General features: G+C 60.7%; 39 protein-coding genes. 13 read left to right on the forward strand and 26 right to left on the reverse strand.

The window, feature by feature from the left end; genetic code table 11:
- Positions 1-245 precede the first annotated feature (245 nt).
- The 4 genes from VGG64_04110 to VGG64_04125 all read right to left on the reverse strand — a co-directional run bounded on the left by VGG64_04110 (position 246) and on the right by VGG64_04125 (position 4,004).
- Positions 246-1,289: a dockerin type I domain-containing protein gene (locus tag VGG64_04110; GenBank protein ID HEY1598759.1), complete on the reverse strand. Its 1,044-nt coding sequence runs from the start codon at positions 1,287-1,289 to the stop codon at positions 246-248.
- Positions 1,290-1,403: 114 nt separating this feature from the next.
- Positions 1,404-2,234: a hypothetical protein gene (locus tag VGG64_04115; protein ID HEY1598760.1), complete on the reverse strand. Its 831-nt coding sequence runs from the start codon at positions 2,232-2,234 to the stop codon at positions 1,404-1,406.
- Positions 2,235-2,323: 89 nt separating this feature from the next.
- Positions 2,324-3,055: a DUF1559 domain-containing protein gene (locus tag VGG64_04120; protein ID HEY1598761.1), complete on the reverse strand. Its 732-nt coding sequence runs from the start codon at positions 3,053-3,055 to the stop codon at positions 2,324-2,326.
- Between the two features lie 298 nt (positions 3,056-3,353).
- The gene (locus tag VGG64_04125) at positions 3,354-4,004 is read right to left on the reverse strand and encodes a hypothetical protein (protein HEY1598762.1); all 651 of its coding nucleotides are present in this window, start codon (positions 4,002-4,004) and stop codon (positions 3,354-3,356) included.
- A gap of 473 nt (positions 4,005-4,477) precedes the next feature.
- Between VGG64_04125 and VGG64_04130 the strand changes: the two genes are divergently transcribed.
- Both VGG64_04130 and mscL read left to right on the forward strand, forming a co-directional pair.
- Positions 4,478-5,413 carry a DUF1559 domain-containing protein gene (locus VGG64_04130; protein HEY1598763.1) on the forward strand — a complete coding sequence of 312 codons (936 nt, stop codon included), beginning with the start codon at positions 4,478-4,480 and terminating at the stop codon, positions 5,411-5,413.
- 54 nt (positions 5,414-5,467) lie between these two features.
- A complete protein-coding gene (gene mscL / locus VGG64_04135) occupies positions 5,468-5,932 on the forward strand; it encodes a large conductance mechanosensitive channel protein MscL (protein ID HEY1598764.1) in 465 nt (154 codons plus the stop codon).
- Positions 5,933-5,966: 34 nt separating this feature from the next.
- Here mscL and VGG64_04140 read toward each other — a convergent pair whose 3' ends face one another.
- Both VGG64_04140 and larC read right to left on the reverse strand, forming a co-directional pair.
- Positions 5,967-7,325, reverse strand: a complete 1,359-nt coding sequence (locus tag VGG64_04140; GenBank protein HEY1598765.1) for a nicotinate phosphoribosyltransferase — start codon at positions 7,323-7,325, stop codon at positions 5,967-5,969.
- Positions 7,326-7,393: 68 nt separating this feature from the next.
- Complete coding sequence (larC, locus tag VGG64_04145; GenBank protein ID HEY1598766.1) at positions 7,394-8,569, reverse strand: nickel pincer cofactor biosynthesis protein LarC; 1,176 nt, start codon at positions 8,567-8,569, stop codon at positions 7,394-7,396.
- Between the two features lie 203 nt (positions 8,570-8,772).
- Between larC and VGG64_04150 the strand changes: the two genes are divergently transcribed.
- Positions 8,773-9,684, forward strand: a complete 912-nt coding sequence (locus tag VGG64_04150; protein HEY1598767.1) for a hypothetical protein — start codon at positions 8,773-8,775, stop codon at positions 9,682-9,684.
- 222 nt (positions 9,685-9,906) lie between these two features.
- Positions 9,907-10,710 carry a DUF6454 family protein gene (locus VGG64_04155; GenBank protein HEY1598768.1) on the forward strand — a complete coding sequence of 268 codons (804 nt, stop codon included), beginning with the start codon at positions 9,907-9,909 and terminating at the stop codon, positions 10,708-10,710.
- Between the two features lie 63 nt (positions 10,711-10,773).
- Here VGG64_04155 and VGG64_04160 read toward each other — a convergent pair whose 3' ends face one another.
- Positions 10,774-11,721: an SMP-30/gluconolactonase/LRE family protein gene (locus tag VGG64_04160; protein ID HEY1598769.1), complete on the reverse strand. Its 948-nt coding sequence runs from the start codon at positions 11,719-11,721 to the stop codon at positions 10,774-10,776.
- A 352-nt stretch (positions 11,722-12,073) separates the two neighbouring features.
- Here VGG64_04160 and VGG64_04165 point away from each other — a divergent pair, with 352 nt between their 5' ends.
- The 4 genes from VGG64_04165 to VGG64_04180 all read left to right on the forward strand — a co-directional run bounded on the left by VGG64_04165 (position 12,074) and on the right by VGG64_04180 (position 16,999).
- A complete protein-coding gene (locus VGG64_04165) occupies positions 12,074-13,114 on the forward strand; it encodes a sugar ABC transporter substrate-binding protein (GenBank protein HEY1598770.1) in 1,041 nt (346 codons plus the stop codon).
- A 153-nt stretch (positions 13,115-13,267) separates the two neighbouring features.
- Positions 13,268-14,782, forward strand: coding sequence for a sugar ABC transporter ATP-binding protein (locus tag VGG64_04170; GenBank protein ID HEY1598771.1), 1,515 nt, complete (start codon positions 13,268-13,270; stop codon positions 14,780-14,782).
- A gap of 140 nt (positions 14,783-14,922) precedes the next feature.
- Entirely contained in the window at positions 14,923-15,948 is a 1,026-nt protein-coding gene (locus VGG64_04175; GenBank protein HEY1598772.1) for an ABC transporter permease, read from the forward strand.
- Positions 15,949-15,958: 10 nt separating this feature from the next.
- Entirely contained in the window at positions 15,959-16,999 is a 1,041-nt protein-coding gene (locus VGG64_04180; GenBank protein ID HEY1598773.1) for a nucleoside hydrolase, read from the forward strand.
- A gap of 91 nt (positions 17,000-17,090) precedes the next feature.
- Here VGG64_04180 and serC read toward each other — a convergent pair whose 3' ends face one another.
- The 6 genes from serC to hisF all read right to left on the reverse strand — a co-directional run bounded on the left by serC (position 17,091) and on the right by hisF (position 23,806).
- The gene (serC, locus tag VGG64_04185) at positions 17,091-18,179 is read right to left on the reverse strand and encodes a 3-phosphoserine/phosphohydroxythreonine transaminase (GenBank protein HEY1598774.1); all 1,089 of its coding nucleotides are present in this window, start codon (positions 18,177-18,179) and stop codon (positions 17,091-17,093) included.
- Positions 18,180-18,541: 362 nt separating this feature from the next.
- Entirely contained in the window at positions 18,542-19,282 is a 741-nt protein-coding gene (locus VGG64_04190) for a hypothetical protein (GenBank protein ID HEY1598775.1), read from the reverse strand.
- 165 nt (positions 19,283-19,447) lie between these two features.
- Positions 19,448-20,080: a hypothetical protein gene (locus tag VGG64_04195; protein HEY1598776.1), complete on the reverse strand. Its 633-nt coding sequence runs from the start codon at positions 20,078-20,080 to the stop codon at positions 19,448-19,450.
- Positions 20,081-20,085: 5 nt separating this feature from the next.
- Positions 20,086-21,846, reverse strand: coding sequence for an ATPase, T2SS/T4P/T4SS family (locus VGG64_04200; GenBank protein HEY1598777.1), 1,761 nt, complete (start codon positions 21,844-21,846; stop codon positions 20,086-20,088).
- Positions 21,846-22,994, reverse strand: coding sequence for a PilT/PilU family type 4a pilus ATPase (locus VGG64_04205; GenBank protein ID HEY1598778.1), 1,149 nt, complete (start codon positions 22,992-22,994; stop codon positions 21,846-21,848). Before VGG64_04205 ends, VGG64_04200 begins: the two co-directional genes overlap by 1 nt.
- Positions 22,995-23,032: 38 nt before the next feature.
- Entirely contained in the window at positions 23,033-23,806 is a 774-nt protein-coding gene (gene hisF / locus VGG64_04210; GenBank protein ID HEY1598779.1) for an imidazole glycerol phosphate synthase subunit HisF, read from the reverse strand.
- 399 nt (positions 23,807-24,205) lie between these two features.
- Here hisF and VGG64_04215 point away from each other — a divergent pair, with 399 nt between their 5' ends.
- The gene (locus tag VGG64_04215; GenBank protein HEY1598780.1) at positions 24,206-24,484 is read left to right on the forward strand and encodes a hypothetical protein; all 279 of its coding nucleotides are present in this window, start codon (positions 24,206-24,208) and stop codon (positions 24,482-24,484) included.
- A 100-nt stretch (positions 24,485-24,584) separates the two neighbouring features.
- On the opposite strand, the gene VGG64_04220 is transcribed toward VGG64_04215, so the two are convergent.
- The 6 genes from VGG64_04220 to VGG64_04245 form a co-directional block, all read right to left on the reverse strand.
- Positions 24,585-25,586, reverse strand: coding sequence for a hypothetical protein (locus VGG64_04220; protein ID HEY1598781.1), 1,002 nt, complete (start codon positions 25,584-25,586; stop codon positions 24,585-24,587).
- Between the two features lie 337 nt (positions 25,587-25,923).
- Positions 25,924-27,909, reverse strand: coding sequence for a helicase C-terminal domain-containing protein (locus VGG64_04225; protein ID HEY1598782.1), 1,986 nt, complete (start codon positions 27,907-27,909; stop codon positions 25,924-25,926).
- A gap of 257 nt (positions 27,910-28,166) precedes the next feature.
- Positions 28,167-29,048 (reverse strand): thiazole synthase, encoded by an 882-nt coding sequence (locus tag VGG64_04230; GenBank protein ID HEY1598783.1) that lies wholly within the window; start codon positions 29,046-29,048, stop codon positions 28,167-28,169.
- Positions 29,049-29,052: 4 nt separating this feature from the next.
- Positions 29,053-29,316 (reverse strand): sulfur carrier protein ThiS, encoded by a 264-nt coding sequence (thiS, locus tag VGG64_04235; GenBank protein ID HEY1598784.1) that lies wholly within the window; start codon positions 29,314-29,316, stop codon positions 29,053-29,055.
- 90 nt (positions 29,317-29,406) lie between these two features.
- The gene (locus VGG64_04240; GenBank protein ID HEY1598785.1) at positions 29,407-29,880 is read right to left on the reverse strand and encodes a hypothetical protein; all 474 of its coding nucleotides are present in this window, start codon (positions 29,878-29,880) and stop codon (positions 29,407-29,409) included.
- 108 nt (positions 29,881-29,988) lie between these two features.
- On the reverse strand, positions 29,989-30,507 hold the full coding sequence (locus tag VGG64_04245; protein HEY1598786.1) for a hypothetical protein: 519 nt from the start codon (positions 30,505-30,507) through the stop codon (positions 29,989-29,991).
- Positions 30,508-30,835: 328 nt separating this feature from the next.
- Between VGG64_04245 and VGG64_04250 the strand changes: the two genes are divergently transcribed.
- The 3 genes from VGG64_04250 to VGG64_04260 all read left to right on the forward strand — a co-directional run bounded on the left by VGG64_04250 (position 30,836) and on the right by VGG64_04260 (position 33,982).
- Positions 30,836-32,032 (forward strand): Gfo/Idh/MocA family oxidoreductase, encoded by a 1,197-nt coding sequence (locus VGG64_04250; GenBank protein ID HEY1598787.1) that lies wholly within the window; start codon positions 30,836-30,838, stop codon positions 32,030-32,032.
- Positions 32,033-32,051: 19 nt separating this feature from the next.
- Positions 32,052-32,474, forward strand: a complete 423-nt coding sequence (locus VGG64_04255; protein ID HEY1598788.1) for a (deoxy)nucleoside triphosphate pyrophosphohydrolase — start codon at positions 32,052-32,054, stop codon at positions 32,472-32,474.
- A gap of 296 nt (positions 32,475-32,770) precedes the next feature.
- Positions 32,771-33,982 carry a hypothetical protein gene (locus tag VGG64_04260; protein ID HEY1598789.1) on the forward strand — a complete coding sequence of 404 codons (1,212 nt, stop codon included), beginning with the start codon at positions 32,771-32,773 and terminating at the stop codon, positions 33,980-33,982.
- A gap of 212 nt (positions 33,983-34,194) precedes the next feature.
- On the opposite strand, the gene VGG64_04265 is transcribed toward VGG64_04260, so the two are convergent.
- Together VGG64_04265 and VGG64_04270 are read right to left on the reverse strand one after the other, a co-directional pair.
- Positions 34,195-35,133 carry a phosphatidate cytidylyltransferase gene (locus VGG64_04265; protein ID HEY1598790.1) on the reverse strand — a complete coding sequence of 313 codons (939 nt, stop codon included), beginning with the start codon at positions 35,131-35,133 and terminating at the stop codon, positions 34,195-34,197.
- Complete coding sequence (locus tag VGG64_04270; GenBank protein ID HEY1598791.1) at positions 35,130-35,828, reverse strand: lysophospholipid acyltransferase family protein; 699 nt, start codon at positions 35,826-35,828, stop codon at positions 35,130-35,132. Before VGG64_04270 ends, VGG64_04265 begins: the two co-directional genes overlap by 4 nt.
- Before the next feature lie 244 nt (positions 35,829-36,072).
- Between VGG64_04270 and VGG64_04275 the strand changes: the two genes are divergently transcribed.
- A complete protein-coding gene (locus VGG64_04275; GenBank protein ID HEY1598792.1) occupies positions 36,073-37,653 on the forward strand; it encodes an aldehyde dehydrogenase (NADP(+)) in 1,581 nt (526 codons plus the stop codon).
- 23 nt (positions 37,654-37,676) lie between these two features.
- Here VGG64_04275 and VGG64_04280 read toward each other — a convergent pair whose 3' ends face one another.
- The 5 genes from VGG64_04280 to VGG64_04300 form a co-directional block, all read right to left on the reverse strand.
- Entirely contained in the window at positions 37,677-38,921 is a 1,245-nt protein-coding gene (locus VGG64_04280; GenBank protein ID HEY1598793.1) for a glycosyltransferase, read from the reverse strand.
- Between the two features lie 87 nt (positions 38,922-39,008).
- On the reverse strand, positions 39,009-40,556 hold the full coding sequence (locus VGG64_04285) for a lipopolysaccharide biosynthesis protein (protein HEY1598794.1): 1,548 nt from the start codon (positions 40,554-40,556) through the stop codon (positions 39,009-39,011).
- A 97-nt stretch (positions 40,557-40,653) separates the two neighbouring features.
- Entirely contained in the window at positions 40,654-41,598 is a 945-nt protein-coding gene (locus VGG64_04290; GenBank protein HEY1598795.1) for a polysaccharide deacetylase family protein, read from the reverse strand.
- 152 nt (positions 41,599-41,750) lie between these two features.
- Positions 41,751-42,938: a GNAT family N-acetyltransferase gene (locus VGG64_04295; GenBank protein HEY1598796.1), complete on the reverse strand. Its 1,188-nt coding sequence runs from the start codon at positions 42,936-42,938 to the stop codon at positions 41,751-41,753.
- An 88-nt stretch (positions 42,939-43,026) separates the two neighbouring features.
- Positions 43,027-44,184, reverse strand: a complete 1,158-nt coding sequence (locus tag VGG64_04300; protein HEY1598797.1) for a GNAT family N-acetyltransferase — start codon at positions 44,182-44,184, stop codon at positions 43,027-43,029.
- Between the last annotated feature and the right edge of the window lie 461 nt (positions 44,185-44,645).

Below are 44,645 nucleotides of genomic sequence, written 5' to 3' on the forward strand. Positions count from 1 at the left end.
AGGGCTGACCACGAAGTATGTTTTGCCGCTTTTGATCGAGCGCAGCGGAGCGTATGTCACGACCTTGTCCGAGGTATGCGCAACGAGGTAGCTGCCAGGCACCGTCGGCACGAAGCGCGTGGACCAGAATCCCTCGGCCGGCGCGTAGCCAAAGCATCAACGCGCGCGACAACACTTGAAACGTGTCATCGCTTGCCATACGGCAGTAATCCGCTAGGCCCGTCCAAAACGACCACATTTCCGCTTCAAGTGGAGTGGGTATCGCGAGTCGCGCATGTGAGGGGCCTAATCAGCTTTACGGCCCACAATAGAACGGCTCCAACCGCGAGATTTGCAAAACTGGCCGGTTCTGGGACAACGACGGCTTCGCCCGCTCCGACCGAGGCCCCCTCCCAATTCGACGCGATCGCGTTGATGTCCAGGCCATTGACGATTCCGTCACGATTGGCGTCCCCGGGCACTAAACCAATCGATCCGGTCTGCAGCCAATGGCTCGCCAGCAGATTGATGTCCAATCCGTTAACTATGCCGTCGAAATTCACATCAGCCATCGACGCCCTGTAAATCGCCAACGTCGCAGCGTCTTGCTGAGCAAGCGGCGCGTTGTCGCCGAAGTCACCAGTAGACGGATCTGAAATAGCAAAGACGTCCACCAAGGCCGGAGTAGTGAGTGTCAAACCACCGGCAAACTGAATAGTAAGGTTGTACGCAAAGCCATATTCGCCATTGGTCGGACCTGGTCCAATGTAGAGGTCTTTTTCCAATTCATGTGAATCGTAAAGCGAAACGCCAAATCCTGGGTAGTAGTCCGTCTTGCCGTTGATGTAGACATCGCCAAATGCCGCGCCGGGATGGGGATTTGTAACGGGTTGTGGATTGCCAGCCCAAGTATCCCACATGTCGATGTAGGTGCCCGTCGGGGCCAGTGACGCAACTGCGGGCAGTGAGTTGTTCGATAAGCCGCTAGAAAAATACAGTGGGGTGAGGACATTCACCGTCGCCGTGTACGGGGGCCAAGGTCCAGATGTTTGCGCAAAACCGTGAATGACCGAGTAGTAGGCGCCGCTGCTGTCCGAAAAGAGCGTGCCCCCAAATTGTTCCAGGAATAAATTGCTCGCACCCGCGACAGAATGGCCCTGGTCAAGGAACGCGTCCTGCGACGACACGTTAAACCCTGTGGGGTTACCATGCGCGTCATAGGTCAACGATAGTCCAAAGCCGTGTCCCGAGGCGCACGTGGCGTAGGCGACAATTGCCAATACGAAAAGAAGTCGGGTTATACATTGCATATCAAACCTCCAGCACTTTTTAGATTCACTTTCTAAGCCCACGCACGTTCCTGTGCGACAATCGTGCCGACCCGTTCGGCCCATTTGTCATGGGCCGAACGGTGACGGCTATGATCAGCGGCTTGACCGATTGGCCACGCGCGCCCTTAGTGGACGGATCCCCAAAAACGTCAGTGCGCCGATCGCAACTAGCACCGCTGTTGAGGGCTCTGGCACGCCAAGGGCAGCGTTATAGATGCCTTGCGTGGCAATATCCTGTTGGCCAATCGATGCAAAGGTAGCGAATCCGCCAGGATTGTCGGGGTCGGTTGTGATGTCCAATGCAAACACGTCGACCAACGGCCCACTCGTGACGGTCGCTCCCCCGGCGAAATGCACTGTCACCGTGAATGCGAATCCGTATTCGCCGTACGTCTGCGTCGAACCAGCGCCCAAATAGAGGTCCTTCTCCAGTTCGTGATGATCGTACAACGATACACCAAAGCCGGATTCGGACGACGTGCTGCCATTCACATAAACGTCGCCCACGGATGCTCCCGGGTGGTTGCCATCGGAATTACCAGCGAACAGATCGAAGATGTGCAACTGTGTACCAGCCGACGCGGGCACAGCCGGTCCCGTACCATCCGAGAAATACAACGGGCTGATAATGTTAAATGACGCGGACGTGTAAAACGGGAACGGCCCCGATGTCTGTGCAAATCCTTCGTCGGTGCCGTAACTGCCGTCGCCATTCGGTGTGCCGTCGAATTGATCAAGAAACAGGTTCCCAGGACCTGACGTAGGATTCACTGGGTCGTTATCCAGCACCGGCTGTGCCGATGCCACGATAAAGGCAGAGGGGCTGGCGTAAGAATCCACAGACAAGTCAAAACCGTGGCCCCACGCCGATACGGTCGTGGTTAGGATAGCAATCATTGCGATCCAAAATGCTTTCGAACACATAGGAAGTATCTCCAAAGTCGTTGAGTTTCAGAAAGTTGTCTATCGTTGCTTAGTAACTCGATCGAAGAACGCATTTTCGCGCGACGTAGCTATTGGAGGGGCCTGGCAAAATTCGTTCCGTTTGCAGCGTCGGTCTGCACCCACTGGTCGAACGTCACATACGGGACGGTCGTTGCATGGCCGTCTGCGTACATCATGTTCGAGCAATCGACGTGTTGCGTCGGATTGACTTCCGCCAGGATCGCGTCCCATACCCGGCCGCGCGCGATGGCCCCCGGCTGATACCAGTTGTCGGTATGCACGTGATCATCCTGAACACTGCGGCCGCTGCTCGCGCCCTCGAACATGACAACCAGACCATGAGTATCCTTGAGCTGATTGATGTTCGTTACGCTGCTTTTGACCTCCATAGGATCAGTGGGATCTGGCGCTACGAAATTATTGATGACGTAGCTGGTCCCGCGTAGGCCGCTAACGTTGGGATCGACCCTATCCTGCTCCATCGGATCATCGGGACAAAGTCTCACGTTGTCGACATTTTCGCAGTACGGTGCGAGCGTCACGATCCAGCCTTGACTCTGGCTGGTTTCGCTCTGCGCAGTGCTGGCGTCGCTTTCGTAGGTGCACGGAAAACTACCTCCGTGGTCGTTCACGTACATTTGCAATGCCAATCCCAACTGGTGGAGATTGTTCAGGCATTTCATGCGTCGAGATGTCTCGCGCGCATACTGTACTGCCGGCAGCAACAAGGCCACCAACACGCCGATAATTGCGAGAACGACCAGCAATTCAACGAGCGTAAAGCCTCGTCGATGGCTCATCGCTTTCTCCCTTTGCCATTGGACTTTCGAAAAAGAAACGCCAAATCGGCACCGCGCAATACGGCCGCGCGCAGGGGCTAACGGCCGCTCGGTAATAACGACGTCGACAGCGGCGTCTCACCACACACGAGTAAGCGAATCAACGCGCGCGACAACGCTTGAAACGTGTCGTCGCTTGCCATACGGCAATAGCCGGCAGAGCCCGATCCGCACGCGCCTGACAAAACCGTCGCAGCGAGTACGGACGCGACATACCGGTAGCGCAGTGGCGCTTGCCACTCGTGGCGCATGAGCGCCGCTAGGCACAAGGAGGACGCGTGGGAATATCCAACGCGATTGAAGACGCGCACAGGAGTGGCACTGCCAGCCAACCTGTCGGGCGCCAATCGAACCGATAGTTTACCGCCGCAACCGGCGGCAGCGCAGAAAACGTCAGGACGGACAAGGGACCCAGCCCGCGGCAATGGCCGACCATGCGGCCGATGACAACCACGAGCCGCCACCGCGGACGGGCGTCAGATTGCTTTTCCGCCGCGTGGCTCTCGTCGCAACTGGCACATGCGCCCGCGGGCGTGCTGCACGTTGTAGTGTGCGTGGTCGCCGCGGTACAGCAACTTTCGGCATGATCATGGTCATCGCCGTCGGCATGTTCGTGCTCGGCAGCCGCCAGCAATTCAGGCGGCGCTGCGACATCGTGTTCGATCGCCCAGGCCAAACGTTGTTTTGCCGTGAAGCAGCAACAGCCGCGGAAACATTCCTCGGCCGACATACATCCGCAAGGCCGATCCTGGCAGGGAAAGGGCGTGCTCTTATCCTTCGTCAATTGAGGTGGCACGCGCTGCACAAGGGGCAAGCCGGTATTGACGACGAGGAAGCCCAACAGCCCGACGACCACCGTGAGGCGGCCCGAGAAACGCCCCAGGCGACTGGTCAGGCGACAGCAGTGCATCGGACGACACTTCGGTAGGAAGGCATGGGCGGGACTTTGGTGGTCGAATGTAAGGTCCGCCCGGCGCCATGTCAAATAACGGCTGCCGACGACCTGAAAAGGTCCTAGTTCGGTACTCGCGTCGTCAATTTGGCCAAATCGGTGCGCCGTGGTGATCGCAGGGGGGGAACTTTGGAAGGATTGGACAGCGTCGCCGACGCCAAATAGGGATTTCAAACGCAATTTCGCCCGTGGCTGGTCGCCATCAGCTAGCAGCTATCCCGCTTCCTGGCCGGTTGTGTGGATCGAACAGGCCACGATAGCCGAAACCTAATTATGTCAAGCGCTCTGCCGGCGCGTCCGAGTGGACGGGCCGGCTGAATCGAAATCAAGCACATCTCGACAACGCGACGGCATACGGTTGTGCATCGGGCAACCGGCGCCTGTCTACAGCGCTTGCGACTTCTCGCGCTTTAGTCCAAGGAGGGACTCACATGACCAAATCGCGCCCCGGCATGACGCTCATCGAATTGATGGTCGTCATTGCCATAATGGGAATCCTCATTGGCATGCTCTTGCCAGCCGTACAAATGGCGCGCGAAAGCGCTCGCCGCGCCCAATGTCTGAACAATCTCAAACAGGTCGGCTTGGCGCTGCACATTTATCTCGACCGGCAACAGTCCCTTCCCCCCGGATACATCTCGCAGGTCCTGAAGAACCGTGACGATGGCGGCCCGGGCTGGGCTTGGGGATCGATGCTGTTGCCCGATGTGGAACAACAAGCGCTATCGGATCAGGTCGATTTCACGTCGGCGCTGGCCAGCGCCAACGTTTGCAACATCTCGTTGGCGACGTTCGTTTGTCCGTCGGATTCGGCCTTTGAACCGACCATCGACATTCCTAGCCTGGCCGACAACAGCGTGATTTGCACGATGGCGGCGTCGAGCTACGTAGCCTGCGTGGGCACGGTGCGCCCGACTTGCCGCGTGTGTCGCGACGCGTTCGACGGCGTGTTCGGCCGCAATCGTGCCATCAAGGCGGCCGATATCTGCGATGGCCTCTCGAACACGATCGCCATTGGCGAACGGGCCTTCAAATGGTCGACTCCCGCACTGTGGGGCGTCGTACCGGGCTCGGAATTGATCGACCGTCTGATCGATGGCCGCTTGGCTGCGGGCCCCGGCTACGTGCTGGGCACGACGTTCAAGGACGGTTTCAACCTGGAAGAGATCGTCGACGACCCTCGCGAAGATCACACGCTGGCCGAGATCTTCGGCAGTATGCATCCGGGCGGCGCGAATTTCTCTTTCTGCGATGGCGGGGTCCGTTTCATCAAGGACTCGATCGATCCGGCCACGATGAACGCCTTGTCGACCCGCTGCGGCGAACCGCAGGGGGGCGAGACGATTCACTCCAATCCCTTTGAATGATCCAACCTCGACACCGCGACGACGGTCGCGACTGAGTTCGCCAGGATACCGGATATGGCCATCCCATTGCTGAAAGAGTTCCGCGACTTTGCCATGCGGGGCAATGTCGTGGACATGGCGGTAGGCATCATCATTGGCGGGGCATTTGGCAAAATCGTCTCGTCACTGGTCAATGACATCGTGATGCCGCCCTTCGGCCTCCTGCTGAACAACATCCCGTTCAGGGATATGTGCATCAACCTGCAGAATTGGCATCTCATCTCGGCGGGCGAAGCGATTGAGGACCCCAAGGCGCCCATTCCAACAATTAACCTCGGTGCGTTCTTCAACACGGTCATCGACTTTGTGATCGTGGCATTCGCGATCTTCATGGTGATCCGCTGGATGAATCGGCTACTGCCCGCACCGGTCAGCTCGGCTCCGGCCCCGAAAAAGAATTGCCCTTATTGCCAGTCGAGCATTCCGCTGGTGGCGACGCGTTGCCCGCAATGCACGTCCGAGTTACCGGCGGGCGCGTAATCTATGGGTAGCTGCGTACCGGCCGGTGTTCGCACTACGGTCGCGGCTCGCGCAGTTTTGACGCCAGCGCATCGGCCTCGGCGGCCAGGGCTCGCACGGCGTGCGAAACCTGCACGTCGTATGGCGCAACCGGCTCTAGCGATCGAAGCTGTGTGGGCAGCCGATCCAGTTGTCGTGCGCAGCGCTCCCGCAGGCTCGAAAGTGGTTCATGAGGTGCGAGACGCTTTCCCGCTTTCATCACGGGCACAAGAAGTGGATCGCCTGCCTGTCGCTCCTCTTCAAGACCGATCACATCTCGCAACAATCGCCCGTCTTGATCGGTCTGCCGGAAGACCTGCTTGCGTCCAGGCCAGGTCGCTTTTCCTTCCGCCAGCTTGCGCGTCGGGCGGCCCGCATACTCGGCCAACTTGTAGACGCAGTCCAGGTAGGGGGCATCCGCCGACACGTCGAGCGACGTGCCGACGCCAAATCCTGCGATCGGCGCGCCCGTCGCAACCAGCTTCGCCACCTCGTATTCGTCGAGTCCGCCGCTGGCAAAGATCGATACATGTCGCAATCCGCCGTCGTCGAGGATCCGACGGACCTTGCGCGCATGTGCCGCCAGATCGCCACTATCGATGCGCACGCTGCGGACCGAGATTCCTTCGCGGGAAAGGGTCTTGGCGACGCGCACTGTCGCGCGGGCCCCCTCCGCGGTGTCGTAGGTGTCCAGCAGGAAGACGACGTTATTGGGACACGCCCTGGCGAACTCCAAAAAGGCCGTCCCGTCGTCCCCCATAGCTTGAACCAGCGAATGGGCCATCGTGCCGAATAGCAGAATCCCGAAAGCCTGGCCGGCCGCCACCGTGGCCGTGCCGGCAAACCCGGTCAGGTATGCCGCCCGGGCGGCCAACAACCCCGCCTCGGCGCCGTGCGCGCGGCGGAATCCGAAGTCGACAAGCTGTCTGTCCGGCGCGGCCAATACGGTGCGCGCGGCTTTCGAGGCGATCATCGTTTGATATTGCACAAGGTTTATCAACCGCGATTCGACCAACTGCGCCTCGGGCAGCGGCGCGGTGACACGCAGAATCGGCTCCCCTGCGAAAAATACCGTCCCCTCGGGCATGGCCTCTACGTCGCCTGTGAATCGCCACTCGGCCAACCGCCCCACGAAGTCGACCGCAAAATGTCCGCAGCCGTTGAGCCAGTCGAGTTCATCGGGCGAGAACCGCGCCGCCTCCAGGTAGTCCAGCGCCTGTTCCAAGCCGGCCGCGATTAGAAAATTTCGGCTCTTCGGCAATCGGCGGACGAAGAAGTCGAATACTGCCACATCGCGCAACCCCGCGCGATCGTAACATTGCAGCATGGTGAGCTGATAAAGGTCCGTCAGCAGCAAGTTGGATTCCAATGGCATAAGTACGACCAATCGCTGACGCGGTCGGTCAAAGGCTTCCCCACCGCGCGGGCGAATTATTCAGCAAACTATTGAGCGGTGCCGGCGTCGAAGGCCCTTTGCGCCGCTTCGTAAACTGCCTTCAGTGGCACGCCTTTTTCCGTTGCCACGCGCTGGCATGCTTCAAATTCCGGCGCGAAGCTGGGCGGCTGCCCTTCGATCCAGCCGAGCTTACCTTCGACCGGCCCCCATTCGGTCGTCACCGTGTGTTGACGTCGTTCGAGCTTGTGGCGACTGACCGGCCAACGGCGGACTCCCAACGTGCCCGTTTCGCGAAACAGAATTCGCTCGATCTTGTCGATCTGTTCTGGAGGGCAGAGTACCGAGAGCATCACGCCCGGCCGGTTCTTTTTCATTTGGATCGACGTGGTGTAGACGTCCAGGGCGCCCGCCTCCCACAAGCGCGTGGTGCAATAGCCGATCACCTCGCCGCTGGTATCATCGAGATTCGTTTCCAGAACCCAGATCTGGTCGCTGGTAACAACGTTCGAGGCTTCGCCGACGAATAGCCGCAATAAATTGGCCTGCTCCTTCAGATCGCGCTGACCGGCGCCGTAGCCCACCCGTTCGACGGTCATGGCCGGCAGCGGACCGAACGTGTCGACCATGGTTGCCACGATGGCCGCACCGGTCGGCGTCGTCAACTCGCAAGCGACGTGCGATTCGGCGATGGGAATCCCGGCCAGCAATTCGGCCGTGGCCGGCGCGGGAATGCTCACTCGGCCGTGTGCGATTTCGATCGTGCCCTGCCCGGTGGGAACTGGCGAAGCATGGATGCGGTCGACGCCCAATAGATCCCAGGCCACGGCCGCGCCCACGATATCGGCAATTGAATCGACAGCGCCGACTTCGTGAAAATGAACCTTGCGGATCGTGGTGCCATGCACCTTGGCCTCGGCTTCACCCAACCGCGTGAAGATGCGCTTGGCCAGAGCCTTTTGCCGGTCGGTAAGACCACTGGCATCGATCATGTCGGTGATGTGATGCAAATGGCGATGGGCATGTTCCGGCTGGTGTTCGACCGTGACTTGCGTGGCGCGGAAGCCATTCTTCTTCACCTCGGTGGCCACCAGCCGGCAGCCGGCGATTCCCAAAGATTCAACCGCCGCATTCAGCGCGGCCAGGTCAACACCGGCATCCACAAGTGCCCCCAAGGTCATGTCCCCGCTGATACCGCTCAGACAATCGAGATATGCAATTCTCAATGTTTCTCTCGTTCCTTAGTTGGATGTTTTTGCCGACGGGCGGCTGGCAGCCGGAGGGTCTGGGACCCACGGCTGAGATTGACGCAGATTGCCCAGACCGCTAAAGTCCCAACCCGCTTGTGGATTCATCTGGCACCTGACTAGCCAGGGCGAGCCACGAGATGGGGCCATACCAAGCATTGACTGGCTTCAGGATACCTCGCTTGCGTCCTGCTCTCAAAGGCTCTCCGAAAAACACGCTGACCCCGCGTCCCGGCAGCCTGCCGTCGCGGATGCGGGTGCTGTACGTCACAACGTATCAACGCACCGGCGGATGGCTAGCCGAAGCGTTGGCCGCTGACAGCGCCTCTGAGGTCGTGCTGGAAGAAGCCGTCGGATTTGCCGCAGGATTGTCTCGCCTGCGTGACGACGTCTTCGATGCCGTGCTGATCGGCCATGAGCCAGACGAGTTGGACGCAACGGCCCTTGTCGACGCACTGCGGACGGCCGGATCGGAAGAACCTGTCATCGTGCTCGGCCAGCAGGACGAGGCCGAAATGACTGCCCTCTGCCTCGAAGCTCACGCCGATGCCTATCTGTGTGTCCGCTCTAGCACCACGCGGACTTTGATCTGGGTCGTGGCCCGCGCGATCGAACACCACTTTTTGCTGCGCGAAAATCGACGGCTGCAACAGGCAGACCGGCACCGATTGGAAATGGAGCGCGGCGAAGCGGATCGATTGCTGACCGAACAACAGGGGCTTCTTCGCGAACTGGACCTGCTCTCTGGCCCACGACAAGAGGGCACCGAGGGCCAGCCCGCCGAATCGATGTCCCGGCCGCCACTGCCCGAGCAACTCGAAGCGCACTATCGCGAGCTGTTGAGGGCCTATGTGATGATGGGCTCGGGGAACCTTGCAACCGAGATGCACGCCCTGGCCCAATGGCTGGCCACGGCGGGCATCTCTGCGGCCCAAACGCTCGAGCTGCATTTGCACGTGCTGCAGGGGGTCCTCAAGGGGCTGGGCACACGCAGCGCCCGACACATCATGAACCGCGCCGATCTACTGGCGCTCGAAGTGGGCGTGCATCTCTGCGAAGCCTATCGGCAACACGCGACGTCCGCCGCGCCGTAATCGCCCGCTACGGGGGCGAACCTCTGCAATGCCAGGTGCTGTGAGGCCGATTGCAAAGTAGGCGGGTGCCTGGGGTCGGTGCACTCGCCGCCTCCAGAATGTGCGAAAAACTAGGGGCTCGCTTCGCTCGCCCCGAGCCACCCAGAAGGGCACCGCGAATCTCCAGGAGCTATGATGGTCGCTGTCCACCATGTCGACTCCCGTCCACGCAGTGAGGATTCTATGCTGGCCGCCGCGCGCACGTTGTTCGTTGTTTGCCTAGTGACGTCGCCGGCCGCGATCGTCGTAGCGCAGCCTGCCGCAGTGCCGATCAAAATCGGAGTCATCGACTCTCAACACATCGACCACCCGACGCACCATGTGCAGGGGCTGGCCGCTACGGCCAAGAACTATTGGATCACGAGCGTTGATCGGCTGGCTAAGCGAGGCCATGTCTATCGCGTCGATCGTGCGAGCGGAAAAGTCACGACCGAGCGCGAGCTGACTCTCGGCACACAGTATCATCCCGGCGGCATTACTTTAGCCGCCGACGCGCTGTGGGCCCCGGTGGCCGAATATCGCCCGCGCTCGACCAGCACGATTCTGAAGCTCGACCCGATGTCGCTCGCCACAAAAGCGTCATTCACGATCGACGACCATATCGGCTGCCTGGCCGTCGTCGACGACGGCGAAATCCTAGCCGCGAATTGGGATGCGCGCACGTTTCACCGTTTGGGGACTGACGGCAAGAAGCTCGGCGAGCTTGCCAATCCGCGCCCGGCAAAATATCAGGATCTGAAAACGCTCGACGGGCGTATAGTGGCCAGCGGCACCGAGCTGGTCGACGGCCAGCAGCTACCGGTCATCGATCGTTTGCACCCGAAGACACTGGCCCTCGTGTCGCGTTGGCAGCCTACTGGCACGTTGCGCACAGGCGGCAACAACTTCTGCCGCGAAGGCTGTGCGATCTACGATGGCCAGTTGCTGCTGATGCCCGAGGACGGGCCGCAAACGACGATCTATCGCTTTGCCATACCGACTGATTAACTCTCGGTGCGGGTTGGCGCCGCCAACAGACCGCCGCACGAGTGCGTTGTAGTCGACCGCCAGTCACTTCTTCGCCGGCAGGATTACCAGTCCCTTCACTCCCAAATCGAGACTGAAAAGGCCGCCACCACCACTTTCGGCCCCTAGGCCGCCGGTCACATAGAGCTGTTCCATTCTCGGCCCACCGAATGCCACGTTGCTGGTCGTTACATTGCCGCCCGGATAGCGAGCCAATAGTTTTCCCTCGGGGCTGAGGACTTGCACTTCGCGCATGCCGTAATGCGCCACGTACAGATTGCCGGCCGCATCGAGACACATGCCGTCGGGCTGGTTGTCGATCTGCCCCTTGGCTTCGTCCTTCGTCGGCAGGTCGGCCAGCACGCGGCGGTTGGTCAGCGTGCCCGGCCCGGTCACATCATACACGTGGACGCGGTTCTTCTGGCTTTCTCCCAAATAGAGGTGCTTACCGTCTGCCGTTAGCGCGATGCCGTTGGGGAATGCCAATCCGCTGTCGCAAAGATGAGTCTTTCCCTGCGCATCGACATAGTGGACCGTGCCGATCGGCTTCTCCAAACCCGAATCGCCGGGATCGCTGAAGTAGAAACCGCCATTGGGGGTGTCGAGCGTCAGGTCATTCGGCCCGCGCAATGCTATGCCATCGCATGCCGTCGAGGCTGGGTCGAGCAACTTGCCATCGGCCGAGAGGTGCAGCACGGCATGCCGGCTCGCGTCGCACACCAGGTGCGTGTCGTCGGCCAGCACCTTGTGACCGTTGGGCGCGCCAGTCACTGCCCAAGTGCGCTTGCGTCCGTCGGGCGAGAATTGGACGATCTTGTCACCTTCGCTGATATAGCCCTGTCCGGCATGATCGAAGACGACCCCTTCACAGTAATGGGGCACTTCCAGCAGCTTCACGGCCTCGGCGTGTTTGGGCAGGTCGGCGGCAACCGCCACAGGCGGCAACAGAGAGAGGGCGATCCATACGTAAAAGGCATGGCCAGGGCGTGGCATGGTGACGAACTCCGATCTCGGAAGTGGTACTGTGTGCGTGCGGAGAAAAGACCCGCGGTCGCGGGCGATGTGCATAGCGTAGGCCCGTTGCGATCGGGCCGCAACCCGATGGATGCTGCGCCCCCAACCTGCATTTGCTTGCCGGCGCGCGGGTGCTTAGATTAAACCAAGCTTGTTTAGGGTCGCCACGCGCGACGGCCTTTCCTCACGGCGCGGGGAAGGACAGGGGGGGACACACATTGATCGTTGAGGGTACGGCGCTATCGTTGCGCCAAGCCCTCAAGCGACGCTCGATCGCAGGCCCCAGCGTCGTGCCGACCATAATTTCATTGCATCGCAAGGAGAGTCCCAGGTGGGTTATTCCGAAACCGCAGCGTCCTCCCGGCGTGGGTTCTTGCAGGCTGCCGCCGGCGCCGGGCTGACAGCCTTGGTTGCAGGCTGTGCCCCGCAGGGAAGGGCCGCCGGTGACGGCAATCGCAAACCACTCCGCGCCGCGATGGGCAACGCCGGACTGCAAAGCACCTGGTGCAAGCTCGGCAAAGATACCGCCGAGTTGTGGGGTGACCTATTGGGCGTCGAGATCGTCTGGTTCGATGGCGAGTTTGATCCGCAAAAGCAACGCAACAAGCTCGACCTGATTGTCGACGGCGACTGGGATTTTTGCTGCTTTCAGGCCGTGCAGATCGATTCGCTCGAAGAGCCCGTTCGGCAATTGAAAAAACGGGGGATACCTGTGATCTCGATGGACACGATGCTGGTGGCCAAGGAGCGTATGCGCGATGTCGGAGTGTGGTGCGAGGTGACTCCGAATCAGGTCTTCATGGGCGAGAGCAGCACGCGGTATCTAATGCAGAAGATAGGCGGCCGCGGCAAGGTGATCCATATTGGCGGGCTCAGCGCGCACTCGGGCGCACTGGGTCGCCGCGAAGGATTCGAGAACGTGCTGGCGCAATACCCAGACGTGCAAGTGCTGGGGGGCGGTGTGCGTTGGTGCGATTGGGAAAAGCAGATGGCGCGCGACACGTTCGAGTCGCTACTGGACCAAAGCCAGGAACCGATCGCCGGCGCGTTCTTCCACAGCGACGATATGGCCCTTGCCTGCCTGCCGGCGCTCGAAGGCACCCCGCATGCCAAAATGGTGGTCACGGCCGTCGACGGCCAGAAAGAAGGGCTAGCCGCGATCCGCGAAGGGAAGCTGGCCGCCACGACGGTCAACCCTGTCTGCTTGATCCATATGACGGCCTTGTCGCTCGGTCAGTTCATCGTCCGCAATGACGAGCAGGTCGACAACGTGCCGCTCGAGATCGTCACGCCGGGACCGCTCGTCTCGCGCGAGTCAGGCAATCTCGAAGCGATGCTCTATCTGGCCGATCCTCGGCACTGCCTGGTTTGAGTGCCCTCGGTGAGAAGTACAGGCGAATCGTTGGTTGTGGGAAATGGATCGAGGCGCTGATCGCTGACAACCGAGCGTCTATTCGGAGATGATTCCCCGCCGCCGCACTTTTGACAGTTCATCGCCCTTCACTGCCCGCCTGATCATCTCCGCATGTCGACCACCGCCCCTCATGCCGAATCACCGCTACTCGCTTGTCGCGGTATTGGCAAGCGGTTCGCGGGGGAGGTGGCGCTGGCTGATGTCGACTTCACGCTCAAGGCGGGCGAGGTTCACGGCCTGGTCGGGAGCAATGGTGCCGGCAAAAGCACGCTCATGAAAATCTTGGCAGGCGCGCTACCCGATCATGCCGGCACAGTCGAACTCGACGGACGTACAGTCGACCTCACCAGTCCCCAGTCGGCACTCCGGCACGGCATCGCCATGGTGTACCAAGAGCTATCAGGCGTGGCGCAGATTTCAGTCGCCGAGAACCTGTTCCTGGGCCGGCAGCCGACGACCCGCTTTGGGCGAATCGATTGGAGCGCAATGCGCCGCCAAGCCCGGCAGCAGTTGGCCGAGCTAAAGATCGAAGTCGACGTCGAACGGCGATTGGGTTCTTACCCGCTGGTGGTGCGTCAGATGGTGGAAATCGCCCGAGGATTGCACTCGGGTGCCAGGGTGCTCATCCTCGACGAGCCCACGAGCGCGCTCAGCCCGCCGGAAACGCGCCGCCTGTTCGAGCTGATCCGGCAATTGCGCGAGCGGGGCGTTGCGATAGTCTTCATCAGCCACTTTATCGAAGACGTGTTGGAAATCTGCGATCGCGTGACAATCCTGCGTTCTGGACGGGTCGTCGAGACGCGTCCCACGCAAGAGTTGAACAAGCACACGGTCATCCACGCCATGCTGGGGCATCGCCTCGATTCCCGCGAGGTAGGGTACGAGGAAGGAGTAGTATTGCCGCCGCGAAACGCGACGCCGCCGATGCTCATCGCCGAAGGGTTGGCACTCGCGCACGCGTTCTCACCGATCGATCTGGCTGTCTCGCCCGGCGAGTGCCTGGGACTCTACGGGTTCGTGGGGTCAGGCGTTCAGGAACTCGTACATTGTCTGGCCAGCGCGCGACGCGCCACGTCTGGGCGAGTTCTTGTCGGGGGCCAGCCGCTTGTGCAGGGAGATACTCACGGCGCGGTGCGGCGCGGGGTCGCTCTGGTCGGTGCGGACCGGGGGCAGACGCTAGTACAGGATGCCGAGATCTATAAAAACGTCACACTGGCGCATCTAAAACGCGTGGCCGGCGGATGGCTCACTCGGCGTAAAGAAGTATCGATCGCCGAGCCAGTGCTTGCTCGGGTCGGTTGTCGTCCTTTGTCACCGACATTGCGGGCGCGCAACTTATCGGGAGGCAATCAACAGAAAGTCGTGCTGGCTAAATGGCTATTAGCGCCCGTACGCGTGCTATTGCTCGACGAGCCGACGCGCGGGATGGACGTAGGTGCGAAGGAAGAAATCATGCAACTCGTAGCCCAACAGAAGCAAGCTGGCGCAGCGGTGGTGCTGGCCTCGAGTGAGCCGGAAGCCGTGCTGGCCCACGCCGACCGCATCGTCGTAATGAGTCGCGGGCAAGTGACGCAGGAATTCGCCGGAACCCGAGTCGACAAACAGACACTTATGCGCTTCGCCTGAGTTTGTCGGGTCGTCGACGTGAGCGGACACCAGGCACAAATCTGCGGTGGGATCCAACCTGTGACGCGGTAGTAGGGCACGAATGTCAATTGATAAAGACCACCACCTGACCAAACATTTCCTTCGGCCGACCGAACAACATGCCCGCTGACGACAAACCACTCTATCGCCGCATCCTCGGTCGACTCGAAGCGCAGGACATTGCGCCGCTAGTGAGCCTGGCGGTGCTAGTGCTCTTTTTTGCGCTGGCCACGCCGAGCGGGACGTTTCTCAAGCCCTCGACATTGGTGCAGGTCTTTAAGCAGGGGGCGGTGCTGGCCATCGTCTCGGTCGGGCTGACGTATGTGCTGTTGTGCGCCGAGATCGATTTGGCGGTCGGCATGGTGGCCCTCTGGACCGCATGTTTCTGTGGCTGGTTATTCGAGCGCCCGTTTGCCGCGGGAAGAGCGGGCACGGGCGAAGTGTCGGCCTGGGCCGTGGCGCTGGTGATCGCGGTGCCGCTCGGTACCAGCCTGCTATTGGGACTGGCCTCGGGCGTGCTGACCGTTTGGTCGCGGCTCCCGAGCTTCATTATTTCGCTGGCCATGATGAACATCGCCGACGGCATGTCCCGATGGCTGACGAAAAGCGAGAAGTTCGCCGTGCCAGCCATTCTGAAGACGATCGGCAATCGAGGCATCGAGCTTACGGATCGGCTGGAGTTGCCCTATAGCGCGCTGCTGGCGGCCGTGGTCTTTTTGATTGGCCATCTGGTGCTACAACACACGCGCTTCGGCCGCTACGTTTACATGACTGGCGGCAATCGTGAGGCGGCGCGCCTGGCCGGCGTGCGCACCGGGTGGATCGTCGTCGCCTGCCTGGCCATTTCGGCCGTTACGGCAGGCCTGGGCGGGCTGGTAAACGCCGGCCGGCTGAATAGCATCAGCCTTGATCAGAATGCCGACCTGCTGTTGAGCGCCGTAGCGTGCGTCGTCCTCGGAGGGACCAGCCTGTTTGGCGGTTCCGGCGGCATGGGACGCACCGTAGTCGGCGTGCTGACGTTCAGCGTTCTCAAGGTGGGGTTGAACCAGGTGGCCTGGATCAACGACCTGGCCCGTCCACTGCTGATGGGACTGGTATTGCTAGTGGCGCTCGTGGTGAACGGTTTACTTTCGAAAGAGAGATAAGATGGCTGTGATGAAACGTCGATCGTTGCTGACGCTGGGGGTGGCGACGGCTTTTCTCGTAGCGCCCGGCGCGCACTTTGCCGCCGAACCGCCCAAGCCGGTGTCGATTATCTTCGACACCGACGTCGGCAATGACATTGACGATGCGCTGGCGCTGGGTGTGATCCACGCGTTGGAAAGTCGCGGCGAATGCCGGCTGGCAGCCGTGACCATCAGCAAGGACAATCCACTGTGTGCGCCGTTTATCGATCTGATCAACACATTCTATGGCCGCGGTGACATTCCGATTGGCGTCGTCCGTAACGGCAGAACCCCGGAGGAGGGAAAGTATCTTCGTCCGCCGGTCGAAGCCCGCGACGATGGAAAGCTGCGATTCCCGCACGATCTGACCAGTGGCGTGGACGCGCCGGAAGCGGTCGAGGTGCTCCGCAAGACGCTTGCCCGCGAGGCCGACGGTTCGGTCGTGCTGGTCGTCGTCGGATTCTCGACAAATATCGCCCGGCTGCTCGATTCAAGTCATGACACCCATTCGGCACTGTCGGGTCGAGACTTGGTGGCGCGCAAGTGCAGGTTACTGTCGATCATGGCTGGCAACTTTGGACCAAAACCGATGCCGGAATACAACGTACACGTCGATGCGGCGGCCGCGCGGAAGGTCTACGCCGAGTGGCCAACGGACATTGTGGCCAGCGGCTTTGAGATCGGCCTGGCGATCAAGTATCCGGCCACGAGCATCGAGCGGGATTTTGCATACGTCGCGCATCATCCACTCCCCGAGGCGTACGTGCTCTACCAGCCGATGCCGTACGATCGCGAGACTTGGGACCTGACAAGCGTCCTGTACGCTGTTCGACCTGACCGAAAGTATTTCAACCTCTCGGAGCCGGGCACAATCACGGTCGATGAGAAGAACATGACGCACTTCACGCCAGAGGCGACCGGGCACCACCGTTATTTGAAAGTCGACGCCGAGCAAATTGCCCGCGTCCGCGAGGCGCTGATCATCCTGGCCAGCCAACCGCCGGATCGTGCTAAGGCACCACAGAACTGAGGCCACGACTGCCGAAGATCCTTCGAGTCGAGAATTGCGACGTCCGTGGCGGCAACTGCCCGCGTTGACTTTCCGTCGCAAGTCGACGGCGTTATTGTTTCTTGCGGAACTCGTTCATGAACTGAGCGAGTGCCTCGACACCGGCAAGCGGCATGGCGTTGTAGATGCTGGCGCGGATGCCCCCCACGGAGCGATGCCCTTTTAGGTAGTGCAACCCACGTTCCTTGGCCTCGGCCAGGAAGCGGGTCTCGACCTCGTCGTTGGGCAGCCGGTAGGTGACGTTCATGAGCGAACGGCAATCAGGCTGGGCATGCCCCTGATAAAAACCGCTGCTCGAATCGATCGCATCGTAAAGCAGCTTGGCCTTCTTTTCGTTCAGCTCGCGCATGTTGGCTAGCCCGCCAATTTCATTCAGCAGCCAGCCTGTTACTAGGTTGACGATATACACAGCAAACACGGGCGGAGTATTCAATAGCGAGTTGTTCTCGGCATGCTGGCGATAGCTGAGCATGGTGGGAACCTTGTCCGAACATTGGGCCATCACGTCGTCGCGCACAATGGCGATCGTGACGCCGGCCGGACCGGCATTCTTTTGGGCACAGGCGTACAACATGCCATAGCGATCCATCGGCAACGGCCGGCACAAAAAGTCGCTCGACGCATCGCATACGAGCGGCACCTTGCCGACGGCCGGCTCGTCGAGGAACTGGACCCCTTGGATCGTTTCATTCGACGTGAAATGGACGTAAGCCGCGTCGGAGTTTAGCTTGAGATCGGCTGTCTTTGGCAGGCGGTCGAAGTTCGTCGGCTTGCCGGTATAGGCAAGCGCCACGGTTCCGGCCTGCTGCGCCTCTTGATAGGCGGTTTGGCCCCAGGTGCCTGTAACGATGTAGTCTGCCGAGCGGCCTGCTGCGCCGAGCAGGTTCATCGGTACCATTGAGAACTGCAACCGCGAGCCCCCTTGCAGGAAGACCACCTGGTAGTTGACCGGCAATGCCAACAGGCGTCTCAGATTGGCGATCGTCGTTTCAAGCACCCCTTCGAACCACTTGGTCCTATGGCCGATTTCGAGCACCGACACGCCCAGGCCGGGCAAAGCGAGCATGTCGCGCTGCGCCTCTTCGAGCACGCTCACAGGTAGGACGGCGGGGCCGGGCGAGAAATTATAAACGCGCTGCATGGGGGTCATTCCTGCACAGTAGTTGTCTGAAGTGTTTCGCAAGCCGGCGCTGACGAGCCGGCACAGACGCCTTCACGTCGCCGGGGGGGATCCTGCTGGCGCGCGACCGGTATTCCGCGAGCTGCGGGTTCCTGCCGCATCGCGTGCAAAACCCGTGGCGGACGAAAGCCACACGACGAGCTCCCGAAATCAGGGAGGCTCGCGACGGCCACCAGGTTCGTCGGCGACAGATTCCCGCAACCGGTCCTAGGAAGCCGAGGATTTTAGCCGAATCATGGTCAGGCCAACAGTCCGGCCCGTCCGACAAAGGGCCAGTCCCACAGACGCGGCCGTGCTAGAAACCGTCCATTGAATCGAGAGGCCTACAGCCAGGCCGGCGGCCGCTCCACGAAGAAGGCCTTTTCGATGTCCCAGAAATTCACGAGTCGCGGTGCCTTCTTGTGACGTTTGAGCAACACTCGCACGAGGAAAGTCGTCGGCTGGCCGTCTCGCTCGAAGGTAACGGCCCACAAGGACGTAACGCGTTCCGAAACGATCAGCGTTACCTCCTCCTCGGTCTTCAGATACCTGACTGTGGCACTTCCATCGACGGTCCGCAACGCGCGCACCAGGGGCATGGCGGCGAACGAACGGAGTGCCGCGGCGGCTTTGGGATCGTCGCGATAATGTGCGACGACGTCGTCGCCCGCCGACTGCCGGGATCCCGTTTCCTGCATAAGTTCCAAAGCTGTTTCGAGCCTGCTGTGCAGTACTGCGTCGAACCAGGCGTCGGTAATCAAGCGCGCCTCTTGCCGCGTCCGCGCGATCGAAACCGCACTGCGCGAGATGGCCGCCGCCCCCAACAGCAGAGCCAACAGCAGGCTGACGATTGCGATCCCTCGTCCGAGCATGCGATGTGGATTCTCCGCGATGCGGCGCAGCGCCATCAGGCTTACCGCCACGGAGGCCAGCGGCATCACCCACAAAGCCGGATGCGCGAAGGCCAGCACCGAAGCCACCGCCAACACCAGGGCAAACAGCGCCAACACGCTGATCGCGCGGTACTCCAGCCCGTCGGTTTCGACGTGACTGGTTCCCGAGATGTCGGGCTGTACGCTGTGCATTCTTCAGTCATCTCGGAACGAGCACTTTGGATCACGGCCAACGGCGTTGGCCATCAGTGACACTAGCCGTGGCGAAAGCTGACTGTCAAGCCGCGATATGCCGGGGCTGGGCAAAAACTCACGGGAGCCAGATCGCGACAGCCGGCACCCCGAGCGATTAGACCTTTATCTTTGCTTGAACTTGCTGGAAACCCACACGTCCACCCCCTTCTGCATGACGCTCCGCCGCGCTGCGTATTTGATCATGTACTCTCCGTTGGGGTCGAAGACGTACGCCTCGGGCTTGTCGGCCGGAGCCGAGCGAGCGAAGCTGCCACGGGACTCCTTCTGCATAAATCCCAACCACTGCCGGTCCGGAGCAAGGCCAAAGAACATTTGCTGCTCGGGCTTGAAACCGCCGAACAGAAAATTCTTCGACAGCGGCGCCGTATGCGCCGTCATGGTGAAAAAGCAAACCAACACCCAACCCGTCCAGCAAGCAAAGAAATAGCTGCCCACCAAATCAACATTCTTAGGAAATCGCACGCGCACGCGCGAGGCGGCATCGGTCAGGGTACGCAGCGCCAGGTAGGTGCCGGCGAACAATGCCCATAGCGATATGAAGTCCCACAAATAAACTCCGCCGGAAGCTTTGGTCATGAGGAAGGCGGCCAGCTTCTCCCAGAAGTTGGTGGCCACCAGGGCGGCGGTTACCACGTTGAAGAGCACGATAGCATTGCTCCACATGCCCTCGTTGCCGATCGAGGCCAGTACCACCACGAAGATTAGCGCCAACATGCCGGGAAATATCATTTCCATGGCGATTACTCCTTGAGCACGCGCATCAGTTCTTGGAGCGAAGTAATTCCTTTGGCCACGAGCACGATCCCCTCTTCCTGCAGGGTGCGCATGCCGGCGCGCCGCGCCGCCTGCCGCACGGCCGCCAGTTGGGGCGTGGTGGTCAACGCTTGCTGCACCCCCTCATCGACGGTTAACAGCTCGAAAATCCCGGTCCGGCCCAGGTAACCAATACCCTGGCATTCGGTGCAGACTTCCTCGGGTTGTTGCGGCGGACGGTACAGGGCCTCGACGCGCCCCGCCGGAATTCCCAATTGTTCCAGGACCTGCGGACTGGGGGCGTAACCTTCCTTGCACTTGGGACACAATTTGCGAATCAGCCGCTGGTTGATCGCGGTCGTTACCGCGGTGGCAAACTTGGCGGGGGGAACCTTGAGCATCATGACCCGCAAAAGCGATTCGGACGCCTCCTTGGCGCGGACGCTGGTCACGACCATGCGTTTTTCGACTTCCACCTGCTCGCAGAGCATGGTCGCGCTGTCCGCGTCGACCATGTCCGGAACGATGTAAACGTCGGGATGCTCGCGAATTAATTTGGGAAGCGGGGTGGCAGGAGTCTGCCCCGCGGCCGGATCGAAGTAAGTAACGGTGACGTTCTCAATATCCAGCTCTTTGATCGCCGACGATTCGATGCCGACAAAGCCACGCGTGTAACGATCCATCGAGCTGACGGTGGCGTTGAAGAGCGTCGAAAGTCCTCCGCCGGGGGGGGCGGAAACGACGATCATGCCTTGGTTTGCGGCCACTAACGCCTTGAGATCGTCGACCAGCTTGGCTCGCATATCGAGATCGGGTAATCGATCGAGCTTCTTCTTGCGACCTTGCAACTGCATCAGCGTGCGTTCGCCAGTCTTCGTCCCCTGGCTGACGAGCCGGCTCGTATATTTGACTTTCTCGTGCTCGGCCCCGAAAGCACCTTCTTGGCGTTTGGCGCGTTGGTTGGGATCGAGCCCGGCAATCAACTTCATGACGGCCAGCATGGCGTCCCCGGCCTCACGTTCGCGCGGCTCGGCATCGTGCCACACGCCGTCGATCTGGTAGCGCACGCCGACCTGAGTCTGCGTGAAATCGAGCAACACGGCTTCGGCGCGTCGTGTCAGACAGTCAACCACAAGCTCCTGCACCAAGGAAAAACCAACGCTTTGCCGAGCCAGCAGCAGGTTGGCCGTGTTAGTGCGTTCGTCCTTGCCTTGGCTTTGCAACTCGACGGGTGGCCCTTTGCCACGCCGACTCGACTCGGCGGCGATCTTGATGCCGACCACCCTCAGATGCTGCGATAGCCAAAAGCGGATGTGGCCCGCAGTGAAAACCGTCTCATCGATCGTCACCCGAGCATTGCGATGCACGACATAAGCAATAAACGGACCGGCCCAGGCCAGCACCATCAGCGGCATGCCCAACCAGAACCAGGGTATGATCCACAGCAAAATAAACGCCGCCACGAAGCTAAAGAACGCCAGCATGTTCCAGCGGCGGAATTGCAGTCGGAGTTCGCTCCCGTCGCGGCTCATCCAGTCGACCGAACCGACCCACAATAGAAAGATCGCCCAGCAAACGACGATCTTTATCCAGCTCAGGTAGAAGCCGGGCCCTAGCGGAAACTTCAAAATATTCTGGCTGTCGACGCCCGGGTACACCGGAAACGTACCGAAGTCCTCGGCCGAGACGGCGCCCGCGTCGACGGCGATCCACAGCGCCGCGATAACCAGGATGAAAAGGCGGTGCATCAGAGAATTCCGGGCGCTCGAACGCTGATACCCTTGAGCGCCATGCGCAGCGCGTCGACGTTGGGAGCCACTTCGAAGGCCGTGGCCCGATCGATAAGATCCTTGTCGACCAACCCTTTGAGGCTCATCGTGAAGTCTTGCATCCCCTCCTTCTCGCACATCACGATCGCGTCGGCCAGCTTCTCGTCGTGCGACTCGAGCAAAAGCTTACGAATCGTGGGGTTGAACGTCATGATCTCGACGGTCGGCACGCGGCCCACGCCCGGCTTGATCGACGGCAGCAGCTTCTGGGCCACGATGCCCTTCATGTTCATGGCGATGGCGCTGCGCAAAGCGGCGTGCATGTTCTGCGGAAACAAGTCGAGAATACGACCGATGGTCGAGGGGGCGCTCGAGGCGTGAATGGTGCCGAACACGAGGTGGCCCGTCTCGGCCGCGTGAATGGCCGTCATGAACGTTTCCTCGTCACGCATTTCGCCCACCAGCATTACGTCTGGATCTTCGCGGACGGCATGCTTCATGGCGGTTGCGAAGTCTTTCACATCGAGGCCGATCTCACGCTGATTGATCAGGCACTTGTCCTCGGTGAAGACGAATTCGACGGGATCCTCGAGCGTGAGGATATGCTTCCGATAATTTCGATTGATCCAATTCAGCATCGACGCGATCGTCGTGCTTTTGCCCGAACCGGTCACGCCGGCCAGCAGTACCATTCCCTGGTGGAACTTGCACAAGTCCTCCATGATCGGCGGCAAGTACAGCCCCTCGAAGTCGGGCACGAAGTTATTCACGCGGCGAGCCACCATGCCAATGTGGCCCAGTTGCTGCAGCATGTTGACGCGGAATCGCCATATCTTACCGTCGACGTCGACGGTGTGGGCAAAGTCGGCCCCGCCGCTTTCGTCGAAGATTCTGCGATTGCGCTCATTCAACAGCGGCAGGCAGAGCCGCACCATTTCCTCGTCGCTGATAGGCCCCCGGTTCATCGGCCGCAGCGTACCGTTGACGCGTACGATCGGAGCTCGATCGGCCTTCAAGTGCAAGTCGCTGCCGCTCAACTTGACCAGCGCGCGAAATAGCTTGTCGATCTCGTATTCCTCGCGCTTGCCGAGGAAGCGTTCGCCGCCTGTCGCGGGTGCGGTGGCCATGTTAACTCCCTACTACACTTTCCGTGCGTCGTGCCGACTCATGCCGAGAGCCGCACTGGAACGCCGCGCGCCGCCATCACGCGCTTTGTCTCTGCGATACTGTATTGGCGAAAGTGAAAGATGCTAGCCGCCAGTGCCGCATCGGCCTTGCCGTACTGGATCGCGTCGGCCAAGTGCTCCGGCCGGCCGGCGCCGCCGCTGGCTACCACGGGAATCGTCACTGCCTCGCTGACAGCCGCGGTGATCTCCAGGTCGTAACCGTTCTTCGTGCCGTCGGCGTCCATCGAGGTAAGTACGATCTCGCCGGCTCCTAATTCCTGCACCTGCCGTGCCCAGGCGACCGCCTCTAGCCCCGTGCCGATGCGGCCGCCGTTGACGTGCACTTCAAAAACGACACGACCATCCTTTACAACGCGCTTGGGGTCGATATTTACCACGATACACTGGCTGCCGAATCTCCGCGCGGCCTGCCGCACGAATTCAGGGTCGCGCGGCGCCGCGGAATTGATTGAGACCTTGTCACAGCCGGCGTTCAGCAATTGCCGGATATCGTCCAGGGTACGAATCCCCCCGCCCACGCAGAGCGGCATGAAGATCACCTCGGCCGTGCGACGGACAACGTCCAGCATGATGTCGCGTCCCTCATGGCTGGCCGTTATGTCGAGGAACACCAGTTCGTCGGCCCCTTCCGCTTCATAGCGGGCGGCCACGTCGACCGGATCTCCGGCGTCGCGCAAGTCCAGGAACCGCGTGCCCTTGACGACCCGGCCACGATCTACGTCCAGACAGGGAATGACACGCTTGGCGAGCATCTTTTCGATCGATGGCCTGTTCCGCCGAATGGGGGGTAATTCTGGGGATCTCGTACCGCTTTCCCCCAGAATTCGCACACCGGAAACAGCATTGTGTACCAGCCGCGATCGACGGTCAACGGCCGCCTTCTACCCATCGCGGATCACGGCCGCTTCGTTTCACGCCGGTTGACTGGTTTCGGGCGCAAACCGCTTACAACCACTACAGATATCGCTGTCCAAGGGTCGATCAAGATTGATGGACCCATGCGTCAGGAAGTCTCCCGACCTGGACGGTGCGCTGGCGTTGGGCTGACTAAATCGTTATTAACGATCAAATCGATAATCGCTGACGTAAATTTAAGTTGGGAGTGCTTATAGTAGCGCTTGCGCAAACCCTCAACACGGCGGAGGTGTAGCATGACGGTTCTGAAAAAGTTGTCGCTTTTGTCCGGTGTCGCGGCCCTTGTCGTGGCCGCCCTCTATGTACAAGCCAGTGCGGCCCAACAGGGCAGCACGGTCCAAACCCAAACCCAACCACGGCGCACGACGAGCCAAGCGGCGAATCAGCGGCGGAGCTACCGCAGCTATTCGTACGAGCCCAGTCGCGGCGGGGATGTCGCTCCACGAGCCGCCGCTCCGACGTGGAGTCGCGCCGACTCGAAGGTGAAGTTCCGCTACGGCTACTATCCTTACTAAGCCTAGCAGCCGAGCGTTGAACTCAGAAAAGCTCACGGGCCAGGCGAATGCCTGGCCCGTGCTGTTTTGTGGGTCGATTCCTGTCGTGCAGCGAGGCGATCTATTCCATCGCGGACGCCACGACGACTGGCATGTCGCTGCTGGCGCTAGTCGCCTGCGAGGTGGCTAAATCGCCCGTCGACGGTCCCGCCGGCGGCGAGGCCTTGGAAACGGCCTCTCGCATCGGCTGGCCGCGCAGGTGCCGCTGCCACTGCTGCTCGAGCGATCCAACGCCGGCGATCGCATAGACGTTGCGCAACGCCTTGTCATAGCCTTTGACCGTTGCCTGGTCGACAAAATCGACTAATTGCTGCTTACTGCCGAGTTTGGTCAAAAACTCGACCAAAGAGGCACTTTGACCATAGAACGTTCCCATCCGCGACGGATGCGGATAGTTCTCCATCGTCAACAACTCAGCCAGCCGAAATTCGCCTCCTCGGGCGACCGCGCTCGCGAGATCTTTGCCGTGTAGCCGCCGTTTGCCTGCCGTATCGGCCAAGATGGCCATCCCTTCGTCGGCCCAATGCGGGATCGGAATTCGTACGAAGCGGTCGGCCAGCACGACATGCGTCAACTCGTGAGCCAACGCTTCGGCGAACCAATCCGCACGGTCGCCGCGCAAGTCGATGCGGCGCATGACGACCTGATCCTTGTCGAAATCGATTAGCGACGAACCCGTGGTCTGTCGTCCACCAGGGCCCACTTCCTTCAGGTAGCTCTCAAAGCGGCTATGGACCACGATGTGACATTTCGGCTGCCACGACGTTTTGGCGGATTCCGGTAGCCAAGTCCCAAGTAGCTCGGAGCGCAGAGCTTCAAACGACGCGGCCAGGCCGTCCTTCATCTTGTACCCGACGGGCCGGCAGATGCAGAAATTGTCGGTTTCTTCGATCAGCCAGGAGCCGGACTTCTTGATTGTCGATTTTGGCGCCGCGGTTGTCTCGCAAGTCGCACAACTGCCTTCGTTACAGGCTGCACACGCGGACGCGGGCTCGGCCGACCAGGATAGGTTGGGGGAAGCCAGTAGAGCAGCCAAGGCCACAGAAAGACTGGCACTTCGCATCGTGGTTCACCTGAGTCCAGGGGATCAGGAACAGGCGGCATCGGGTGCCAATCATGCGACCACTTCACCGTGGTGGTCCCTGTTCGCTCAGGCTGCTAAAGGAAATGGCGTGCCAGGACGCCAAGACGACAGCAAGAGACGGTGTGTATCTGCTTTAAAGAGAATGCTTTACGATCGCTCGATTCGTTCCGGCGGTGACTGTCGGCGGCGTAACCGGGCCGGCAATTGCCCGCGCTCTAAGCAGAGAATGCCGCGCGATGCGACAGCCTGATTGCCTGAATAATCAGGCGCTGCACACCGTTGAAGGATGTAGCCGGGGCCAGAAGATCGGCCCAAATTAGTGGTCCGACGAGACGTGCTCAACCACCCGCCGGCAATCAGGCAATGATCCCAAGAAGACCTGCCCATAAGCCTTGTGTAGGACCCGCGAGTCCAGGATCACCACAGTGCCGGTATCCTGGGCTGTGCGTATCAGACGGCCAAAGCCCTGCTTGAGCTTGAGCACGGCCTCGGGCAGTTGATAACTACGAAATGGCTCGCCGCCAGCCGATTTGATCGACTCCATCCGGGCCGCCAGTAATGGCCGATCCGGGACAGTGAAGGGCAGCTTGGTGATGATCACCGTGCGCAGCGCGTCGCCCGGCACGTCGACTCCCTGCCAAAAGCTATCGGTTCCCAGTAGAACTCCGCGCGGATCGCGCTTGAACTGATCCAGCATCCGCGTCCGCGACCCGCCGTCGGCTTGCGAGTAAAGTGTCATGTTCCGGCTGGCCAGCCAGGGCGTCAGCTCGGTGGCGGCACGACGCAACATGTCGTAGCTCGTGAACAGCACGAACGCGTGCCCATCGGTCCGTGCCACGTACCGCTGGATCATGGAAATCGCCGTCCGTTCGAATTGCTCTCGTTGCGAGTTCGGATCCGGCATGCCGTCGACCAGCACCAATTCGACCTGCCGCTGGTAATCGAATGGACTCCCCAGCGCCTGGGCCTTTACTTGGGTCAATCCGACACGTGACTTGAAGTAGTCGAATGACAATTCCTTGCCGACGGCCAGTGTGGCGCTGGTCATGATGACGCTGCCCACTTTCTCGAACAGGTGCTCTCGTAGCGCCGGCCCCACATCGATCGGCGCCGCCGCCAGACTAATCCGCGGCCTGCGCCCTCGGGTGACGTCGACCCAATAGACGTTATTATCGAGGCGCTGTTCCAACCAGTCGTCCACCTGCCCGGCCAGTGCCGTCAAACGATCGGCGGCGGCGAGAAAGTCCTGCCGCTCTTCGCGCTCGATGGCAAAATCACCTTGACTGCGCACCATGCGCGAGAGCTTGACCAACTGGGGACTGAGTGGGTTGTCGACGATGTCGGCCCTGGCGACGCGGCCGCTCGAACCTCCCTGTAACTCGCGCCAATTACGAACAGCCTCGAAGAACTCATCGGCCGCGAACCGACACTCCAGTACCTGTCGCTCGGCGTCGGCCAGCTTACGATGCACGAGCAACCCCCGGTTCGTGCGGTCGTTGTACAGCTTGTTCAATACGTATTCGATGTTGCCCGAATGAATCTCCAGGCCCAGATGGTCGCTGGCCACGGCCTCGAGGTTATGAGCCTCGTCAAACACCACGGCATCGTAATCGGGCAGAATGGCCCCTCCTTGGCGACGTAGCGACAGATCGCTGAAGAACAACGCGTGATTGACCACGAGCAGCTGTGCCCCCTGGGCACGGCGCCGCGCTGTGTAATAGAAGCAGTCCGCGTAGCTCGGGCAGTCGCGTCCCATGCAGTTGCCATGATCGCTCTGGGCCTCATCCCAGACCTGGGCCAAAGGCCGCGTCTCCAAATCCGATAGCGAGCCATCGGTCGTCGATTCGGCCCAACGGGCCAGCCGGCGCAGCTCGGCGAATTCGACTTCTTCGCGGAATAGGGTGCCGGCCCGTTGCATCGCGCCGCGCAGCCGCCGGCGGCTCAGATAGTTGTGCCGTCCCTTGACCAACACGGCGGAAAACTCGAGCGGAATCACCGCGTTCAGAAGAGGGATGTCCTTCGTGATCAACTGCTCTTGCAGGCTGATCGTGTGCGTCGAGATCACGATCCGCCGCGCGACGCGCTCCTCTTCGGGCGCGGCTGCGGCCAGAATGGCCGGCACCAGGTAGGCAAAGCTCTTGCCAACTCCCGTGCCGGCTTCGACTACCAAATGCTTGCGCTCAATCAAGGCCCGCCACGTCGCTTCGGCCATCGCCGCCTGTTGCGGTCGATCTTCGTAGCGCGCCAATCGCGCCGCGATGCGGCCGGCGGGCCCCAGGATTTCGGCGGGCGTCAGGGTCATGCGGGTTGCACACATCAGTCGAGGCTCGAACGATTCATGGTCCGCTCCTCTTACGTTCATCACGAGGTAAAAGACGCGAGAACGTCGCTTCCTTCAGACATCCGGCCTCGTGCCAACGAGAGATATCCCGCGGACGAGCCGGCCGTCCGTGGTCGCTTTGCTTCTTGCGAAGTTGATTCTGTGCTTTGATGATGGAATTGCGTCCCTGCAATGCCGAATGCAACCGATTTGACGACGCGAATCGGGCATCCGCACAATTAGCGAGGCTTCACCGGCGCAATGGTGCCAGTCTCGGGGCTGCTGGCCGTGGCGTAAAGCTTCCTAGGTATTCGCCCAGCCTGATACGCCAGACGACCGGCCGTCGTAGCCGCGCGCATAGCCCGGGCCATAACCAGTGGGTCGGCCGCGTGCGCGATACCGGTGTTCAACAGCACGCCGTCCACGCCCAACTCCATGGCAAACGTCACGTCGCTGGCCGTGCCCACGCCCGCGTCGACTATGACGGGGTAGTCCGGGTCTCCCTCCTTGAGATACTCCAGGCAGATGCGAATATTGTTCGGGTTGAGGATGCCCTGTCCCGAGCCGATCGGGCTGCCGGCCGGCATTACGCTGGTGGCGCCGGCCTCTTTCAGCCGGCGGGCCGTGATCGGATCGTCCGTCGTATAACACAGCACCTGGAAACCTTCGGCCACCAGCTTCTCCGTGGCTGCCACGGTAGCAATCGGATCAGGGAGCAGCGTCTTGGCATCGCCGAGCACTTCGAGCTTGACCCAATCGGCCCCAGGATTCTCGATGCCCAACAGGATCTCGCGCCCCAGCCGCGCCACACGAATGGCGTCCTCGGCGGTAAAGCAGCCTGCTGTGTTCGGCAACAGCACGTAACGACTGGTGTCGATGTATTCCAAGATATTGCGACCCGCCGCGTCGACCAATCGTTCGCGGCGCACGGCCACGGTGATGCAATCGGTTCCGGAAAGGTCCAGAGCCTGCGCCATCAGTTCGTAACTGGCATATTTGCCTGTGCCGACGATGAGCCGGCTGGCCAGCAAATGAGTGCCCAGGCGGAAATAGTCGTCGCCAGCAATCTCGGGCTGTCGCGCAGGCAGACGAGGGCTCGCGGTTGCATGTTCGGGCGTCATCGAACTATCCTCCTCCCACGAGCGAAACAATCTCGACACAATCCCCCTCGACTAACGTTCGTTCCGTATGAACGGCCCTCGGCACGAGTTCCAGGTTCACCTCGACGGCCACCTGGCGCGGCGGCAGCGCAAGCTCGACCAGCAAATCGGCCACGGTAACGCCAGACGCGACGGTGCGTGGTTGGCCGTTGCAGACAATGTGCACAAGGGCGGTCGCAGATTCGCGGTCGCGCGAGCCATGCGCCGCGGTAGAGGAGGGATTGGTCATCAGCGGCATTCTAGCGCCGCTCGGCGCGAATGGTCAAGCGGCGCGGCCCCGTAGGCTTGCTTGCCGGAGATACACCAAGCAGCGGCGCAACTAGCGTTTGAACCGATGAATGCCCAGGTTATCGGCCAGGATTTCGACGCTGCCATCGCGCTCGCGGAACTCGATGCGCTTCGCCTGTGAGGCTAACGGCACGGTCTGGCCATCGACGACGATTTGCGTTGCCTCGATGACCGTGATTTTGCCAAGCATTTGCACGGCAGGGTGCGGACTATCGGCAACGAACGGCTGGCGAATCACGGGCATTCCCTGCTTCATCAGGGTCTGCACCATATCCAGACCCGGAAAGATCTGGCACTCTTCGCGGACAGCCTGTGACGTCGTATTTAATACCACCGTGTGAAAGCAATTCTGTGGTCCGAGGGTGCGGACCTCGACCAGATACTGCGGAGCGGATAGCGGAGCGACGTGCGTGGATTTCTGCTCCAGATTCCGTAGCGCGATGCCCAACCCTAACGACGCGGCGACGACGCCAAGAACCCAGTACTGCCGGCCAGGCGATCGCATAAGAGCACCCTCTTAATGATCATTAAGACGCACAATGTGCAGCGCAACCGATGTATGCGAATTAAAGGACGGTACAAGCGCGCGTACAGTATTCCTTGCCGTCGCTTCCTATTGCGGCCTTATTGGCGCGGTACGGAACGGCAGAGCGTCGAGCCGATAAAGCGTGCCCTTGAACGGCATCACACTGGTGGCCAAACCGCGCGTCCAGGGAACCGCGTAGGCAGCGATGCGCCCAGACGTGGTTTCGGCCACGTAAACCACCGAATTGCCGGGTTGCATCTGGCCTCCTTGGCGTCTGAGGCCGGCAGCACCGGTGACCATCATGAATTTGGGATTCTGATTCGCTTTCACGCCCAGGTCGTCAAGCACCGAGGTCTCGAACGCCGAAGTGAATTTTCCGGTCGACGTGCTCAGCACCGCGCATTTGAGGCTGCCGGTAAGGAAGTCGAGAATGAAGACCGCCTCCAACTCGTCGTCGACCAGGCCAGTGGCCATGGCGAAATTGTCGGTATGATCGGTCGCCACGGCGTGCAAGGGGGCGTGCGGCAGGAAGCCGCCCAAACCCAGGCCAACGATCAGCGCGACGACGACCCACAGCGTGCGCGATTGAACAAACGAGGGGGCCATATGACCTCTCCGCGAACGAGAGTAACGGCAGAAATGACCGGCACCACCTAGTAGTAGAAGCCTACGGGCATGCTACCGCGATTGGGGATTCGCCACCAGATTGGTTTAGCAGCCCATATCCACCCCTGCAGCACTACAATCCGCCGCCCAGAACGCTAAACTGTCGGGCGAGTGAAGGTTGATCGATGACAGCACGCCAGGCTCGCCTAACGTTTTGTACAGCATCGATCACTCCATACTCGTACGAGCCAAGAGCATGACGCCCTGACGACCTTTGACGACTGGCTAGTCCGCCCAACTTTCGCATGCCCCGCAGGAGATACCCGCTATGTCGACCAATGGAACCTTGAATCGCAAGTTGCGCATGGCGCTCGTCGGGGGAGGGCAGGGGTCCTTCATCGGCCGGGTACACTGCACGGCGGCTGTGCTCGACAATCGGGCGGCACTCGTGGCCGGGGCCCTGTCGAGCAATGCGGAAAAGGCCAAGGCCTCGGCCGCGGACTACGACATCCCTGCCGAGCGAGCGTACGGCTCGTATCAGCAACTGATCGACGGCGAAAAGAAGCTGCCCGCCGATAAACGCATCGATTTCGTGTCGGTCGCCACGCCCAATCATACACACTTCGAGATTGCCAAAGCTGCCATCGAGGCCGGCTTCAACGTGGTCTGCGATAAGCCGATGACGTTCGACCTCAAACAGGCCGAGGAACTGGCCGACGCCGTCGATCGCACCGGGGTCGTCTTCGCCGTGTCGCACAACTACACCGGCTACCCAATGGTGCGTCAGGCGCGCGAAATGGTTTTGTCCGGCGAGTTGGGCGAGATCAATGCCGTACGCTCGAACTACATTCAAGGCTGGCTGCGGACGCGCTTGGAGAACGAAGCGCAGAAGCAAGCCGCGTGGCGCACCGATCCGTCGAAAAGTGGCGCGGCAGGCAGCTTTGGCGACATCGGCACGCACGCCTACAATCTGGCACGCTACATCACTGGTCTGCTGCCCGAAAGCATCAGTTGCACGCTTAAGACTTTCGCCGAGGGACGCAAACTCGACGATTACGGCCATGCCGTCGTGCGCTTCGAGAACGGCGCGCTCGGCACGGTCACCGCTTCGCAAATCAGCCACGGCCGCGAGAACGATTTGTTCATCGAGGTCGACGGCACCAAGGGCTCGCTCGAATGGCATCAGGAAGAGCCCAACAAAATGCTCTACCGCCGCAACGGGCATCCGCTGAACGTTTACACGCGCAATCCGGGCGCGCCATTTATGAATGAAATGGGCAATGCAGCCTGCCGACTACCCGGGGGGCATCCTGAAGCGTTCTTCGAGGCCTTCGCCAACGTCTATCGCTTCGCGTTCGACAATATGGCGCTGCGGGCCGGGGGACAGTCGTTCGAGAAACGCGATACGGTATTCCCCAACGTCAACGACGGCGTCGAAGGAATGTTTTTCATCCAACAGAGCGTCGCCAGCAGCCAGCAGAACGGCGCCTGGCTGCCGCTGAAGCACCCGCGGGCGCGGCGGTAGCCGTTTCGTCAGTGAAGCGATGAACAACAAGCAGGTCGAAGCCACCGCCAAGCGTCCGCTACGGGTGGCCGTTTCAGTAGTTGAATATGCCGGGAAGTATTTGATCGGGCAGCGGCCGGCCGGAGCCGCGCTCGCCGGATTGTGGGAGTTTCCTGGCGGCAAAATACACGATGGCGAAACGCCTGAAGATGCGGCTGTGCGCGAATGCCAGGAAGAAACCGGGCTGTCGGTGTTGGCCGTTGGTCGGCACTCGACCACGGTCGAGCAATACCCGCACGGTATGACCGAAGTGACATTTATTCTCTGCCGGCCCGAGGGCAAGCTAGCATTGCCGCTTGCGCCGTTTCTTTGGGTAGCCGCTGCTGACCTGGCGAGGTATGAATTTCCGGCCGCGAACGCGGCTTTGATCCGGCAAATCCTGACTGGCGACGCACCACGCTAGCGTCGCGTCAGGACGCTGCCCGTCGCCGCCCGGGGAAAACCGCTCTTGGTCAGGCGCGGCATCTTGGGTAGATTTTGCAAACTTTACAACGTCGCTCACTCTGCTCACGGTACGATCCACATCCTCATCTCGCAGATCGAGGAATGAAGGCCCGCAAGACCTTCGGATCGAACGTGGCCGACGGTGCGACATGCGGCACAGATATTCGGCTCAGGATTTGCTTCCCCCGCCGACAGCCTTTGCTCGCCGACCCAAGGATGGCGCACGGCTGTAAATAAAACTCGAGGAGATAGAGCATGGATGCTCGCTTGGCCCGCGCGGCCATTCTGGTCGCGGCGTTTGTGTCATTAGGCGCTAGCTATCGCACTCCGAATTTTGTGGTCTCGGCGCCTACGCCGCAGATCGCTGAGCAAATTGGCCAGCAGGCCGAAGCGTTCCGCCGCGATCTGGCGACCCTCTGGCTTGGCAGCCCTCTGCCCAATTGGTCGCAACCTTGCCCCATTACGGCGCAAGTGGCCGAGAATCTGGGAGCAGGCGGCGCAACGAGCTTCATGTTTGACGGTGGCGAGGTGTACGGCTGGACAATGACCATCCAGGGCTCGCTGGAGCGAATTCTGGATTCGGTATTGCCGCACGAAGTCACCCATACGATTTTCGCCAGCCACTTCCGACGTCCGCTTCCGCGCTGGGCCGACGAGGGGGCCTGCACCACGGTCGAGCACAGTAGCGAGCGCGGCAAGCAGCAGCAGATGCTGGTCACGTTTCTGAAAACCAAACGTGGGATTCCGTTCCACTCGATGTTCGCGATGAAGGAGTATCCGGCTGATGTGCTTCCCCTCTACGCGCAAGGGCATTCCCTGGCGTCGTACCTGATCCAACAAGGTGGACGACAGAAATTCTTGAATTTCGTCGCGGCCGGATTGCAAGCCGAGCAGTGGCCGTCGGTCACGAAGCAATTCTATGGCTACAACAGCCTGGCCGACTTGCAGAATACCTGGCTCAATTGGGTTCGCAGCGGCAGCCCCGCCATTCAAAAGCCCGCGCCTGGCCCGGCCCCGGCTGGCGACGCGCTGCTGGCTGACGCCGGCCCACGGAAACGTCCCGAGCCGAACCTGATCTATCGCGGCCAGAGCAGCGATGACGTCGTGGCCGGCGCTGCTCCCAACTCGCGCGGTGGAGCGACAAACCTGGCTGGCAGCCTAGTGCCGGTTTCACGACCGCCCCAGCGCGATCGTGCGGCGATCGCCAACGACATGGCGCTGGCGGCCAACACGCCGCTACCCGGACCTGGTTCGTGGCAGCCAGCCGATGCGCCCGCGGTGCGTCCTGGCCCGTCAGCAACGCAATTCGCCCCGCCCGAGGCCGAAGCACCTCGCCAGAAACTGCTCGAATGGAACCGTAATGGGGCCGACGGGGCCACGGCACCGGCCGGCACAGCAAGCAACGCCGGTCAGGGTTCCGCGTCGGTTTATGCCGGCGGCGGGCGGCAACCGGTGGCAGCCCAGTAGATGGCGCGCTGGCTCACGTCGGCATGCGATTTGGATGGGTACTACCGTTCGTCTTCCGAGACGCAACCAAGGCCGCTTGCCGCTGTGGACACAGAGAACGCCGAGAATAAAAAGATCGGACTTGGTGCCACAACGGGCGCCATATCTGCGGTCTTAACTCTCTGAGATCTCGGTGTCCTCGGTGGCCATTTTTTATTTTTTCAGCTCTATATCTACGGCAGCACGTACCGCGTGACGTGGAAGAACACCGGCGCGGCGAAGCAGATCGAATCGATACGATCGAGCACGCCGCCGTGCCCTGTCACCAGCGTGCCGTAATCTTGCACGCCGCGGTCGCGTTTGATCGCGGACATCGTCAGGCCGCCAAAGAAGCCCATGGTCGTGATTAGTAGCGACATGCCGGCCGCCTGCCAAGGATTGAAAGGCGTGGCCCACCACAACGCCGCGCCGAACAACGTGCTGCCACCGACAGCCGCCAGAAATCCCTCCCAGGTGCGATTGGCGCTAATCGCGGGGGCGATAATCCGCCGGCCGACAAATTGTTCGGCCACATAGTGAAATGCATCTCCCATCGTCACGACCAATATGAAGAACAACAGCAGGCTGGCGTGCTGCTCGTGGGGCAGCTTTAGATTCAACAGCGCCGGGGCGTAGCTCAAGCAATAGACGCAGATCATCAGCCCAAACTGTATCTTCGCGCACCGCTCGAGATAGCGCTTGTAATCTCCGGCCAGCGCCACCCGCACCGGTACGAACAAGAAGGCGTAAACCGGGATAAAGATGCTGTACAAACCGTACAGGTCCATCCCGACCAGCGCGTATTGCACCGGCGTAAACAAAAACACCCACGCCAACGCGCGATGGTCGGCAATGCGCGTCGGCGTCAGCGTGATAAATTCGCGCAGCGCCCAAAAGGAAAGCCCGAAAAACAATACCACGGTGGCCGTTTGTCCAAGCAAAAAGGCGGCGGCCAGCACCGAGCACATCAGCCACCAGGCACGCACCCGTAGATTGAATTGCTCGATTACAGCCGGATCGAAACGGGGATCGGTCTGGCGCTTGAGCAACTGGCCGATGCCGGTTGCCACGGCCAGCAGGCCTAGCACCCCCAGTACCAATCCCCAGGTGACGGCATCGTTAATTAGGCTCATAGGTCTTTCAGTCGGCGTACGGCATTGCGGGCGCGGCGGAGGAATTCGGCTTTCGGTTCCTTATTCTCCAACCACATCGGCGGACCGAAGGTAATGCAGCTCAACAAGGGAACGGGCAAGAACTCGCCGCGCGGCAGCACGCGATTCATGTTGTCGATATGAACGGGCACTAATTCCAGATCCGGCCGCTTTTTGGCCAGGTAATACAACCCGCTCTTGAATTCATCGAGTTCCGCCCCCGTGTTGCGGTGGCCTTCGGGAAAAACGATCAGCGAGTAACGATCGCCGATGGCCTTCACCATCAAGTCGACCGGGCTTTGATGCACTTTGATCTCTTTGCGATCGATCAAGAGGGCATCGAATACTTTCATCGCAATCCAGCGGCGGACCAAACCCTTTTCCCAATAATCTTTGGCCGCCACGGGGCGCGTCAGGTTTCGCACTTTGCGCGGCAGGGCCGCCCACACGACCAACACGTCTAGATGACTTGTGTGGTTGGCAAAGTAAACGCGCTGACACGTGTCGGGCTGACAGTCGATCCAGCGCACACTGGCCCCGCTGATCAGACGCGCCAGCCCCGCCAGGAATGTGCGCGTGGCCTGCGTGCGCAGCGTAATCGGCTTGCCGTCCCAACCCGAGCCAGTGGCTTCGGCCGCGGCCGGCACGACTTCGGGTTGTGGGTTGCGGTGCAACATGCCAGTGATTGCGAATTTAGTAGCGTTCCCGGTGCGGTGAGCGCGCGACGGGCGTTTTCGACGTGGCGGTGCGGCTGGCGACCGTGGGCAAAAACCTGCGCAGCCGGTTGTACACGCTCGCGGCAAACGCTGCCCTGCCGGGGCGGCCGTCTGTCGGTGCGAGCCCTATATGTTAGGATGTCGCGGATATTAGAGTATAGGACTTTTATAGGACCTACTTGTAGTTCGTCGGAGGCCGCCGTTTATGTCCGCGCAACCGGTATTGATCGCAGGCTCCTGGCGGCAGGCCCAGCATACAGCGACTTTTCAGGCCGATAATCCGGCCACGGGCAAGCCGCTGGCCGAGAGCTATCCGGTCAGCCGCTGGGAGGATTGCGATGCAGTGTTGGCGGCCGCGTCCGCAGCAGCCGAGGCACTTCGCCAGGTTCCGCCCGAGCGCCTGGCGGCGTTTCTGACGCGATTTGCCGAGCGCATCGACCGGCGTGCCGACGAACTTGTCGAGATGGCCCATGCCGAGACGGCCCTGCCGAAAAAACCCCGGCTGGCCGACGTTGAACTACCGCGCACCACCAGCCAACTGCGCCAGGCGGCCGCCGCCAGCCGCGAACGATCGTGGGCCCTGCCGACGATCGACACGAAACTCAATATTCGTTCCTGCCATGTGGCGCTGGGACCGGTCGCCGTATTCGGGCCGAATAATTTTCCTTTCGCGTTCAACGGTGTGGCCGGCGGAGATTTTGCAGCCGCGATTGCCGCCGGAAACCCGGTGATCGCCAAGGCCAACTCGTCGCATCCTGGCACGACGCGCCTGCTGGCCGAAGAGGCACTTCACGCGGTGCTGGAAAGTGAACTGCCTCCAGCGACGATTCAAATGCTCTATCGCACCAGTCACGCCGATGGCGAGCGGCTGGTCGCCGATCGGCGTTTGGGAGCCACGGGCTATACCGGTAGCCGCGCTGCGGGCCTGGTCCTCAAACGGTCGGCCGACGCCGTGGGCAAGCCAATCTATCTCGAGCTATCGAGCATCAACCCCGTAGTCATTCTGCCCGGAGCACTGGACGAGCGAGCCAACAACATTGCCGAAGAATTCTCCGGCAGTTGCCTGATGGGCACCGGACAATTCTGCACCAACCCTGGAATGGTGCTGCTGCTGACCGGCCCCAAAACTGACCAGTTTATTGCCTCGGTTACAACCCGTTTTCGCGAGGCCCAAGTCGGCACGCTTCTATCGGCAGCGGTGTCGCGTACCCTCGCAGCCAGCATTGCTCAATTGTCAAAGGCCGGAGCCGAGATATTGGTCGGTGGCACGGCAGAATCAAGCGGCGGCTATCGCTTCGCGAATACCCTGCTAAGGGTCTCGGGCGCACAATTCCTGTCCGCGCCCGAAGCATTACAAACGGAAGCATTTGGCAACGAGTCGTTAGTGGTTGTCGCGCGTGATGCGGCCGAGGCAGCCCGAGTGCTGGATCACCTGGAAGGCAACCTGACAGGTTGTATCTATTCTGATTCGCGCGGAAGCGATGACGCGCTGTACGAAGAGTTGGCCCCTCGCCTGCGTGTACGAGTGGGGCGGCTGCTGAATGACAAAATGCCGACGGGCGTGTCCGTCAGCCCGGCCATGAATCACGGCGGCCCGTATCCGGCCACGGGGCATCCCGGTTTCACTGCGGTGGGTATTCCCGCGTCGCTGCGCCGTTTTGCGATGCTCGCTTGTTACGACAATGTGCGACCCGGACGTTTGCCGGCGCTATTGCAAGACAAGAATGCCGCGGGACGCCCTTGGCGGCTCATCGACGGAGCATGGACGCAAAACGACATCGGGTAGCGCTGTCGCGCGGTCACCAACGCTCACTGAGTTGTGGCCGCTTCCAACTCGGGCTCAAGTAGTGCCACCGGAATCGGCAGGGGCAGGCCCGGCTCGCATTTGCTCGCGTAGATGTCGTATATCAGATTCTGATACCCCTCGACCATGCGGTCCAACGACCAATGGGCCACCACGTGGTCGCGCCCCGCGCGCCCCATCCGCTGTGCCAAGAGCGGTTCTTGGAGGAGACGCACGACACAATCCGCAAACTGCACTTCGTCTCCCGGCGGAACGAGAAAGCCGGACACGTTGTCTTCCACTGTCTCGCCAATCGATCCGACATGCGTCGAGACCACGGGCTTTTCACAAGCCAGCGCTTCGAGGATCGAGACCGGGTTGGCCTCCATATGCGAGGTCAACGCCACGACGTCGACCGCCGATAGCAGCTGCGGAATATCTTGACGAATGCCGAGAAACTGTACCTCTTCGCGAAGTTTCAGTTCGGCCGTTAGTTGTTCCAGCGCGGCGCGGCGCGGACCATCGCCAATCAACAGAAACCGCGACTGGGGTACGGCGTCGCGCACCCGCGCTGCCATGCGTAAGAATAATTCGTGATTCTTTTCCGGCCTTAACGCTGCCAGAATCGCGACCAACGGTGCCTCAACCGGCAGACCGAGTTCGGTCCGTAATGTCTGCTGCGGCGTAAGTGGCCGGAATCGTTCTGTATCGACGCCGTTGGGGATCACATAGACCCGTTCCAATGGGCAGCCCTCGTTTTGAATGAGATGGCGTGCATGAGGGCGGGCAACGGCGATAAATCCGTCTGTGAGCGGTGTCAATAACCGATTCTGCCATTCAACATGATCCGGATGACCTGTCGAGTGGATCGCACTCAGCACGACGGGCACCCCGGCGCGATAAGCGGCCAGACGTCCCCAGAACATGCGATCGCCCCCCGTGCCGACCGTGACAATGGCATCGATTCGCCGCTGGCGCAATAGCGCCGTCAAGCGGCCCAACACGCGAATATCGTACTTGCCGGTGATTAATTCGGCATGTGCAGGCACTTCTGCTGCCATTAACTCGCCCAACTCGTCGAGCGACTTCAGGCAGCAAATCTCCGGGGCAAATCGGGTTCGATCCATACGGCGGATCAGGTTGACCAACAGTGTCTCGGCGCCGCCGACACCCATGCTCGTGAGGATGAACATCACACGCAGCGGACCACGATCGCGTGGCGGAACAAGGTTGCGAGACGCACGGATCCACGGCAGATTGTCCGACAACATTGGATCACCTCACAAGCTTCTTACCTGTTTTATTACAAAGGCGGCGTTGGCAGAATCGGTTTCGTAGATTCGCCTGTGCCACACCGACTACGGTTGCACCGCGTGTTCGCGGCGGAAATACGAACGAATGCGACTGACGTAATGGTTGCCGATTTCGAACATGCGCTTGCGGTCTTCGTGCGAAAAGATGCGGCTGTCGACCAGGCCTGCCACAATTACGACGGCCGTGGCGGCCAACGTGACCCAAGGCCCGAGCCAGAACACGGCCGGCAATGCGGCAATCAGCACAGTGCCACGTTCGACGCGCATGCCGTGCAGCCGATTCGCGACAAAGACCAACGCCAAGGCAACCGCGTTGGCCGCGGCCGTGCCGAGCACTGCTCCTAACAATCCCAAAACTGGCAACAACAAATAGTTGATCGTTACATTCACCACCAACGCCACGGCCAGCGCAATGCTGGCAAAGCGGGCCTTCTCGGCGCACCACAAGTAGTTCTGGGCCATCACTAACGTGGCACTGAAGCAGCAATAAGTCAGCGTCCACGGCAGCACGTGCAATCCACCGGCAAACTTGCCCTCGAACGCCACGCCAAACAGCAGGGGGGCGGCAAACATCACGGCTACCGAAGCGCCGACCAGGCCCAGGCCGAACATTTTCAGGAACAGATTCAATCTGTGAGAGACCTCGTGCCGATGCCCGGCTTCCCAGTCTTGGGTCAGATGCGGCGTCAGCAGGTTGGCCAGCAGTTCGGCCACGCCCACTAACAGCACGGGCACGACGCGCGAGCTGTGATACTGCCCGACCTGCATCAAGGCCTCGGGCGCAGAGAGGCCGCTGTAATGGACGATCATGTAGCGGTCGGCCACATCGAAAGTGTTGGCCAGCCAATTCGTGATCCACACCCAAACGGCAAACGGCAGCAGCTTGGCCCACATCGCGCTGTAGGGAAGACGGATCATCGGATTGACGGGGATACCTTTCCATCCACCCGACAGCCACAACGCCGACAGCACGGCCGTTATCAAGCACGATATTCCGTACGCAGCCACCACGCTCATCGCGTCGGTGCGCCAGTAATAGAGCAATCCCAGACTGACGGCGGCAAACGACATCGTATTGATAAACTGCAAAATCGAAACGACGCGGTACATGCGCAACGCCGTGAATAACGACGTGCAGGTGTTGTGGGCGATCACCGTGGCCAAAACCAACGACAGGACGAACATCAGATCTTCGAAATCGCGGCTGCCGAACACCAACGCCGAAAACCAGCCATTTGCCGACAATAACACCGCCAGCGCCGCCACGGCCCCGATAAACGTGCAGATACCGGTGCGACGGAGAAACGTCTTGAGTTGCCCCTTCTGACGGTAATGCTCGACATATCGACCAAAGGAACCCGGCAGCCCTAACACCGCCAATGGTGCAGCCAGGTTGAGAAAACCGAATGCCATGTCCCATTCGCCGAGTTGCTCGGGCTCGAGCCAGCGGCAAACGACGATACTGCGAAAGAACCCAATGCCGCGCTGCACGATGGTCAGCACCAGCAGGATCAACACGCTGTCGGCCAGCGTATCGGCGCGCAGCCGCGCGTCTTCGGTCTCGGGAACAGTCGTCGAAGGTACGGAACTCACGGGGCAGCTATCTCAATCAGGGGTCGGGCCGATAATTTCGCTTTTCCGCAGGGAATTGCTCGCGACATGATGGCGCGCCGATATGGCGCTCGTGCATTCAGACGTCACTGCCGGCGCATGCGCCCGGTGGCGATAATCCACCGCCGCGATGCGCGGCGCTGCGGGCGGCAGCCCCTTCTTCATGTCCTGTGCTCGTCCCGTCGGTTAGCGCAGATTCATACTGATAGCGCGGAATATTGTTCTTGCGCGGATCGATCGTGGCCCAGTTCTTCAACCGCACGGGGTCTGTGTCTCCATGAAAGCGTTGCAGATGAAATGCATCGTCGCCGGGACGATTGATCGCGCCATAGGCCGAGCAGACGCCGTCGTAACCGGCCTCGTAGGCCAGGTGGAACGCTTCGGCATTCAGATTTTGGTACAGCCCAAACGGAAACGCGAAGTAGCGCACGGGCCGACGCATCGCGGCTTGCAATTCTTCGCCCGCCGTAACGACTTCGTCCTTGAGCACCTGCAAGTCGGTAATCTTGCCCAGGTCGGCATGGGTGCGCGTGTGCGCGCCGATTTCCACGCCGGCCGAGGCCAGCTCGCGCAATTGCGTCAGCGAGTTGGGCAGCAGCTTCTCGTGTCCCAGCGCCACATCGTGCGGAAATGGTTCGCGACGGAAAATGTATTTCGTCGATACGAAGTAGGTGCAAGGAATTTGCTCGCGAATCAAGAACGGCAGCGCGTGCTTGGTGTTGTCCTCGTAGCCGTCGTCGAACGTGATGCTGGCGCACACGTGCTTATTCACCCCGCTGCGAATCCGTTGTTGCGCTTCAGCCAGTGACACCATCTCGAAGCGGCTTTTCAGCCAGCGCATCTGCCGTTGGAAAGTGCGGTTCGGGCAGGTCCAGGGCGTGGCCCGATCGTCGGCTATGCGGTGATAAAACAGAATCAAGATCGGCGCACGCCCCGCGCGCGCGTCGAGGTGATTTCGCACACAGCGATAAGGCCGAGTGACCTGATAGTACGACCACAACAGTGGCAGCCGCAGGATGTCCATCGAAGCGTTCTCTTGTGATTTAAGGCTGATTCAAGATCTTTGGGGCGATCGACACGGTTCCAGAGGGATTACCATCACCAAGCAATATCAGGGTGGACCTTTGCGCTTTTGGAAGTCGTGCGTCGACGGCTGCCAGTTCAGTTCTTTGCAACCTAGTTCTGTTCACCCTTGCCGTGAGACGCTTCCGCAGACCGTCTCCAGGTCTGCAACTTTTGCCAGCCGCGTTTGACCAGCCCCTTGGCGCGACTACCTGCAAGCCATGCGCGGTAGTGCGTGCGAGCCAACAGGCTGCGCCCGACAATACGAATCCTGGCCAACGGGACGGGCTGGCCACCCAGCGACGCTTTGTAAGGTTCGTCGCCGCGTAAGAAGTCGAAAAACCGATAACCGTCCTCGATCGCCGACCGCAATGATGTCGCGAGCGAGATCCACCCAGGGCTCTCTTCGGCCAGTGCTGGATCGATCCCGCTCTGGTAGTAGTAAATCGTGTCGCCTCCGGTGAAACCGTATTCAACGGCGGCTGGCTTTCCGCCGATTTCCAGCCAGCGCAGTCGCAGACGCCCCAAGTCGAGGAATCGTCGCGCGACTTCCGTATGAAATTGCACGAACCGCGGCGACGAAAAACAGCCCGCGTCGCCCAAGCTCACACGGCGGCGCTGGTGCAGGTCGGCAAGGATTCGCCAGCCCTGGGGAAGCTCGTCTTCATGCTCCACGCAGCGCACGACGGCTCGGCCGGTATCAACCGACCGCCGCAGAAAGCGGCGTGTCTGCTCGCGTCGCGATTTGGATATAGTGGCTAGATAACCGTCCCAGGTCGCGGCCAATGTCGCCTTCCAGGTTCGATACGGTAGACGCCGATCGACCAAATGTCCGCACACTCTCAGCTCGGCAATCAGGCGCTCGAACGCTGGATCATCAGCCCGTACGGCATCAATGTCGATCAAGTCCCATTCACCGGCGCCATCCTCGACGAGCCAGCGCGATATCTCTCGCGCAACTGCATCGGTGTGATCCGGATGGGCCAACAGTCCTACGTAGTCTGACGCTACCTCACCCGAGCCAAGCTGCCGTACGACGCGCAACCGAGATAGCAGCGTGGTGCGATACCAAGGGGCGACGCCGACCAATTCCCCATCAGCGGTGCGCAAAGCGATGATGAACAGCTCTTGGCTGGGGCTGCCGTAGTGCCGCCACCAGGTTTCGAGCCATTCGTGCCGTAGGAAGGGCACGTCCTGCGCCAGAGCATTCCACTCCTCGGCGAGCGACGCCATTTCGGCGACGCTGACGATTCGCTCGACGAGCAATTGCTCAATGGCCGGTTCGACAAATGACACGGTCACGATTAGTCCTCGACTCACTTCTCTTGGTGACGTTACTTGTTACTCTAGGCCGCTGGTTGCGACAGACGGCGCGGTGCTGCGCCACCCGTTACAACCCGGCCATCCGTCGACTGTCTCGTACGATTGCCCGCACGGTCTGGCCTGTTTGCCAGATCCCGCGCCGCAGGCGGTCAGTGGCCGAGCCGGGCCAGACACGCACGTTGAGCATAGGACGCGGTTCGGCCCGCCAGTGCGCTTTATAGGGCTCGTCTCCGCGCATGAAATCGAAGGCCTGGTCGCCGCGCTCGATAGCCGCCTTCATCGTGGCAATCGTCGCGAGGTGACCTGGTTCCGACTGCAAATAGCCGGGGTCGATTCCGGATTGATAGGCGTAGACCGTTCCGGTTCCGCACAGCTGGTATTCCGCTGCGACGGGTACGCCGTCGAGTTCCGCCCAGCTGAGCCTTAGCTTGGCTGCTGCAAGCAAGCCGCGAGCCGCATCCCGATGGAAGCCTGCAAACCGGCCGCGGGCAAACAAATCGGATTCGCCCATGCTCAGCCGTCGCCGCCGATGCAGGGTTGCCAGCGTGGCCAGCGCCACGGGCAATTGGTTTGGCGTTCGCACCTCGTGCAAAACCAAGCGCCCACTGCCGAGCGGGCCGCGCATCATGCGCCGTACTTGCTTGCGATGCGACTTTGATAGATGCCCCACATATTCATCCCAAGTAGCTGGTAGCACCACGCGCCAGCCGTTGCACGCGCGGACGCTGCGCACCAAGGCGCCGCGGTTGTCTAGCTCGGTCATCACCCGTTTGGTCACGGGGCAGTTTTCATCGACGCCATGCAGATCGAGCATGTCCCACGAGCGCGCTCTCGACTTGGCGCAACATTCGCCGGACCTAGGCTGAGTAGCTAGCAAGGCGTCGGCAATCATTCTGGCGACATCAACCTCGTATCCCACGCGGCAAGGGATGCCCAAGTAGTCCGTACACACCTCGCCCATGCCTAGAAAGCGGACAACACGACCGTGTAGGCGTGTCGCCTCGATGTACCAGGGCGCGAGCGCCACCAGACCATACGGAGGATCGACGAGGGCGAGCACCGACAGCTGTCGCCCGCGCGGGCCTGCAAATGGCTCGGCGCCGTAATGGCGCCACCAGGGCAGCAGCCAGCGCGGACCGAGCATGGGCGCATCCGGCACCAGTCGCTCCCAGTCGTCGGCCAGTTCGGCAAGGCGTTCGGCGTTCGTGATGTGTTCGGCAATCATGTGAGCTCGTTTCGTCGCCACCGCTGTCATCGATCGCGCGCGGATCCGTTGTGTACGCTGCGGCGATATACGAAATCTCAGTCAGTCGCTAGACAATGCAAGTTGTTTCGCATTTTCCCAGTCCTTTACGGCATTTCTTGCCGCCACCTGCGATGGCAACCTTTGGCAACAGACGGTGTGGCGTTCTGGCAACATTGTGGGGGCGCGTTACAACCGGCCCTGTCTATTAAGCGGCCGACGAAGCCGCCGCAATGCGAGCACAGGTAGCATGGACAGCCGTTGCGACACGCGCCGGGCATCGCCTTGGCACCCGCTTTGCACATGGGGTAAACGCATTACTTGCTGAGAATACTCGTAGAGGAACATTCGTCATGTCCAGTGCAACCCATCCGTTTGCCAGTCCGGCGGATTTTATTCGCGCTCTTGTCGGGCATCCGCGTCGCGTGCTGCTGCCGGCGGTC

Source organism: Pirellulales bacterium, assembly GCA_036490175.1.
Taxonomy (GTDB): Bacteria; Planctomycetota; Planctomycetia; order Pirellulales; family JACPPG01; genus JACPPG01.

What these genes read in the sequence shown, in the direction of transcription:
- VGG64_04190 (HEY1598775.1), bottom strand. Translation starts at nt 19,282, where the DNA reads ATGCACAGCGTACAGCCCGACATCTCGGGAACCAGTCACGTCGAAACC.
- VGG64_04230 (HEY1598783.1), bottom strand. Translation starts at nt 29,048, where the DNA reads ATGACGCCCGAACATGCAACCGCGAGCCCTCGTCTGCCTGCGCGACAG.
- VGG64_04255 (HEY1598788.1), top strand. Translation starts at nt 32,052, where the DNA reads ATGAACAACAAGCAGGTCGAAGCCACCGCCAAGCGTCCGCTACGGGTG.
- VGG64_04300 (HEY1598797.1), bottom strand. Translation starts at nt 44,184, where the DNA reads ATGATTGCCGAACACATCACGAACGCCGAACGCCTTGCCGAACTGGCC.
- VGG64_04155 (HEY1598768.1), top strand. Translation starts at nt 9,907, where the DNA reads ATGCTGGCCGCCGCGCGCACGTTGTTCGTTGTTTGCCTAGTGACGTCG.
- VGG64_04240 (HEY1598785.1), bottom strand. Translation starts at nt 29,880, where the DNA reads ATGCGATCGCCTGGCCGGCAGTACTGGGTTCTTGGCGTCGTCGCCGCG.
- VGG64_04120 (HEY1598761.1), bottom strand. Translation starts at nt 3,055, where the DNA reads ATGAGCCATCGACGAGGCTTTACGCTCGTTGAATTGCTGGTCGTTCTC.
- VGG64_04200 (HEY1598777.1), bottom strand. Translation starts at nt 21,846, where the DNA reads ATGCACCGCCTTTTCATCCTGGTTATCGCGGCGCTGTGGATCGCCGTC.
- VGG64_04225 (HEY1598782.1), bottom strand. Translation starts at nt 27,909, where the DNA reads ATGACCCTGACGCCCGCCGAAATCCTGGGGCCCGCCGGCCGCATCGCG.
- thiS (HEY1598784.1), bottom strand. Translation starts at nt 29,316, where the DNA reads ATGACCAATCCCTCCTCTACCGCGGCGCATGGCTCGCGCGACCGCGAA.
- VGG64_04270 (HEY1598791.1), bottom strand. Translation starts at nt 35,828, where the DNA reads ATGTTGCACCGCAACCCACAACCCGAAGTCGTGCCGGCCGCGGCCGAA.
- VGG64_04215 (HEY1598780.1), top strand. Translation starts at nt 24,206, where the DNA reads ATGACGGTTCTGAAAAAGTTGTCGCTTTTGTCCGGTGTCGCGGCCCTT.
- VGG64_04290 (HEY1598795.1), bottom strand. Translation starts at nt 41,598, where the DNA reads ATGGACATCCTGCGGCTGCCACTGTTGTGGTCGTACTATCAGGTCACT.
- VGG64_04110 (HEY1598759.1), bottom strand. Translation starts at nt 1,289, where the DNA reads ATGCAATGTATAACCCGACTTCTTTTCGTATTGGCAATTGTCGCCTAC.
- VGG64_04115 (HEY1598760.1), bottom strand. Translation starts at nt 2,234, where the DNA reads ATGTGTTCGAAAGCATTTTGGATCGCAATGATTGCTATCCTAACCACG.
- VGG64_04160 (HEY1598769.1), bottom strand. Translation starts at nt 11,721, where the DNA reads ATGCCACGCCCTGGCCATGCCTTTTACGTATGGATCGCCCTCTCTCTG.
- mscL (HEY1598764.1), top strand. Translation starts at nt 5,468, where the DNA reads ATGGCCATCCCATTGCTGAAAGAGTTCCGCGACTTTGCCATGCGGGGC.
- VGG64_04180 (HEY1598773.1), top strand. Translation starts at nt 15,959, where the DNA reads ATGAAACGTCGATCGTTGCTGACGCTGGGGGTGGCGACGGCTTTTCTC.
- VGG64_04195 (HEY1598776.1), bottom strand. Translation starts at nt 20,080, where the DNA reads ATGGAAATGATATTTCCCGGCATGTTGGCGCTAATCTTCGTGGTGGTA.
- hisF (HEY1598779.1), bottom strand. Translation starts at nt 23,806, where the DNA reads ATGCTCGCCAAGCGTGTCATTCCCTGTCTGGACGTAGATCGTGGCCGG.
- VGG64_04265 (HEY1598790.1), bottom strand. Translation starts at nt 35,133, where the DNA reads ATGAGCCTAATTAACGATGCCGTCACCTGGGGATTGGTACTGGGGGTG.
- VGG64_04125 (HEY1598762.1), bottom strand. Translation starts at nt 4,004, where the DNA reads ATGCACTGCTGTCGCCTGACCAGTCGCCTGGGGCGTTTCTCGGGCCGC.
- VGG64_04250 (HEY1598787.1), top strand. Translation starts at nt 30,836, where the DNA reads ATGTCGACCAATGGAACCTTGAATCGCAAGTTGCGCATGGCGCTCGTC.
- VGG64_04220 (HEY1598781.1), bottom strand. Translation starts at nt 25,586, where the DNA reads ATGCGAAGTGCCAGTCTTTCTGTGGCCTTGGCTGCTCTACTGGCTTCC.
- VGG64_04170 (HEY1598771.1), top strand. Translation starts at nt 13,268, where the DNA reads ATGTCGACCACCGCCCCTCATGCCGAATCACCGCTACTCGCTTGTCGC.
- VGG64_04205 (HEY1598778.1), bottom strand. Translation starts at nt 22,994, where the DNA reads ATGGCCACCGCACCCGCGACAGGCGGCGAACGCTTCCTCGGCAAGCGC.
- VGG64_04260 (HEY1598789.1), top strand. Translation starts at nt 32,771, where the DNA reads ATGGATGCTCGCTTGGCCCGCGCGGCCATTCTGGTCGCGGCGTTTGTG.
- VGG64_04130 (HEY1598763.1), top strand. Translation starts at nt 4,478, where the DNA reads ATGACCAAATCGCGCCCCGGCATGACGCTCATCGAATTGATGGTCGTC.
- VGG64_04280 (HEY1598793.1), bottom strand. Translation starts at nt 38,921, where the DNA reads ATGTTGTCGGACAATCTGCCGTGGATCCGTGCGTCTCGCAACCTTGTT.
- serC (HEY1598774.1), bottom strand. Translation starts at nt 18,179, where the DNA reads ATGCAGCGCGTTTATAATTTCTCGCCCGGCCCCGCCGTCCTACCTGTG.
- VGG64_04175 (HEY1598772.1), top strand. Translation starts at nt 14,923, where the DNA reads ATGCCCGCTGACGACAAACCACTCTATCGCCGCATCCTCGGTCGACTC.
- VGG64_04245 (HEY1598786.1), bottom strand. Translation starts at nt 30,507, where the DNA reads ATGGCCCCCTCGTTTGTTCAATCGCGCACGCTGTGGGTCGTCGTCGCG.
- VGG64_04140 (HEY1598765.1), bottom strand. Translation starts at nt 7,325, where the DNA reads ATGCCATTGGAATCCAACTTGCTGCTGACGGACCTTTATCAGCTCACC.
- VGG64_04275 (HEY1598792.1), top strand. Translation starts at nt 36,073, where the DNA reads ATGTCCGCGCAACCGGTATTGATCGCAGGCTCCTGGCGGCAGGCCCAG.